We start from the raw sequence: 57671 nt of genomic DNA, 5'->3' as shown, positions 1-57671 counted from the left end.
GAAGTGTCGATCCAAACCAAATAAGTGGCTTCAAGTGGTAAAATCGGAAATTGTGGAAAGTTTTCCGAAAAGAAACCTTTTACCAGCAGGTAATTGTCCCACAAGTATGCTCGTAAATCATCCAGCCATTTTTCCGAATCTTCGTGCGTGTAAGCGGCAATCAATCCTTCAACGGCAAACGGACTCACATCGCAAACTTCGTTAATGTTGATCGCTTTATCAATCTTTTTGCGGATCTCAGCGTCGTAGGTTAAAATATTGGCAATCTGTAATCCCGCCAGGTTAAAGGTTTTACTCGGAGCAACACAGGTTACTGAGTTCTTTAAAAACTGTTGGCCCAGCGATGCGAACGGTGTGTGCGTATATCCCGGGTGCACCAAATCGCAATGGATTTCATCAGAAACTACGATTACATTATTTCGGAAACATATCTCACCAACTTTCTCCAGTTCATCCTTGGTCCAAACGCAGCCTGCCGGATTATGCGGGTTGCATAAAAGCATCACTTTAGCTTTCGGATCAGCTGCCTTTTTCTCCAGATCGTTGAAATCGATGGTGTATTTGCCATCTTTGTAGATCAGATCGTTGGAAAAACTTTCGCATTTGTTATTTCGAATCGACGAGAAAAAACAATTGTAAACCGGCTCCTGTACAATTACTTTATCACCGGGTTCGGTAAGAGCCAAAATAGTAGCCGAAATGGCAGGAACCACACCAATTGTGTAAATCATCCATTCTTTTTCGATTGTAAAATTGTGCCGGCGTTTAAACCAGCTGATAACTGCATTGTAATAGGCATCGGGTACTTTGGTGTACCCAAAAATGCCGTGCTGCACGCGATTGGTCAGTGCATCGATAATTGGTTGTGCAGTTTTAAAATCCATATCGGCCACCCACAGCGGAATAATATCGTCGTTGGTTTTTGAATCCCATTTGTATGAATTGGTGCCTCTGCGTACTATTTTTTCGTCGAAATTGTGTTGCATAATTAAATGTTTACTTCGCTTTTCACTTTGAATTTACATCCTCAATTAATCCTTTGCAAGTTTTAGTGGTTGGATTTTCCGGTAAGTTAAACTTCTCCATATCCATTCCAATGGGCCAAAACGGAAATATTTCAGCCATAAATTGCTCAGGATGATTTGGAAACCAAATATAATTACCGCAGCAAAAGTCCAGGCCAGCGGACCAAATTGCTGATCCAGACCAAAACCAACTCCGTAAAAAACAATTATTCCGATTATACTCTGAAACACATAATTGCTGAAAGCTGTTTTACCGACAGCCAGCACCGGGTTCAGAATTGTCTGAATCCACTTCTTTTCGAACAGCAACGCCAGTGACGTCATGTAAGCAAGAGCCAAAGGAAACACCACAAGCGAATCAGCAATGGTATGATACAAACCTTCGATTTGACGCTGATAATAGGCGGTGTCATTTTTCAAAACACCTTCGAGCCAGTAGTTGAGTGGAACAAAAACAATCAATCCAACAATGGTTGCCCTGAACACTACCATTTTGTGCTTCATTATTTTTGAATACAGATTGGTTCGGCCAATATAAAAACCAATCAACATGGCACCCAGTACTTTTGGAATACGGCTTACGGCAAACAAATAAGCAAAACGGTAAGGTGCATCAGCCAGGGTAATTTTAATGTTTGACATGATGGTGGTACTTTCACTTAAAACACCTGTTCTGCTGGTATCCTGATCAATCCAGCCATAGTGTTGATACACTTTTTCTCCAAGGCTGTATAAATAGTCGGAAGGGTAGTTGACCCACGGCCAACTCATCTTCAGAAAATAAAGCAAAACGGGAGACAGAAGCAGGAGAATACCCGTGATTAACAGGGTTCTGTTGGAATAATTCCGGAGTGCTACCAATACAAAACTAACCAATCCGTAAAGAAAAACAATGTCGCCTTCCCAGATAAAAAACATATGCATTCCTCCCAGAAGCATCATAAACCAGAGTCGGCGGCGAAGGAAGCCGGCGGTAGAGGCATCGTCTTTTTTCGAGCGGTTGATCTGAAGTGCTATTCCCCAGCCAAAAAGGATACTGAAGATGGTATAAAATTTACTTTCGATAAAAACGCCTTGCAGCAGGTGAACTATACGATCGATTTCCCCGAAAGTAAACCACCCGCTCACTTGCGGTGAATAAAGCGAGAACCACCTTAAATTGGCGATTAGAATGCCGAAAATCGCGATTCCTCTCAGCAAGTCCATGTAATCAATACGTTCGCGCGAAGAAAGCGGGGTAGGATTGTTACTCATAGTTATTTTCTGACTAACCTTAGTTTGTTAAGTTGCACCAGTGTTACACTTGCAAGAATAAGAACCAGACCGCCAATTTGTATTCCGGTAACCAGTTCGTTTCCCAGCGATACACCGAGTATTATCGCAATTACCGGATTTACATAGGCGTGAGTAGCCACCTCGGCGGCCGGACGAACTTTTAACAACCAGATATATGCGGTGTAGGCGAAAATGGAACCAAAAATAATGAGGTAAACAACCGCTGCCCATGATGAGATTGAAATCTCTTTGGCTTCTATCGTTTTCATTTCTCCAAGCGATGTCGAGAAAATCCAAAACATAATGGAAGCAAATATCATTTGCCAGGCGGCTCCTGCAAATGCATCGGTGCTGGTTTCGCGCATCGAAAAGTATTTGGTGTAAAGCGTACCCAAAGCCCACGATATACACCCGAATATAAGGATGTAGATTCCTATGTTATGAATGTCGGCGATATTTTCGTTCAGATATTGTTCGAGGTATAAAAGTAAAACGCCAAGAAAACCAAGTACGATACCACCGATGGTAAACGGATTTTTAAAGTTCTTTTTCCACATGGGGAAATCGAGCAGCAGTATCCAAATAGTAGTGGAGGACGCGATAATGGCAACCAGGCTGCTGGTTACATAACTTTGCGCCAGCATAATCACCGCCATATCGATAAACAGCAGAACAAGTCCGCTAACTGCCGATTTTTTTACCAGGCTTTTCTCAAATACATTCACCCCTTTGTAATAACGCCATGCCAGCAGAAGAACTCCGGCAATCGAAAAGCGCACTGCACCAAGCAGGAAAGGAGGGAAGTCGTTTAATGCATAACCGATGAAGTAGTAGGTTGAACCCCAAACCACATAAATAAGAAAATAGGCAAAAATGATTTGTATTGATTTCTTGTCGATTTTGTTTAGCATAGTCCTTTAACGTTTACTTCGCTTTGAACTTTGATTTCGCAGCCCCCGGGACTTTTACAGTGTTCGTCGAAGATGATTTCGCCAATGCTGTGTGCTATAATTTCGCCGGTGGAAGGATTTTTTACACTGACAACCGGACTTGAAATTTCGGCTTTTAAGGTGCTGTATTCAAATGCCAGATCGGCATCCTCTTTCATCTTACAGTTTTCAAGCACCAGATTCTGTGCATAACACAAAGGCTGCGTTCCACCAATTACACAGTTAACCAGGCGCAGGTTTTTCGAATGCCAGCCCAGGTATTCACCGTCAATTACCGAGTCGTAAACCGTTACATTCTCGGTATTCCAGAAAGCATCTTTCGAGTTGAGGTGCGAGTTTCGGATTTCAACATTTTTGGCGTACTGAAAACCATAGTTTCCCTGAAGTGTAAGGTTATCAACTTTTATATTCTCGCTGTTTTTAAAGATGTAATCGCCATTGGTCACCTTTACGTCTTCAAATTCAATGTTCCGGCACCACCAGGTACATTCCTGTGCATCGGTTAGTTCTACGTTTTTCAGGTACAATCCGTCAATTTCGCGAAACATTTTTGGGGCTTCCACACGGGTATTTACCATTCGCAGGTCTTTGCAGTACCAAATAGCTGCCCGGCCTCCGGGGGTAAACAAACAGTCCTCAATAATACTGTTTGTATTGTGCCAAAACGGGTATTTCCCGCTAAAAGTACAAGCGGTAGCTATTATGTTGCTTGCTTCTTTAAGGGCCGATTCTCCTATACCGATTTCAACTTTTTTAATGTGTAAACCTTTAGCTGCAAATAAGGGGCGTTCTCCTTCAAAAAATCTGTTTTCTAATAGTTTCATGTTGAATTATGTTCTTAATAACAATATAAGACGCTAATATCTTAATTAGGTTTAAAAATACATCAGTTTTTCTGTCTTTTTTAAGAAATAGTAGATGAGAAGTTGGATTTGATAGTAAATGACAACAGCAGGGTTTGCATTATTTTGCATAAGCAGTAAATTGATGACTAATCGATTAGCGTTGCATAACAATGGCTTGCCTGTAAGGTTTATACCCCTGTTGTAAGGTTTTAACGCGTCCGGCGTGTAGGCTAAGGCCCTTTTGTAGCCATACGAAAGCACCAAGTAGCCTTCAAAAGTACAGTTGTAGCCCTACGAGAGCACCAAATAGCCCTCAAAAGTACCATTGTAGCAGTACGAAAGTAGTTTTGAGAACACGGAGAGGCTTTCGCAGCTCTACGAAAGCAGTAAATAGAACTATTTGATGGCAGCGTACGCCTGCGAAAGCACTAAATAGGACTCTGGGAAGCTTTCGTAGCCCTACGAAAGGACTTTTGAGAACTCGGTGGAGCTATTGTAGCGGTACGAAAGCAGTAATTAGTAGTCGGTGAAACTTTCGCAGTCCTACGAAAGTTTCAAATAGAGCTCCGGGGAGCTCTTGTAGTCAGTTAGTTAGGTTTTTTTTTGAGTTGGTAGGCTTCCTGGAACCCCGCCCACAATAAGGCTAACGGACTAAGAAGGAAATAGACAACATGCGAGGACGTAAACCGGTGTTGTTTTAATTCTTTATTATGCTAACTTTAAAATCCGAATAAAAACCATAGCCGTTGAATACGCGCCCTGAAATAACAAAAGAAAATAGCACTTACAAGATTCAATATTGTATGCCTAAACCTGGTATAATTTCCTGTATATGGAAGTATTGTTCGGTTTTCGTGTACCTATTAACTAGTTAGGCTTAATTTTAAAAACCAGACAGATATGATTTTTAACGAAGACTTTTTTAACGACCTTCCAGTAAATAAATACGAGGCTGGACAGAAGATTTGCAAGGAAATAATTGAACATTATAATTTTCAAGACCAACCCGTCGAGAGATACAATGACTATTCCTCTTATATTGACGCCTATGCTGCATTGGATGCCTTTCTTCAGCACCATGACCTTAACTATGTCATGCCTAAGATTGAAAGTGATAGACATAAAACTATTGAATCTTTACATCGATTCTGTCAAGAAATAAACATTGATTTTGATAAAAAAATATCAACCAGTGAATTTGAAAATGCTAGGAATAAATATAATGGAATCTTCGAGAATGGATTCATTTATAAATTTACAGACGGAGATTTAAGTCGGATTCAAGAATTAATAAATGAATTGAGAGATTCAATTTCATCAAGTCAATTATTCGATGCAAATCACAAAGAAAGACTTTTAAATAAACTTGAGGGACTTCAAAAAGAACTTCACAAAAAAATGTCTTCCATAGATAAATTTTGGGGATTGGTAGGAGATGCAGGAATTGTGTTAGGCAAATTTGGACAAGATGCAAAACCTCTAGTTGACAGGATAAGCGAAATAGCACAAATTATATGGAGAACTCAGGCGAATGCAGAAGAACTGCCAAGTGGCACAAGTCTTCCCCTTCTTAAAAGTAATGAAAAAAAAGCAACTTAAACCTAGGATTGTATATGTCAGGCGGGGGTTTTTGCGGTCTGACTTGTCAGACCTTGCGTCCACTTTCCTGCGGGTCTGACACTCCCGATTGTATCGGGACCGCCCGACCATATGCAAGTGAGCGTTGTGTGTAAGTTTAAAAACGATATGAAATATATAATCAAATCAATATTTATAATTCTTCTTTTACAAGGTTGCTCAACTGACTCTGACAGAATTGAACGCAATCATGAATTATTGAATATTATACTGAAGGACAGATTAACACTTGAATCCAAAACATTTATTATAAAAGAAACGAATGATACAATATCAATTGGCAAAATTATCATGATTGCAAATTCTTACAATAATTTAGAATTTGATACTCTGAATAATAGATTTGGGGTGTTTACTTATCTTACAGTACCTTTAAATCATCCGTTTTATAAAGATTCTGAAGAGTACATTTTTAACCAAATTCAGCATTTACCCGCGACAAATTGGGATACTTCACGCATTCAAATGGATATCGATATTGAAAATCCTCAATTAGAACAAGCAGATAAGAATACAGATGAAATAATGTTTTGGATTGCAACTCACCAAACTAAGAATTATCTGGTTATTAGTGAGCCAATCGAAAATAAGTCTGGAGATGTAACTGTGTCGGCAAAGTTATTTATGGGAAAATATAATATTGACAAAAGTTACTTCATGACAAAAGAAAATAATCAATGGACAATTACTGAAAGTGGAACTGCTATTTCAAAGAATATTAGTAAAATTTATGATGACAGAACAGAAGTTGCTGAAATAATGGTTGGATATTATGATATCTAAAGAAACAAAATTTAAAAGCCAACACACAACACGTGGAATAAGTCATGGCTGGTTTCGTGCGCCCCGAAGCTTCGGGGCGACACGGTCGAATCTCGTCCCCACCTCAGTTTCGGTCGGACTTGTCAGACTCTCGTCTTATCCCCATGACCTCATAGCATCACCGTTGGGCACAATTTAAACCAAGAGATAATTCAAAAAATCATTCAATGCAAAGTATCACATTCATAAGTACAGTCCATAAGCAAATTGGGAAATGCAGTGCCGATGAATTGTGCGAAATCTTAGAAAAAATAACTCCAGAAGTCGTTTTTCTTGAAGCTCTTGAAGATACTTATTCGAAATATCAGCAACATACATTTTCGAATTATGGAGTATTTCATGAAAAACTGGAAATAAGAGCTCTTCAGAAATACAGTAGAATACACCAGTTTGAATATGTTCCTGTGCTTGGAAAAGGACTTCCCAATTCGTTTGAGGAAAAATCCAACCTTGTTTGTCAAAATATTCATTTTCAAAAAATGATAGACAATTTTAATTCCCAGGCTCGTATGCAAGGATTTGATTTTCTAAATAGCGAAGTGAGTATAAAATTAAATGAAGAAATGCGTATATACGAAAATAGTATTTTAATGGATAACGAATTAATTCAAACATTTAATAATGATATAGATAAATATGAAAACTCGATGCTAAGTAATATTTATTCGTTTTGCATGAATACTAAATTTAGGAATGCCGTATTTATGTGTGGCGTTGCTCACAGACAATCTATTATAGATAAAATTGAAACTTACAAAAGCAAAACAAACTTAGATTTTAACTGGGAAATTTATGGACACTAAAATATTAAATAAAAACTACCCCCGCTCGCGCCGATCCGTCAGCCAACGGACGGTGTGTCTTCGGTAGAATTGAAATGAACTAACTTTTCAGCCGTTGACAGAGGTGAGGATTGCAAATTTACTTGAGGCTGATCTTCGATTCGCACCAGTGGAGGCGAGGAGAACATGTACCAACCATTGTGACAATACGACGTATAAGTTCCCTAAAAATAGATTATGAGATTTGAAGAAATATATAAAAGTTCAAAAATTATCCTGACTGAAGGAGCATTAGTTGAAAGGCTGAAATCTGAATTTAATGCAGAGATGGACGAATGCATTAATCATGCAGGATTGATATATACTCATCCGGAATCGCTGGAATCATTATACCGACAATACATTGATATTGGACAGGAATATAATTTACCAATAATGATTATGACTCCGACAAGAAAGGTGAATTTTGAGTCGTTAAAAAATTCTCAGTTCAATGGCAAAAACCTTATTGATGATTCTTGTGCTTTTCTGAACCGAATAAAGAAAAGCTATAACAAATATTCAGAAAAAATCCTTGTTGGGGGATTATTGGGATGCAAAGGAGATGCGTACAGTGGTAAAAAAGTTCTGGGGATAAATGATGCATATCTGTTTCATAAACAACAAACATCACAATTTATAGAAAAAGACATTGATTTTTTATTTGCGGGAATAATGCCTGAAATAAATGAAATTAAAGGTATGGCAAGGGCTATTGCAGAAACTAATATCCCTTATATCATAAGTTTTATGCTAAGAAAAGATGGTTGCTTGATGGATGGAACGGTTTTATCAAAAGCTATTGAAATGATAGATAATGAAGTGTTTCCGAATCCGGTCTGTTACATGACAAATTGTATTCACCCAACAAACTTAATTCATGGCATAATTCAAGATGAAAATAAGAATAGTCAGTTTTTGAAGCGTTTAAAAGGTATTCAATCTAATGCTTCAATTTTGACTCCTGAGGAACTAAACAATTGTAATATACTTCAGCAAGATGATTTCGACCAAATAATTAACGAAATGTGCTTTCTGCGAAATGAGTTTAATTTCAAGATTTTTGGAGGTTGTTGCGGTACGAATGACAAGTTCATAAAATCACTTACAGAAAAATTAACAAGTACTGAGCACAACAACCAATATACGTAAGCCGGGTATTGCAGGTAATTTTATCTTTCCTACATTTACTCAAAATCGCAATGGTTTGATATGTTGAAGTTTGCAGTTGGCTGCACCACATTCAGGTAACCGTTACCAACTATTAAAAAACAGAAAAGATGCCTAAAAAGAACATTTTCATTCTATTAATAATCTCAGTAGTTGCTTGCTCACATGTTTATTCTCAGGAACAAATACTTTATAAGCAGATTGACACTACACGGTTATTTATGGAAGTAATTTATCCCGAAAAGGTTGATTCGGCCAAAGCTTGTCCCGCTATGGTTTTCTTTTTTGGCGGGGGGTGGATAGGTGGAGATAGATCTCAATTCCTGAACCATGCGAAGTATTTTTCGAAAAGAGGTTTGGTCTGTTTTCTGGTTGATTATAGAACCAGAACCAAGAATAATACAACACCTTTTGAATCGCTCAAAGATGCTAAATCTGCTATTCGGTTTATCCGAATAAATTCATCGAATTTTGGAATTGACGCGAATAAAATTATTGCTTCCGGTGGTTCAGCCGGAGGGCATCTTGCGGCTGCAACAGCATTGATAACTGATTATAATGACGATACCGATGATTTGTCAATGAGCTGTATTCCGAATGCCTTAGTGCTTTTTAACCCAGTAATTGATAACGGTCCCGGTGGTTATGGTTATGAGAGAATTGGCGATGAATACAAAAGTTTTTCTCCTCTTCACAACATCAGGAAAGGTGCACCGCCAACAATCTTATTTTTGGGAACGAATGATAATTTAATACCGGTAGAAACTGCCAATTATTACAAAAAAGTAATGGAAAAAGTTGGAAGCATCTGTGAGCTTTATTTATATGAAGGCGAGGGGCATGGATTCTTTAATTATAAAAACTTTGAAAATTATAAGAAAACGGTTTATGAAGCTGATAATTTTCTGCAATCTTTAGGGTATATAGAAAATGATACTTCAATAGAGATTGAATAATAGCAGTTGGAGCAGGCAATACAGCAAAATGTGCGAAATTGGAAAGGTTTTAGCCCGATCAAACTGCATACCGGTTTGATAGGAAAGAAGCTCGCATTCGGCCGTTACAAGCAAACCTAATAAAACCGAAATATGAAAATTAAAACTATTTTTCCGGCAGTATTAACTTGTTTGTTATTGTGTTCTGTATTGGGTTTTGCCCGGGATAAAGCACATCCGAATGTTATTATTATCATTACCGACGATCAGGGCTATGGCGACCTTGGTATTACAGGAAATCCACATGTGCAAACCCCCGTAATCGATAAGTTTGCCACTGAAAGTGTTTGTTTTACTAACTTTTTTGTATCTCCGGTATGTGCTCCAACCCGTTCAAGTCTGATGACCGGGCGCTATTCGTTGCGCACAGGGGTAAGAGATACTTATAACGGTGGAGCAATAATGGCATCAAACGAGCTTACTATTGCCGAAATGCTAAAACAAGCCAATTACAAAACCGGGGTGTTTGGTAAATGGCATTTGGGCGATAATTATCCCAGCAGACCAAGTGATCAGGGTTTTGATGAATCTTTGATCCATCTTTCCGGCGGAATGGGACAAGTTGGCGATATTACAACCTATTTCAAAGGCGATAAGAGTTATTTTGATCCTGTACTTTGGCACAACAATAAAAAAGAAGCCTACGAAGGTTATTGCTCGGATATTTTCGCCGAACAGGCTATGAAATTTATTGAAGAAAATAAAGAATCACCCTTTTTCTGTTATCTCGCTTTTAACGCTCCGCATACTCCTCTGCAGGTTCCTGAAGAGTATTATCAGAAATACAAAGCAATTGACCCGGCCTCTGGTTTCGGGAACGACAACAGGCCCTTTCCGGAAATGACCGAAAAAAATAAAGAGGATGCCCGAAAAGTGTATGCTATGGTTACCAACATCGACGACAATATCGGTAAACTTCTTAAAAAACTGGATGATCTGGATATTGCAGATAATACACTCATTATTTTTATGACTGATAACGGCCCGCAACAAACCCGATATGTAGGGGGCATGCGAGGTCGCAAAGGAGATGTTTGTCAGGGGGGTGTTCGGGTGCCGTTTTATATGCGGTATTCGTCGTTTGAGAAGAATAAAGCTATTGAAACTACGGCTGCTCATATTGATATATTGCCAACACTGGCACAGCTATGCAATGTTCAGTTGCCTGATGATCGGATAATTGATGGTAAAAGTCTGCTTCCGCTAATTGATGGTGAAGAGGTGGATTGGGATAACAGATCATTATTTTTTTACTGGACACGACGTTATCCTGAACTTTACAATAACATGGCACTACGAAAAGGAAATTATAAACTGGTTGGAAAGACAAATTATAATGCCACGGTTAAGGACTTTGAACTGTTCAACCTTGAAACAGATCCGTACGAACAAAAAAATATCGTATCAGAAAATGAAAGTATTGCCAATAAGCTCAAACAAGAACTCGATGAAACCTATAATGAATTAATAAGTTCTGAAAATCTCATCAATCAACCTCGTATTATTATCGGTAGTAAACATGAAAATCCGGTTATCTTAAACAGGAATGATGCCGGAGGACAACGCGGGATCTGGGCTCAGGAAGAAATATACGGCAAATGGAAAGTTAGCATAGAGGAAGGGCATTACGACATAAAATTTAAATTTATAAAGCCTGTTAAAGCCAACGGCAGGATGTATCTGGAAACGAATACCCTGGTAAAACAAATGCTAAATGAAAAAAAGGATACAGATATCATTGAGATGAAAAACGTTTTCTTTTCTGAAATGGATTGCGATTTGATACCATTCTATACTATTGGCTCAAAAAACATATTTCCATTTTGGGTTGAAATGGAAAAGATTGATTAAAACCTGCTTGTAAGAATAAATAAACGCCATTAAAACAGGCGTTTATTCAAACCGTTATCAAACAAAAAGTCCTGTACTGTTTTCGGTGCAGGACTTTTTGTTTTTACTGAATTCCGGGGGTTGTTATTGTTACTATTTCCGTTAATTTTATACTGTTTATTAAACGTTCTAAATCAGCTAAAAAACTAAACCAAAATGCTAAAATTGAATCAGACAAGAATCAGCCGGATCGTTTTATTATTTGCGCTTTTGTTGAGTATGCATGTTAGTGCTCAGCAAAACCGGCCAAACATTTTGTGGATCACCAGCGAAGATAACAGTCCGTATTTAGGGTGTTACGGCGATGCCTTTGCCACTACGCCAACCCTCGACAAACTGGCATCGGACGGATTTCGTTATACCAATGCTTATGCCAACTGCCCGGTTTGTGCACCTGCACGAAATACAATTATTACAGGTGTTTATGCCGCATCGAACGGAAACGAGCCAATGAGAAGCACCTATCCGAAATCGGAACTGGTTATTCCTTATCCGGAGTTACTGAGAAAAGCCGGTTATTACTGCACCAACAATGTAAAAACCGATTATAATTTTAAAGGTGATTACAACAGCATATGGGACGAGTGCAGCCGAAAGGCACATTGGAAAAACTGTCCTGAAGGCAAACCGTTCTTTGCCATATTTAATTTAACAACAACGCACGAAAGCCAGATCTTTCCTTTTATTCCGGATGATGAATTAAGGCACAAACCGGAGGATGTGGTTTTGCCGCCGCATCATCCTGATACAAAAGAGATGCGGCACGATTGGGCGCAGTATTACGACAAAGTGGAGGATATGGATGCGCAGGTTGGCGAACTGTTAAAAGAGCTGGAAGAAAGCGGATTGGCCGATAATACCATTGTATTCTATTATTCCGATCATGGCGGAGTGCTGGCGCGCAGCAAACGTTATATTTTCGAAACCGGAACATGGGTGCCGTTTATTGTTCGTATTCCTGAAAAGTACAAGAACTATTTTCCGGCAGAAAAACCGGGCGATGCCGTTGATCGCAATATCAGTTTTGTGGATCTTGCACCAACATTGCTAAGTATTATCGGAGCCGAAAAACCGGATTACATGCAGGGCAACGCTTTTCTGGGCTATGCAGTTGAGCCCGAGCCCGACTACGTTCATATGACCCGCAGCCGGATGGACGAACGTATTGATATGAGCCGTGCCGTACGAGACAAAAAGTACAGATATATTCGTAATTATATGCCTTTCAGGATTTACCTGCAGCATTTGGCTTATTTGTTTAATGCCCGTTCTGCCCAATCGTGGAAAGATTATTACCTGGCCGGAAAGTGTAACGATTTGCAAAGTATGGCATTTGAAACCAAACCTGTTGAAGAGCTTTACAATACGGAGAACGATCCGAACGAACTGTATAATCTGGCCGGCGATCCTGTTTATAAAGACGTGCTGGAACGTATGCGAAAAGAGAATGTCCGTTGGATGAAAGAGATAAGGGATGTGGCGCTGATACCAGAAACAGAATATGTGAAAAGGGCAGGAGACGGATCGATGTACGATTACATGCGGTCTGAGGCTTGTCCGTTTGATGAATTGCTGGCAGCTGCAGAACTGGCAACTCAGCCGGGTAACGAATCGATTCAAGACTACATCAAGTTACTTAAACATGAGGATTCAGCAATACGTTACTGGGGGGCTACCGGCTTATTGATTCATATTGATAATGCGGAACCGGCATTGCCGGCACTAAAAGCTGCGGCCGATGAAGAGGCAGCTGCTACAGCCGTTTTAATTGGTGAATCATTGTTTCACCTCGGAGAAAAAGAACTGGCAGAAAAGATCTACTTGCGGATTCTTAAGGATGAGAAAAGTACGATGATGGAGCGTACCTGGGTGTTGAACAGTGTTGAAGCTGTTGATTTTGAGAGTCCGGCCATTGAAAAATGGATAACTGATTTTTACACAAACAGAAATGAGGAATCACAAGGAAATAAAATGTACGAAAATTACCTTTTGCGATGTGTAGAATGGGCTGTGCAAAATGAACAGTAATTTAATAAATGAGTGAAAGGATTTAATTTAAAATTGGTGTTAATAAATCTGACTGAAGTGAAAAAAGCATACCAATTTTATTCAAACAATAGAGGTAATCGTTTGTTTTAAGTCGGGGAATCATAGTTTGGTAAATAAAATTGAATTATGAAATATTTTTTGTTGATTCTGTTGTTTAGCGGTTTGTTGTTTTTCTCGTTTTTGGGAGGAACAAGTGTTTTTCAGCGGGCAGAAGCGCGAAATGCCGAATGTGCCCGCGAAATGATGGAAAATAAAGAGTGGATTGTTCCAACTTTTAACGGAGAACTTCGCACGGATAAACCGGCAATGGAATATTACGGAATGATGGCCGGGTATTATTTATTAGGTGTAAACGAAGCCGGTGCCCGGTTTTTCTCGGCTTTGTGTGGTTTATTGGTTGTGCTGGCAACTTTCTGGATTGCACGACGCCACTGGAGCGAGAAAGCTGCGTGGTGGTCGGCTTTAACCATGCTGGCTTCCATGCATCTCATAATCCAGTTCCGGCTGGCCACACCCGATCCATATCTCATTCTTTGTCACACGCTTTCCATATACTTTTTTTATGAAGGCTCGCATTCGCGCAAATGGAAATGGTTTGCTTTGACGTATATTTTCCTGGGATTAGGAATTTTTGCCAAAGGGCCGGTTGGTTTGTTGTTGCCGGGATTAACCATTTTGCTGTTTATGCTGGTAACAAAAACATTTACCTGGAAACGAATTCTGGAACAAAAACCTTGGTGGGGAATTTTGCTGATTTCTGCCGTGGCTTTACCATGGTACTTCGCAGTACATGTAAAAACCGGTGGAGAATGGACACGTATTTTCTTTTTCGAGCATAATTTAAATCGGTTTGATTCCGGCTTAAGCGGGCATCACGCACCGTTTGTAATGCCATTTATCTTTGTGTTGGCAGGATTACTTCCATTTTCAGTATTCGGCGTTCGTGCTTTTAAGGAAACGTGGCAGCAACGAAAAAATAATTCGTTGATGGTGTTAGCCGCTTTATCAACATTGGTTGTAGTGGGGTTTTATGCCCTGTCGCAAACCAAGCTGATAAATTATACTTCGCCGGCCTATCCTTTTTTGAGTTTGATGATTGGGAATACTATTGCAGGACTTATTAGTCATTCTGAATCGCTTCGCAAAACGAAGATCGAAACGCTTATAATGGTGTTTTTGGCCCTGTTACTACCAATTGCAGTATTCTTCTTTATGAAATATTCCCCGCTGCAAAATGTGGATTGGATCGCCTGGTTTATGGTTGCAATGCCTATTGGTGGAATTGTTGCTTTGTTTTTAAGAAAAAAATCTTCAGAGAATGGATTGCTTGCGATTGCTGCTGCTTTTATGGTAACTACATTTATTGTTTTTTGGAAGCCTTTTCAGGTTTTGGATGATCAATCACCGGTTCATAAATATGGCGAAATTGTAAGCGCTCATAACGAGGTGGTTGCCTACAAAGACTTCCACCATGCGTTTGCTTTTTATGCGCACGGTAAAATTCCTGTGTTTCAAGATGAGAAGAATTTAATAGACTACCTGGCCAGTCATGAAGATGTATTGGTATTGAGTAGAAACTATGATTTGAGCTATATGGATGAGATTCCGGAATTAGAGTGCCTTGGTAAAGGACAAGACCTGTTTAGCCGAAAGTCGACCGGGGTTTACCATAAGCACTAGACTGTCTTCGACAACTCATTCAGTTATTATTTCTTCATCTTTTTAAACCACATGTATTCGCCTTTTTGGTAATACTGGTCTTTTAGTTCCGGGTTTTGCTCCAACTCGTCGGATGTATATGGTTTATGAGGAACAAGAACATCGTCGCCTGGTTGCCAATCCATTGGTGTTAGCACATTCTCTTTTTGTGTAAGTTGCAATGCTTCAACTGTTCGCAGTATTTCATCCATATTCCGTCCAACATTCATCGGGTAAAATGAAATGGCCTGAATGATATTGTCCGGGTCAATAATAAATACACCTCTAACATCCCTTTTGTCGTTTGCCGAATGATGCAACATGCCGTACTTTTTCGATACTTCTCCCGAAAGATCAGCTACAATAGGGTATTCAATTTTTGTAGTTGTGCCTTCATCTTTAAGCACCCTTTCCATAAATTCTTTCCACAATAAATGTCTGTCGATTTCATCAATTGAGACCACGGCTACTTTTACACCCAATGCATTCAACTTTTCCTGGTTACGGGCAAGACCGCACAACTCTGAAGTACAAACAGCTGTAAAATCCAGCGGATGGCTGAATAATATTTTCCAGTTGGTGCCAAAATCCTCCGGAAAGTTCAATATTCCGTTTGTTGATTTTTCGGTAAATGAAGGTGCTTTATCTCCAATCAACGGAGCCTTTTTGTCTTTTGACCAGCTTGTTATTGAAATAAGTACGATCAGAAAAGTTAATGCAAGTTGTTTCATAATTCTCAGCAATTAGTTGTTTTATCCGTTTATACAGTTATTGTATTCTTAATCAATAACATATTTATAAAATGAAGGTTTGTTAACGGGGTGTTATTTTCAATAATTAATGAATATCAGTAGGTTATTTTGTAACTTGTTTGGTAAACCAAAAATGAACGGCTATAAAAAAGTATTTAATCACCGGATTATTTTTCCTGTTGCTGGTTGTTGCCGGTAATGCACAAGGAACTTACTCTATAAGAAATCTGCAACGGGCTTCGAGTGAGGAACTTAACCTGTATTACCAAAAAGCGATGAACCTGGAACGAATGGGCGAAACTTTGGCAATAACAGGAGCAGCAGCAGGATTATTAGGAATTTTGGGCGGAGCTGCACTAAATGATGACTGTTCGTCGGGAGAAACAAGTGTATTGTGTGTAACAGCGGCTACTTTAATGGCCGGTGGAGTAGCAGCCACCATAATTGGATTTACGATGTACATGACCGGTATATCGCGCATCGATAGAATTCGTAAAGTTCAATTCACCGATTCCTTTCAGTTGGAGGTTATTCCTGGCGGATTCTATTGTTCGCATCCACAAAGTTACCCAACCGGAATAACGCTCCGTATTAGTTTTTAAAGCAAGGGGATTTTCATTTATTCAAAAACCCATTATTATTTATTTATAATGTCGTTAAACTGATCGATTGGCAATATTCGTGGCTGATAATCAATGCCTCTATTATTCAGGTCGCGCACAAAAGCCCTCAGGTGATTTTCCGAACCACTAAGCAGATTTTCGTAAACCTGCATAATATTTGGTACACCGGTGGCCCCTGCCAGGATCGCAATATCTTCAATATCAGTTTCCTCAATAAGGGCACCTACTACCAATGCCGAATCCAGGTTAATAGCTCCCAGTGTCATTAACTCATCGAAAAGTGCATCAAGCGATGGATCCGCAAATTCTCCAATTATGTCGATAAACGGGTCCTGCAGTTCGTAGTAGTTCAACAGCTTCAAAATGGCATCGGTATGAACCTGTTCGCTTTGTGAAATATTGTCAAAAATCTGGTGCTCATACTTCGCGTATAAACTTAGGTAAGCATCGCGCGCAAGCTTTTCTTCTTCCCGCATAAATATTATACCCATACTATCGACATCTGTTAATGTTGGAACCGACAACACCGCACTGTTTTTTAGAGACTCTTCTTCCGTATTTTCGGAAAACGTTAGGTCATCATTCTTTTGACTATCAGAGCAAGCTGAAAACACCAGCACAATAGCAAGAATGGCAATTTGCAATAACAATTGTTTTGTTTTCATGACATGTATTTTAAGATGATATCATCTGAAGCCGCACAGTAAATTTCGGCTGGATAATCTTTTTATCTTCTTTGTATTTTAATCTTGTTCATGGCTCATTACAGTTTTACAAGGCATATTTGTGCCGTTCGCAGGTTTGTTTCAACTTTTATGAAATACACCCCGGATGAGAGAAATGAAATATCGAAGTAGGATGTTGTGGACGCTTGCCTTTTCAGTATCATTTCCCCGGTTGACGCAAATACATACAGCTCTTCAATTAATTCGTTTTGATTCAATTGTACAGTAAATCCTTTGTTTGCAGGATTTGGGTAGATTAATATTTCATTGTTATTTTCCTGCTCAAATACAGCATTTAAATTTTGAACAGTGACAAATATGGTGTCCGAAGAAAAACAATAGCTGTCATTTAATATGTCTACCCAAAGCGGATGGGTACCCAGACCAAGTTCGCTCGCGAGAATGGTAATATTAGCTTCGGTTGATCCATCGCACCAAACAATCGAACAATCCGTGTTTGGAATGTAGAGTGATATGGAATCTTCAATTCCTAAAACCTGATCGGGGCCCAAATTAACTTCTGGTTTTTCGTCTACAATAATCTGAAAATCGGTTTCTCCAGTACATTCATTTTCGCTAACGGTGTAGGTTAAGGTATGTGTTCCTGCTCCGGCCACCGACGGATTGAAATAAAGTCCGGAAACACCTTCTCCGGAAAGGATTCCTCCTTCGGGAACTGCTTCGATTAAAACGGATTGCTGATCTTCGCAAAACGAAAGCTTGTCATTCAGTATTTCAGGTTGAATAAGTGAATCCACAACCACCTGAAATTCAATATCACCGGTACATTCATTATTGCTTACGGTGTAGGTTAAGGTATGTGTTCCCGCTCCGGCTACTGACGGATCGAAATAAAGCCCGGAAACACCTTCACCGGATAATATTCCGCCTTCAGGAACTGCTTCGATGAAAACGGCTTGTTGATCTTCGCAAAACGAAAGCTTATTATTCAGTATTTCAGGTTGAATAACTGAATCTACGACCACCTGAAAATCAATTACTCCTGTACATTCAGTTTCGTTTATGGTGTAAGTTAAAGTATGTGTTCCCGCTCCGGCCAAAGCTGGATCGAAATGAAGCCCGGAAACACCTTCTCCGGAAAGTATTCCTCCTTCGGGAACTGCCTCGATTAAGATTGCTTGCTGGTCTTCGCAAAATGAAAGCTTGTCATTCAGTATTTCTGGCTGAATAATAGAATCTACAACCACCAGAAATTCAATATCACCGGTACATTCATTATTGCTTACGGTGTAGGTTAAGGTATGTGTTCCTGCTCCGGCTACTGACGGATCGAAATAAAGCCCGGAAACACCTTCACCGGATACTATTCCGCCTTCAGGAACTGCTTCGATTAAAACGGCTTGTTGATCTTCGCAAAACGAAAGTTTATCATTTAAAATTTGAGGATGAACTACAGAATCCACGATTACCTGGAATTCGGTTTCTCCTGTGCAGTTGTCTTCATTTACAGTGTAAGTTAAAGTATGTGTTCCCGCTCCGGCTACTGACGGATTGAAATAAAGTCCTGAAACACCAGTGCCGGAAAGTATTCCGTCATCAGGCACTGCCTCGATTAAAACGGCTTGCTGGTCTTCACAGAAAGAAAGATTGTCATTCAAAATTTGGGGATGAAATACAGAATCCACAATTACCTGGAATTCTGTTTCTCCTGTGCAGTTGTTTTCAGTCACGGAGTAAGTTAAGGTGTGCGTTCCCGGCCCTGCCACCAGTGGATCAAAGTAAAGTCCTGAAACACCAGTGCCGGAAAGTATTCCGTCATCAGGCACTGCCTCGATTAAAACGGATTGCTGATCTTCGCAGAAAGTAAGATTGTCATTTAAAATTTGGGGATGGATAACAGAATCTACGACTACCTGAAATTCAATGTCACCGGCACATTCAGTTTCGTTTATGGTGTAAGTTAAGGTATGTGTTCCCACTCCGGCCAAAGCAGGATCGAAATAAAATTCTGAAACACCTTGCCCTGAAAGTATTCCACCCTCAGGAACTGCTTCGATTAAAACGGCTTGTTGATCTTCGCAGAAAGATAGCTTGTCATTTAAAATTTCAGGCTGAATAAGTGAATCTACGATCACCAGAAATTCAATTTCTCCTGTACATTCATTTTCGCTTACGGTGTAGGTTAAGGAATGTGTTCCTGCTCCGGCCAAAGCTGGATCGAAATAAAGCCCGGAAACACCTTCACCGGAAAGTATTCCTCCTTCGGGAACTGCCTCGATTAGAATTGGCGGCTCATCTTCACAGAATGAAAGGTCGGTTGTTGCGATTGTTGGTTGCGGATATCCATATATTTCGATGGTTTTATCGAATGAATTATTGGTACTATTGCTATCGAGTGCACAAGTAAGATAAAATTCAAAGGTGTAGTTCTGTTCATAACTCAGATCCATGTGCCCGTTCATTTCATAATTTAGCACTTCATTGGGTAAGAGCGTTTCAGCAAGCACCGCAATTTCTTCAACGTTTTCGTTGGAGGTACACTTCATAAGAATTGAAATACTGTCGCCGGCTAAGGCCGGATCCGGTCCGATATTTTTGATTGATACGGCTACTTTTTCATCTCCCGACAAAGAGCATGATGAAACGGGATAATCCAATGCCACAATTGTAAGATCTGTAACACGTGGTTTTTCATCGCCCGTGACAGAAATATTGTCCAGTCCGGCGCCCATTCCCCATTGGTAAAGATCGTCGTAACAGAAGCCCAGCTGTGTGCCGTTTTTACAAATCTCGAGGGGCAATTCAACTGTTTTATGTGTCCATGCAACGGCTTTTTCCAGCTTAATAAATTCATGCCACACCGTTTCTTGCTGTTTTTTGTAAACTACGTGTAGTTCATCAATGGCGTCGTAAATTTCTGTTTTTAGCAAATAATCGAATGAAAGCGTACTATTTAAATAATTACCTAGTAATAGCGGGGGAGTTGCTGCTATATCGGAAACATGAACCGCTTCTCCGGCAGAATACGAATCGGTGGCAATAAATTTCGTGGAATCGGATGAAAAATCGAGGTAATAACAATTCAAAGAATCGCTATCTCCCCATTGCCATCCGGAAATGTTGTTTTTTATCTGTACTTCATTTGTTCCGGTTTCGAAATCGACAAAATAGGGTAGTGTAAGCGCAGTTCGGGGGTAAACAAGAATTTCATTGGTTCCAAGGCTTTCGGTTTCTGCGTTATTAATGGTATAAACAGCTGTTACGTAATACGAATATTCATTATCGAAAATAATCGACGCATCCGAATAGGCGGGCGTATAACTTTCGGCCAGGAAAGAGCTATTCCGGTAGATTTTATATTTATCAGGAACGCCTGAAACGGGAGGACTCCAGCTGAGTAAAATTGCAGATTCGTTTATGGAATAGCTTAAATTTTGAGGAGGAAAGATTTCCGACAATGTTTCAATGCCGGTAACTACGAGGCTAAATTGTTGCGAACCTCCGGACAGAGTTCCTGAATGTGAGATTCTGATCGTTAAATCATTATCGCCCGGATTTGTAAAATAAACCTGTTCCACATTGTCGGTATGATTTATTCCGTGCGTAGCCGAAGTTGCCGGACTTTCAACATCCAGCACCCAGGGAAGAATAGCCTGTCCCGAAGTTGTATTTTCTACTGTCAAATTAAGGTCGTTTACCAGTTTGCTTGTTCGTTGGTTTAAAGTGGGCGAGGAAGCTTGTCCGGCCGGATCAGTCCAGCAAACTGTGGCTTTTAAAAATGGCGCATCGCTGGCTGTTTTTACAGGGATTGTTATTTCTTCTCCTTCGTTTAAAACTGCCTCATAAATAGTTTTGCCCTGATTGTTTGAATTGTTGTAAGTAATATCGGCTGCAGCTTTAAAATTTATAAGTCCCCATCCGAAACTGTAATCGGGGCCAGGATTACCCAAGTCTGTGGCAGAATGGATCAAAATACTTTTTAAGGTGGAAGATCTTAGTTTAACTCCGGGCAGAAGCAAATCCTGAAGTTGAAGTAAAAGAGCAATAGAACCGGTTGCAGCTGCGGTAGACATTGAAGTGCCGGTGTAGGTTTCGTAACTTGTGTTGGTTGACGAGATGGATGAATAAACATCAACACCATCTGAAACCAGGTCAGGCTTTATCCGTCCGTCATCAGTTGGCCCGAAACCACTAAAGACAGTCATATTTTGGGCATCATCAACAGCTCCTATAGTCAATATATTTTTGGCTACCGCCACCGGCGACAGACAGTCGTAACCATCTTCGCCACCGTCAGGTTCGCGTTCATCGTTCACCAAAACCCAGTTTTCATCCCACACGTAATGTGCCACTGCCGTTTCCGGACCATCGTTTCTGTCGTTTCCGGCCGATTTTACGATGAGGTAGTAGGGGGCCATCATCGCAATATAATCAAGGTCGGCACTTACATCGCTGTAAAAACCAAACTCGTAGTCTTCGGTAGCCGAAATGCCGGGATCGCCGTACCAGTACCAGTTTTCGTTTTGTGCATTATAGTACCAACCGCATAATGGTCCGTACGAATGATTTGAAATTGCTATGCCATCGGCAGCAGCACTGGCCATTTCGGCAATGTCATTATTTAAATCCCATCCTTTAATGAGGGCTAGTCCTGCCATTCCTTTGGCTTCGGGTTTTTTTCCCGTGGCTATCATCGTTCCGGAAATATGTGTGGAGTGATCGGATAGGGGCAAATCTAAATCGCGCATGGTAATTCGCGAACCTTCAGGGCTCATCAACTCCTGGTGAGTAGCCAATACCGTGCCTCCGTCCCACAGGTTTATTTCAATACCTTCACCTGTAAGTTCGGGGTATTCGTTGCCGGCAGACCAAAGCTGATCGACTGAAAGTGTTGAGGCAACACTTAAATTATCGGTGGCATAATAAACCGGTTTATTGTTAAGCCCCATGCGCTGAAGACTAACTACCCGCCCGGTTTCTTCGATATAAAACACGGGTATGTTTAAGCTGGCTGCAACTGAATCTGCAAATTTCTTTTGTTCTGTCCACGCAGCACCTCTTTGCCAGGCAAACTGCTTTAATTCCGGTTGGTTTGATTTTTCTATCCGGCTGTGTTGTGCAGTTAAAATGTGGGTAGTGCCAAAGTAAAAGATAAAAAGAATACATCCTTTTAGAAGAGAAATTGTGGTACGATGTGTAAACATATTGCCGGATTTTAGAGAACCATCTGCCAGGGAAAGGCAGATGGTCACTCTTCAGATTACTACACGGGAAAAATTTAATAAACCCACAATTGCCTGGTGATTTTATATTTTAAGGTTGATAATTTGGTAAGAAAATAATATTTGAATCGCCATGTACATAATCCAGAACTTGTACTGCATCATCAATGGCGATTGCAAAACCCTGTACTTTATCATGCGCAAACTGGTTCCACCGATAAGTAAATTGCGGCTGTTCACCTATTCCTTTAAAGTCAACATTCCCTTCAAAAATGTCGAAAATTGAAAATACCGGACCTTCTGAGATTCCGTCTTCATTTACAGGATAGTAAACATTGTCCCAAACCAAATACTGGATAAATCGGTCTTCATAAATTCCACGGTTGTATTGAAACTGTGCATCGCCAAATCTGGGTTCAGTGAAATTGAAGTAATAATTGTTTTCGTGGTTAAAATCGTAATCATGGTCGTTTAAAATAGGATTCAGACCACAACAATCAAGAAAACCATTAATGTATACTACTTCATCAATATCAACCGTGCCGGTTTTGTCTGAACCTGCAGAAAAACAACCGGCAGCCAACAACAGTGCATCTATTTCATAGGCATCTAAAAAAGCCAGTCTGTTGGCGTAGTTGTTTTCAACAGTGTTTTCATACATATAGGTCATCAGGTATTGGTACAAGGCCATGTTTTCACGCGGAGAATCGATTGTTTTTGTTAGAACAAGTGAGTCGGTGACAACAGGATCATAATTCCAAATTGATAACCGTCCGCAGAAATCCAGCGTAAAATCATCGCCGGCTTCAATTACTTTCATGGCTTCTTCAAAGGCCTGGTCTAAAACCGATTGAGGCGAACGTACAATGTTTAAGCGGCCAAAGTCCACCTCAATTACCGGAGCTCCTTCCGGAACTTCTCCATATTGATCAAGTTCAATTTCATTGCCCTGAGCATCGATTGGCTGAACAAAGAATTCATCGTCATCTTGTTCACTATCTACATCAAGATCTACCCATGTCATTGTAGGGACACCATTATCATCCCTCAATAGCACGTATAAATCGCCATAGTCGCCACCACGGGTAGTTCCTGAGTCATCATTTCCTTTAATGTGATCATTGGCCTCGGTTTTACCACCTGCCCATTCCGGTCGGTCGGAGTCATCATCAACCTGGGGTAAAATATCGCCTTTCTGGCAGTTACTTAAAAGAATAGTTAAGCAGCTCATTAAGAGTAAAAAAAATACATAGTGAGAATAACGGATAATTGTTTTCATGGTTAAGAAATTTTGGTTAATAAATAATGTTCTCTGATTTTATGACTGTTCCAGTTAAATGGAATAACAATTTATAAAATTAGACGAGGCAAGACAATCCTTAAATTGTTGGTTTTTTCGGTCGCTTTGGCCAGTTTTATGTCAACAATTTCATGGAGCGAGTAAACAAATCTGAGTTCTGTCTCAACAATTATACAGTAACTGGTAAGTAGTTCTTTGTAATTTTTGTAACTTGTATATCAATTGTTTGTGCTGTTAACCATGTAATCAGGTTACACCATGAAAATATTAATAGCATACGATCAGAAGTTAGTCGCAGAATGTATCAAAACTTATCTGTTAGAAAATCAGTATTCTCAGATAGTTGGTATTGTAAATAATGCCGATAATCCTTTTAAACATATTTCAGAATTAAAACCGGACCTGGTAATTCTTGAATTTAAGCTGTGGTCGATAGAATTTATAGACTATGCATCGAATCTGAATTTGAATTTTCCACATTTAAAAATTCTGGTTATCTCCGAACTAATTTCGCAGGAACTGATGGTGAAGATTATGCCTTTTATTAACGGGTATATTGTAAAAAGCTGTTCGGCCGAAAAAATTATCAGAGCAATTCAGGAAATTTATACATCGGGAAAATATTTATGCCCTAAGGCTATAGATAAATTTTTTAGTTGTAAGAACGGTGAGGAGTATGAATCGAAATTAACCAGCAGAGAGAAACAAATTTTAGGAACCTGGATTACGGAAGAAACCTATAATGCAGTTGCGAATACTCTTAACATTAGTGAGTCTACAGTGCGTACGCATTTGAAAAATATCAGGGAAAAGCTGGGTAGTTTAAATCATTTACAAATGATGATTTATGCCTGTCAACACAATTTAATAAGCGATAAGCACAAACCAATTTGCCCCAATTGCAGGTTTTCGGTTAGCACTTCCTGAAGGTTTTATAGTTCATTTGCCGTGTATCAGATCATTTAGAACAAAATAAAAAGGGTTTCCATTTGGAAACCCTTTTACCGTTTTTAGTATTGTGTATGCAAAAATATGCTTATTCCGCAACAACTTCAAATTCAATCTCAACCACAACTTCTTTGTGCAGTTTGATTTTAGCTGTATGAGTACCAACTTCTTTGATGCTGTCTTCAGGAATAGTGATCTGTTTGCGGTCGATCTCAAATCCTTTTTTGTTGATCGCTTCAGCCAACTGGATGGTGTTAACCGATCCGAAAATTTTGCCTGAAGTGCTTGTTTTTGCACCAATAGAAATTTTCTTGGCAACAATTTGCTCAGCAATTTTAGTAGCTTCTTCTTTCAATTTAGCTTCTTTGTGAGCACGTTGTTTAATGTTCTCAGCCAAAACTTTTTTGGCAGACTCGGTAGCAACAATTGCTTTTTGTGTAGGAATCAGAAAGTTACGTGCGTAACCACCTTTTACCTCTACAATATCGTCTTTGCTTCCTAAACGCTCTACGTCTTGTAATAATATAATTTCCATTTCAAGTCCTCCTCTTATTTCATCATGTCGGTTACAAATGGTAGCAATGCAACTTGGCGGGCACGTTTAACGGCCTGGCCAACTTTGCGCTGATACTTTAACGAAGTTCCGGTGATACGACGAGGTAAAATTTTACCTTGTTCGTTAAGGAATTTCTTCAAAAACTCAGGGTCTTTGTAATCAACATATTTGATTCCGTTTTTCTTGAAACGGCAATATTTTTTCTTTTTGATCTCTACTGACGGTGGAGTCAGGTATCTGATTTCACTTCCTTGTGCCATTTTTTAATCCTCCTTTTTTTCTGATTTTGCTTTCTGAAGTTTTCTTCTCTTCTCGCTGTATGCAACAGCATACTTGTCGAGTTTTACAGTCATGAAGCGGATAACGCGCTCGTCGCGACGGAAATCTGTCTCCATTTTTGTAATGAATGCAGGATCGGCTTTAAACTCAAATAAGTGATAAAAGCCAGTAGATTTCTTTTGAATTGGGTAAGCCAGTTTTTTCATTCCCCAATCTTCTTCATGGATCATCTCACCTCCATTGGCTTTGATGAGATCCCTGAATTTTGTTACCGCTTCCTTTACCTGTGGCTCAGATAAAACGGGAGTACAAATGAAAACGGTTTCGTACTGATTCAACATAATCATCTAATTTTTAAATTATTAAATAGTTTTCCAAAAATTTTGGACGCGCAAAAATAGAAATAAATTGTTATTTATCAAACAGTTTGATGGTTTTTCGTGTGAAAATTGGCCTTGTTAACAGATGAACTAATTTTTCAGGGCCAAATGTAGTTGTTTTGCGGAAAATAAGGTTGATTTTTAGATGTATACATAATAAAAAAAGAGATTGATAAAAAGGAACAACTTACCTCAAATCAATCTCTTCTATATTTCGTGTATTTGATAAATCCAGATTCGATTCAATCTGATTCAATCTGAACTTCAATCTACATCAATCTCTGTTAAAGCGGAATGTTCCCGTGCTTTTTCGGTGGATTTGATTTTCGTTTGTTCTGTGTCATTTCAAGCGCATCGATAACCTTTTTACGTGTATCGCGCGGATGAATAATTTCGTCGATATAACCCAGTGAGGCTGCTTTGTACGGATTCGCAAATTTATCGCGGTAATCCTGCACTTTGGCTGCTTTTTCGTCATCGCTCATTTTTTCGCGATGAATAATGTTAATCGCACCTTCAGGCCCCATCACGGCAATTTCTGCTGTTGGGTAAGCCAGATTTACATCGGCACCAATGTGCTTGCTCGACATTACATCGTAAGCACCACCATAAGCTTTTCGGGTGATTACCGTAATTTTTGGCACTGTAGCTTCAGAGAATGCGTAAAGCAATTTTGCCCCGTGTTTAATAATACCGCCAAATTCCTGTCCGGTTCCCGGCAAGAAACCCGGAACATCAACAAATGTTACCAAAGGCAGGTTAAATGCATCGCAAAAACGAACAAAACGTGCCGCTTTAACTGATGAATTAATGTCAAGTACTCCCGCTAAATGACTTGGTTGGTTGGCAACAACGCCCACCGGCCGGCCACCAAAACGAGCAAAACCAACAATTATATTTTGTGCATAATTGGGTTGAACTTCCAGGAAATGTTTGTTATCGATAACCGTCTGGATAATCTCATGCATGTCGTAAGGTTTGTTCGGATCGGCAGGAACAATTTCTTCCAGTTCTTCGCTAACCCTGTCGGATGGGTCGATGGTAGTTTTTATCGGCGGATCTTCCAGGTTGTTGGAAGGCAGGAAGCTTAGTAATTCGCGAACCATCATAATGGTTTGTTCCTCGTCGTTGCCGGTAAAGTGGGCTACTCCACTTTTTGAGCTGTGGGTATCTGCTCCACCCAATTCTTCTTTGGTAACATCTTCGTGCGTAACTGTTTTAATTACCTCAGGTCCGGTTACAAACATGTGGCTCTTTTCTTTCACCATAAAAATGAAATCGGTGAGGGCAGGAGAGTATACCGCACCACCGGCACACGGCCCTAATATGGCAGAAATTTGAGGAATTACCCCCGATGAAATTACGTTGTTGTAAAATATATCGGCGTAACCGGCAAGGCTTTCAACGCCTTCCTGAATACGGGCGCCACCCGAGTCGTTTAACCCAACAAGCGGTGCTCCCATTTTTAATGCCAGTTCCTGAATTTTTACAATTTTATCGGCGTTGGCTCTACTCAGCGATCCGCCAAAAACAGTAAAATCCTGGGCAAAAACATACACCAGTTTTCCATTTACTTTTCCGTAACCCGATATTAAACCGTCGCCCAATATTTTTTTGGCTTCCATACCGAAATCGTAATTTCGGTGTGTCATCAGTTTATCAATTTCGGTAAAAGTTCCCGGATCGAGTAATTGCAGAATGCGTTCGCGGGCAGTCATTTTTCCGGCTGCATGCTGTTTTTCAATTCTATCTTCACCTCCTCCGAGTTCGGCTTGTGCATTTAGTGCATCAAGCTGTTCGTATTTTGCTTTTAAATCCATTTCTTTTCTTTTAGTCCAATTCAATTAATACCTGGTTGCTGTCTACTGTTTGCTGATCTTTTACATGTACTTTTTTAATCGTTCCATCTTTAGGTGCTTTGTATTCGCTTTCCATTTTCATGGCCGAAATGATAACTACAGTTTCACCTTCCTGAACAACATCACCTTCTTCAACCAACACTTTAACTACTTTGCCCGGCATAGGCGAAGTTATTTTATTGTCGCCTGGTCCTGCTCCGTTCGCATTACGGTTTTGCAGATAACGTGCTTCGGCATCAATTACTTCAACATTGTAACGTTCGTATAATGTGTAAGCGGTATATTTTTTTGGCGTTTCATCCGGAACCAGTTCGATATCGTACGAATGGCCACCTTCAAGAATTGAAAATGTGCCATCGGCAGTATGCATCAAATCTACATTATATGTTTTTCCGTCAACTTCAACTTCCAGAATGTTGCCATCTTGTTTTAACAGGTTAACCCATGCTTTCCTGTCGCCAATTTTTATTTCAACAGCCATAATTCTTGTTTAAAAATGATTTACGTATGGAATTTTTTTCCAGCGGCTTTGTGCCGGCACAAACTCTTTGGTTACTGCAGCATTGCTTCCCAGTTTATCGAGGTAATCGATAAATGCAGCAATAATAACCATGTCTTCCGGATTGTCTTTCATTCCGTTAGAAAGCAGCTGTTCCTGGTTTTTCTCAATAAAATGGGTGTCGTAATTTCCGGCAATGAAGTTTTCGTTGTTCATTACACGTTCCAGCATTTTTATTGATGTTTTTACTCCGGTAATTTTGTATTCATACAGTGCCCGTCGCATACGCGCAATGGCTTCGTCGCGTGTTTTTCCCCAAACAATCAGTTTCGAGATCATCGGGTCGTAGTAAATCGGAATTTCATAACCTTCATACACATAACCATCGGTACGAACGCCCAGCCCCAGTGGAGTTGATATCTTATACACTTTTCCGGCGCTTGGCATAAAGTTATTATCCGGATCTTCGGCATAAATACGGCATTCTATGGCATGGCCTCTTTGTCTAAGGTCGTCCTGCCCAAATTCCAACTCACGGCCTTCAGCAGCATAAATTTGCTGTTTTACCAGGTCGATTCCGGTAACACGTTCGGTAATCGGGTGTTCCACCTGCAAACGCGTATTCATTTCAAGGAAATAGTAATTCAGGTCGTTATCCACCAAAAATTCAATGGTTCCGGCACCTACATAATTTACTGCTTTTGCAGCTTCAACGGCTGCTTTTCCCATTTCATCGCGCAACTCAGGAGTCATCAACGGCGATGGAGTTTCCTCGATCATTTTCTGGTGACGACGCTGAACCGAACATTCACGCTCGAAAAGGTGAACGGTATTTCCGTGCTGGTCGGCCAAAATTTGAAACTCGATGTGATGTGGTGAAGTAATGTACTTTTCGATGTAAACGGCATCGTCGCCAAAAGCCGACTTAGCTTCAGAGCGGGCTGCGCGAACTGCAGAAACCACTTCCGACTCGTTTTTCACCAGGCGCATTCCTTTTCCGCCACCACCGGCCGATGCTTTTATCATTACCGGCAAACCGATACTTTTTATCACTTCAAGCGCTTCATCTTCCGACTTTATTTCACCATCGGTTCCGGGTACTACGGGAATTCCGGCGGCAGTCATCGCTTCGCGGGCCTGGATTTTATCACCCATTTGAATGATAACTTCCGGCGACGGACCAATAAACACTATTCCTTCTTCGGTACAACGTCGGGCAAAATCGGCATTTTCCGATAAAAAGCCGTAGCCGGGATGAATTGCATCAGCGCCACTTTGTTTAGCAACTTCTATAATTTTATCAATGTTCAGGTAACTTTCGCTCGATGGTGCTTTACCTACACAATAAGCTTCGTGGGCATAACGCACATGAAGCGAAGTCCTGTCTGCTTCCGAGTAAATGGCAACTGATTCAAGATCAAGTTCCCTGCAGGTTCGCATAACGCGAATCGCAATTTCGCCTCGGTTTGCGATTAGAATCTTTTTGATTTTCTTCATACAACTTTGAAATCAATATAAGTTTAAGTCATCTTAATTTCTGCAAATAATAACTCTGTTTTGCAAAAAATGTTTACACTCAAAAAATTTAGATTGGAAGTTACCTGTTGAGAGATACCTGTGGCATGGTTAATTGTTAATAAATGTAAAAAACTGTTTTATATTAGTGTTTCCGGCGGATAAAATTTGAATTCCAAAAGCAATGGGTCTAAAATTATATTTTTTATGATAAGTGTTTTTTTATTTTCTAATAATTTCTATTTTTGATGGCAATTAAAAACCAATCATGCGTTCAAAATTAATTTTTACCCTCTTATTTTTTACCTTCTTTGTGTCTGTAGTTCGAGCACAAGATTATGATTATACATTGTCGGATGACTCATTAGTAAATCATTATGCCAGCATGAAAAGGGTGTATTATGCCACGCGAACCTCTCTGGTTCCAAAGATTGATGGGAAACTGGATGATGAGTGTTGGCAGACTGTTGGCACCTGGGACGGAGATTTTATTCAACAACAACCGCATCAGGCGCAAAAAGCTTCACAGGAAACTGAAATAAAAATACTTTACGACGATAAGTATCTGTACTTTGCAATTATCGCCTATGATGATGAGCCCGATGAAATGGATCCAATACTTGGGCGAAGAGATGAATTAAATGGAGATGTTGCAGGCATTGCTCTTGATTCATACCAGGATAAACAAACTGCATTTGAGTTTAATTTAACTTCAGCTGGCCAAAAAATTGACCTGATGCACATGGGAGAATATGGCTGGGATTTTAACTGGAATGCTGTTTGGGATGGCAAAACATCATTGGGAGATTCAGCCTGGTATGCAGAAATGCGTGTTCCATTTTCTCAGATACGTTATTCAAAAAAGGAAGAGCAGATATGGGGGATGCATATTTGGCGCTGGATACACCGGCTTAGTGAAGAAAGCCAGTGGAAATTAATTCCGATTGATGCTCCAGCAATGGTATATATTTTTGGGGAACTGCGCGGAATAGAGAATATCCCATACAAACGTAATTTTGAAGTGATGCCCTATGCCAGCGGACAATATTTTCCGAATTCGACGAATAAAGAGAATTTTGGATTTGGTGTTGATGGCAAGATTGGCGTAAGCTCGAATTTTACTTTGGATTATACTTTTAATCCCGATTTTGGGCAGGTTGAAGCCGATCCTTCGGAACTAAACCTGACCTCGTACGAAGTATTTTACGATGAGAAGCGTCCATTCTTTTTGGAAGGGAACAGTATTTTGGAATACAATTCAGGTCATGATATGCTTTTCTATTCGCGTCGTATTGGTCATGCACCAAGTTACGAGCCCGACTATGATGAAGATCAGAGTCTGGAAATGCCGGAAAATACTTCCATTATAAACGCATTAAAACTTACAGGAAAGAATAAAAAGGGTTTTTCGCTGGGGCTGGTTAATAGTATGACTGCCAGAGAAACCGCAACAATTAAATCTGCCGACGAAACCATTAAAGAAGCTGTTGAACCATTTACTAATTATTCTATTGCACGTGTAAAGCAGGATTTCAATGAGGGCAGTACCGTATTGGGAGGAATTGTTACCTCTTCGATTCGAAATATTAAAGACGAAAATCTTGAATTTTTAACAGATAACTCACTTGTTGGCGGGCTTGATTTTGAGCACAACTGGAAGAACAGAAAATATTATGTTGCCGCAAAAGGATTTACTTCACGAATTAGCGGAAGCGAAGAATCAATTGCTCGTTTGCAAAGAAATTCACGTCACTATTATCAACGTGTTGATGCCGATTACCTTGAATATGATCCCACCAGAACAAGCCTAAGTGGTTGGGGGGGAGAAGTAGCCGGCGGTAAACGAAGTGGTAAATTAAGAATTACAGGAGACGTTGAATGGCGTTCGCCAGGAGTTGATTTGAATGATGTTGGATATTTGCGGCAGGCAGATTATGTCGATCAGAATTTCAGGATTCAATATCTGGTAAATAAACCCAAAGGTATATTGCTGAATTATTCATTCCGTTTAGCTCAAGGTCATGACTGGAACTTTAACGGAGATAATCTGAGAGATAATTTTAGCTTTACTGCAGGTTGGCGATTCAAAAATTACTGGAGATTTGATTTGGCTGCTTATCGATACATAAATGAAATTGATACCAGACGATTACGTGGTGGGCCTTCATTACGAATTAACAACCGAAACCGTTTGGGAGCAGCTATTCAAACCAATTCGCAGCGTGATTTCTTTGTAGGGGTTCGAACGGATTTCACAAGATCGGAAGATAATATTACATTCGATAATTCATACTCATTTCAAGTGGACTGGAGAGTTAGTACACGTTTTATGCTCTCGTCGGCTTCTTCCTATATAAATGAACAGGATAACAGCCAGTATCTTCGCCGATCGAATGTAAATGCCAAGACCGAATATGTGGTTGGTAATCTTGAACGTCAGACGTTCTATACCACCTTCAGAGCCGAGTTTTTTATTACGCCGGAGTTGTCGCTTCAATATTATGGCAGCCCGTATGTTTCCTCAGGAAAATATGTTGATTATCGCCGCGTGAACGATTCAAAATCCAAAGATCTTAACCAACGGTTTGAGTTTTTGACACGTAATAATGATTTGTTGACTGACGATGATGGCAACGTCTACCACGATTTTTCATCGTATGATTTCGATTTTAATTTTCAGGAATTCAGGTCGAATTTCGTAGCCCGCTGGGAATATAAAACAGGATCGACTTTCTATTTTGTTTGGAGCCATAATCGTAGCGATTACCAGGAAGCTTATAATTCTTCATTATTCGATAGTTTCAAAGACATTCGAAAAATTAGTGCCGAAAATGCTTTTATGATTAAATTCAGCTACTGGTTTTCGTTATAATAAATACCATAAAACTTGTTCAGCGTTCTTTTTTGCTTCGTTAATTAGCCCAAATAAAAAAGTATCTTTGGTGCGTGAAATTTCAAGATTATCTTCCATTTTACAGGCGTAATCTAACCCTGGCACTTCCGATCGTTTTATCGCAAATCGGACAGGTTACCGTATCGCTGGCCGATAACATGATGGTTGGACACGTTGGAACAACTGAACTTGCAGCAGCATCGTTTGCCAACAGTGTATTTATGATTGGGATGGTTTTTGGTATGGGCGTAACAATGGGGCTTACACCTTTGGTTGGAAAGGCTTTTGGCCAGAATCAATTGCAAAAGGCTATTGTTTGGTTGAAAAATGGAATTGCAGCACATCTTACTGCATCAGTGGCTTTAACGGCTCTTATGTTCAGCATATACTTTTTTCTTCCGTTTATGGGGCAGCCCGAAAATGTTTTGCACCTGGCCCGGCCTTACTATCTCTTACTTTGCGCGTCATATCTGCCTTTTATGTTCTTTTTCACTTTAAAGCAGTTTTTCGAAGGAATAGGAAATACAAAGATTGCCATGCAAATTACCCTCAGCGCCAACGTTATAAATATTGCGGTGAACTATGTATTTATATTCGGTAAGTTCGGTTTCCCGGAAATGGGACTTCTGGGAGCTGGAATCGGGACGCTTACCTCGCGAATTTGTATGCCACTGTTGTTTGCCTATTTTATTCTTCGGAATAATCGGTTTAAACGATATTTTGTTTTTGCCCGCTATCAAAAAATATTCAAAAAGGATATTGTGGCTTTATTACGAATTGGTATTCCCATCGGCTTTCAGTTGATTGTTGAAGTTGCAGCCTTTGCAATTGGAGCGGTAATGATGGGGTGGCTGGGCGAAACTCCGCTTGCAGCCCACCAGGTAGCGCTCGGATTAGCCACATTCACCTATATGATTTCGCTCGGCATTTCGCAAGCCAATACCATTCGCGTAAGTCATCAAATGGGTGACAAGGATTATCTCTCGTTACGGCGAGCGGTTTTTGCATCTACACATTTGGTACTTATAGTTATGTCATTGTCGGCACTACTATTTATATTGTTACGAAATGTACTTCCATTAATGTTTAGCACCGACGAAAACGTAATTCAGGTTGCAGCCAGTTTACTGATTATAGCCGCCGTTTTTCAGCTCTTCGATGGCTTGCAGGTTATAATGCAAAGTTCGTTGCGCGGAATGGCCGATGTTACCACACCAATGCTAATTGCATTTATTGCTTATTTGCTGATTGGTATTCCAACCAGTTATGTTTTTACGTTTGTTTTAAATGCCGGGCCTCAGGGAATATGGTATGGCTATTTGGTTGGTTTGGGAACAGCAGGTATATTGTTTTACATCCGGTTTATGCGCTTGCTGAAACGTTTAGCCTAATTCAGTTTTTACCAAAAAAAAGCGGGTTATCTTTTGTTGATAACCCGATTGTTCATAGTCTAGTTTAGTTAGATCAGAAAACTTATTGGTCTAATAGAGAAAAGGTAGTTCTAATAAGTATCTAAATCGTTTTATTCATATAAGGCTCCGCTAATATAGTATAAAAATGATTTAAATCTTAAGTATTTTTTAAAATTAATTAATGTTTGTTAAAAAGGTCTTATTGATAAGACTTATGGTCCTGATTGTCAGTGTTTGTGATATTGACAATATGTTTTAGAATAGTTTTAGTTTTTTTTGAAAAAAATCGCCATTTATTCGAAAAATGCAAATAAAGCGCATGTTGTGATAAAAATCATGTTCTTATAGTTGTGTAAAGCATCAGTAAAGAATGTAGCATTTTGTATTGTTCCCGGCAGAATTTGGGTGTTCAGAAAGCTGATTTGTTTTAAATCTTTCAATGTTTTTATTTGGTACGAATAATAACAGATCGTATTTTTAGTCAAAATCTAAAAGTGGCAACAAAGCCGGTGTTCAATTTGCAAATAGCTAATTCTTATAAAAAATGAAAGCAGTAGTTTTAACCGGAATTCGGCAGATGAAGTTAACAGAGACAGCTGAACCAGTGTTGACGAGCGATACGGATGTGAAGGTAAAAATCTCCACTGTTGGAGTTTGTGGATCGGATATTCATTATTACTCGGAAGGGAAGATTGGCTCGCAGGTTGTTGAATACCCGTTTAAGGTAGGGCACGAATGCTCGGGGGTAATTGTTGAAGCCGGTAAAGAAGTAAGTAATGTTAAGGTTGGTGACCTGGTGGTTGTCGATCCTTCAGTTCATTGTGGCACTTGCGATCAGTGTTTGGCGGGCCGTCCGCATACCTGCCGGAATAATAAGTTTTTAGGTTGCCCCGGCCAGATTGAAGGTTGTTTGGCAGAATACATTGTTATGCCCTCGTTTACCTGTTATCCGGTAACCGATAAATTGAATACCAGGCAGGCAGCCTTGATCGAGCCACTTTCAATTGGTGTTTATGCGGTTAAGCTGGCTCAGATTCAGAAAAAGGAAACTACCGTTGGGATATTTGGCGCAGGGCCGATTGGACTGAGCATTCTGTTTAAATTGTTGGCCGACGAGGTTAATAATGTGGGAGTGATAGAACCATTGGAATACCGCTTAAATAAAGCTGATGAGATAGGTGCATCGTGGTTAATAAACCCTGCAAGTGAGGATGTAGAAGCGACTGTTCAAAAACAGGAAGAACTGTTGCTTGATGTGGTTTTTGAAGCCAGTGGTGAGCAAGAGGCGGTAAATAATGCGATAAAAATTCTGAAACCGGGAGGGAAACTGGTATTGGTAGGAATTCCACCGGATGCGCAATATGTTTTCGATATGGATTTAATGCGCCGAAAGGAATTAAACGTAATAAATGTACGCCGCCAAAACCATTGTGTTGAAGAGGCTATTGATTTGGTAATCTCCGGAGCGGTACAAGTTTCGAAAATGGTTACGCATGAATTTACGCTAGAAGAAACACCGGTGGCTTTTGATGTTGTTGAGGGCTACAAATTTGGCGCAATAAAAGCGATGATTAATTTCTAAAACCAATTTGGTGTAAAATAAAAAAAGGAAGCAAATGCTTCCTCTTTTCATATGTATTACTAAAAAATTTAAACGTTGTAAGTTGACGATGCTGTGTCGCCACCACGGCCGGTCCAGTTGGTGTGGAAAAATTCGCCACGTGGTTTATCAACTCTTTCGTAGGTATGTGCTCCGAAATAATCGCGTTGTGCCTGAAGTAAGTTGGCCGGCAAACGTTCGCTGCGGAAACCATCGAAGTAACACAGTGCTGAAGTTAATGCAGGCACCGGAATTCCGTTGGCCAATGCAGTTGCACAAACACGACGCCAGCCTGCCTGTGCTTCTTCAACTTTTTGTTTGAAGAACGGATCAAGCAGCAAGTTTGGTAACTCAGGGTTGTTATCAAATGCTTTTTTGATATCTCCAAGGAAAACTGAACGGATAATACATCCTCCACGCCACATCAGGGCAATTCCACCGTAATTCAGGTTCCAGCCGTGTTCGCTGGCAGCTTCCATCATCAGGTTGTAACCCTGTGCGTACGAGATTATCTTTGCACCTAACAAAGCACTTTCAATATCGTCGATAAATTGTTTTTTGTCGCCTTTAAACTCCGGTTTAGGGCCTTCAATTACTTTTGAGGCCTGAACACGCAGATCTTTCTGGGCCGACAAACAGCGTGCAAAAACCGATTCGCCGATCAATGTTAACGGAATACCCAGATCAAGTGCTGAAATACCTGTCCATTTACCGGTTCCTTTTTGTCCGGCTGTGTCGAGGATCATTTCTACAGTTTCCTCGCCATTCTCATCCTTATAACCTAAAATGTCGCGTGTAATTTCAATCAGGTAACTGTCTAAAATACCTTCGTTCCATTTTTTGAATACTTCGTGCATTTCATCGTTGCTCATTCCCAGCAATTCTTTCATTAACTGGTAGGCTTCGGTGATAATCTGCATATCGCCATATTCGATTCCGTTGTGAACCATTTTTACGAAGTGACCGGCACCGCCTTCGCCAACCCAGTCGCAACAAGGTTCGCCGCTTTCAACTTTTGCCGATACAGCCTGGAAAATCTCTTTCACATGTGGCCATGCAGCCGGCGATCCGCCAGGCATAATTGAAGGACCTTTTAATGCGCCTTCCTCGCCACCTGAAACACCTGTTCCGATGTAAAGCAATCCTTTGCTTTCTACATAATTAGTACGGCGAATTGTATCAGGAAAATGTGAATTACCGCCATCGATAATAATGTCGCCCGCCTCAAGGTGGGGGATAACCATATCGATAAAGTCATCAACCGGCTGACCTGCTTTTACCAGCATCATAACCTTACGAGGCTTCTCCAGTGAGGCACAAAAATCCTCGATTGAATGCGCTCCGATAAAGTTTTTACCGGCTCCTCTGCCATTTACAAATTTGTCAACTTTCTCAACCGTGCGGTTGTATACGGCCACTGTGTAGCCTTTGCTTTCCATGTTTAGCACCAGGTTTTCGCCCATAACAGCTAACCCGATCAATCCAATATCAGCTAATTTTTTCATGCTATTGCGTATTATTTGTTTTTAATTTTAAATCCTAATTCTTTCAGTTTTTCCAAAGTTTCTGTTTCAATATTTTTTGCTTCAATGGTATACGTATTAAACTCCCTGCGAACAGGGTAATCTCCTCGCAGTTGTTCAAACTTTAGCGGTGAATCCCGAAGGTCGTCGTCATCGTTTTCAATATCGTAAGTGCTTAAAATAGCTTCCGCCAAAATCGAATATTCGCGGCGTTGCTTGCCATCAATTTCAATGGTTGTAGTTGCAGGTAGTTCAACATTGGTTGGTGCCCAATTGTTGATGCCCAAATCGAAAAAACGGCTAATGGCCTGTACACTCATTTTCGTTCCGTTGGCTTTGCCGTCTTTTGAATAGCCGGCAATGTGCGGGGTGCCGTACTCACAAAGGTTTAACAGATCGAGATTTATCTCTGGTTCATTCTCCCAGCAATCGGCAATAAAACCTTTAATATCGTTTGCTTCAAGGGCATTGTATATGGCATCTGAATCACAAACCTCTCCCCGGCACGAATTTATTAGTAGGGGATTTTTCTTCAGGTTTTGCAGAAAATCTTCATCTACCATGTGAAAAGTAGCATCTTCGCCGGTCATATTCAACGGAACATGAAAGGTAATAATGTCTGCTTCGTTTTGAATTGTCTCCAGCGAAACAAACACGCTACTTCCTTCTGCCCGTTCACGTGGAGGGTCGTTCAGCAGGACATTCATGCCAAGAATTTTGCAGGTTTTTGCAATGCGTTTCCCAACATTTCCAACACCAACAATTCCGATGGTTAGCCCCGTTAGATCGGTTCTTTTGCGCATTGCCCATGAGCACAACGCTGAAGAAATATATTGATTTACACTCTCGGCATTACAACCCGGAGCATTGGTCCATTCAATTCCTGCTTGTTTGCAGTAATCAGTGTCAATGTGATCGAAGCCAATGGTTGCCGTTGCTATATATTTTACTTTCGAACCGCGAAGCAATTTCTCATTACAAATGGTTCTTGTTCTTGTAATAATTGCATCAGCGTCTTTTACAACATCGGGAGTAGTTTCGCTTCCCGGCAGATAAACAACTTCAGCAAAAGGTTCAAGTGCTCCTTTTATATATGGTATTTTATTGTCAATAATAATCTTCATTGTGTTCTAATGTGCCTATTGTGGTTCCGAATAATAATCTTTAACCATCTCATCAAGTACCCGGCTGGTGCGGGCCGCCGATTCGCCGGTGCTCACACATGTGCCATTTCCCAGTAATTCATTCACCACCTGTTCAACAAGGTTTTGCGAAATGTGTTGCGGATTATTAAAACTTAGTTTTTCTGTTCCATTTTGGTTTTTTACAATAACGTCGCCATGCGTGAAACAAGGCAAACAAATTTCGCCTTTTTCTCCGATAATTTGAATATAATCCTTCTCCGATTTTTCATCTACAACAAAACACCAGCTACCGGTGCCGACAACACCTGATTCGTGTTTCCAGGTTCCGGTAACAGTATCTTCAGCAGGGTAGAGTCCGGCCTGATTAACCGCTTGTCCTTTAACTTCGGTGATTTTCCCAAAAACAAAATCAAGGTAATCCATTTGGTGTGAGGCAAGATCGAAAAAATGCCCGCCACCGGCAATCTCCGGAAATACATGCCAGTGCATTTCTTCAGGTTTTTGATTGGCTTCGGCAGCTTGTTTATACAATTTTATATTCACCATTAAAGGTTTGCCAATACTGCCATTTTTTACCAGCTCTTTTACCTTTAAGAACGCAGGTAAAGTTCTTCGATAATAGGCCACCCACAGCGGTGTTTTTGTTTCTTCAGCAACTTTAAGCATCTCCAAACATTCGGAATAATTGCGCGCCATTGGTTTTTCAATGTAAACCGGTTTCCCGGCCTTTAACGCTTCAATAGCGTACGACGCATGTGTGTCGGGAGGAGTGGCAATATATACTGCATCCACTTCGGGATCGTTGATCAATGCTGAACCGTCGCTGTACCATTTCGGAACATTGTGGCGACGGGCATAATCTTTAGCCAATTCGTCATTTCGGCGCATTACTGCAACCAGCTTTGAGCTTTCGACTTTATAAAAAGCCGGACCACTTTTAACTTCAGTTACATTTCCTACACCGATTATTCCCCAGTTTATGCTCTTTTTCTCGCTCGAAGTACTCAATTCTGCTGTCTGTTTTTGTTAATAATCAAAACGTTCGCGGTATGCCCACAGCCCAATTGCCGGATTTGAAATGTAAAATATTTCTTCCCCATCAGGCATTGTGTTGAAACCGTCTTTTAGCTTTTTCGGATCATATTTGGCTGTTACTTCATCGTAATCGCCATATTTAAATCCAACACTCTCAATTTCCTGCTGTGTTATATTTTCTTTCCCTTTTCCCGGGCAATAGGTGATGTTAAAACGTCCTTCGGATGATCCGTGAATAAGGTGCGCTGCAGCTCCCAGGTTATTTTGCAGATCTTCGTTCTCCGCTACAAGTTTTAAGGTGTGAGGCGTTCCGAAGTAGCCGTACTTTCGTATTAACTCATCAATTTTAGGGTCTTCGCCAAATTCCTTTAAAGCCGGAGCCAAAACGATCAGTTCAGCGCCGTCGGCTAATGCCATGCGCGTACGGTAAATACTTTTGTTTCCCAGCCAGGTACTTTTAAATTCGGTTGGATCGAGCCAAACCACTGCTTTCGCAATTGGTTTGTCTACCATTTCAAAATTCACTTCCAGCGAAAGTTTTGCGGCTTTATCAAACACTTCAAAATCATCGCCGATAAAAAGTCCGTATGTTTGCAATTTGCCATCGTTATTTAATCCAACCACCGTTTGCACATATACGATAGGCATATGGTTTGAAAAATTTTCGGAGGCATAATTAAAAATCTTCCGAACAGGCGTATCGGCACGTCCCATCATGCGTTCCATACCGTAGGCCGCACCGATGTAATGGCTTTTGTTAATGCCCTCGGCGCCACCGGTTCCTACAAATATATTTTTATTGTAATTGGCCATTCCAACTACTTCGTGTGGAACAACCTGACCAATCGATAAAATCAAATCGTAATTGCCTTCAACCAGAATTTTATTTACCTGTGCCGGCCATGAATAATCAACGGCACCTTCCGAAACTTCCTTTACGAATTCAGCGGGAACGGTGCCCAGCGTAACCACATCGTTTCGCCAGTCGTGGTCGCGAATCAACTCGGTTGGCATTTTTCCAAACATGTGGCTGATTTGCTCCATTGTCATTGGAGTGTGCGTTCCCAACGCCGGAAGTACATCGGTGAGACGTTCTCCGAAATATTCCCAGGCAAATTCGGTGAGTTCTCCTGCGCGTGATGGAAGTCGCGTATAATCAGGAGGAATGGCCAAAACTTTTTGTTTGGCTCCCATTTTTTCGAAAGCTTCAAACAGGCCATTTTTCAGATCCTCAGCACTGAGTGCTGTTTCGGTAGAACCTTTTTCGAAATATATCATTTAGTCTGTTTTGAAATTTAATGATTAGCGTTTAACGCGCGCATTACCGCCCCAAACACTCCAAACCTGTTCTTCGTCGGCAGGTTGAGCGTAGTCGGTTAAAAATGTGGTAGCCAGTGCTCCGGTTGCCCAACCAAACTGTGGCCATTTTTCAGCTTCCCATTCTTTTAATATACCATACAGCATTCCGCCAACAAAACCATCGCCGCCGCCAATACGGTCGAGTACGTGGATGGTGCGTGGTTCAACCACATGCCAGTTGTTGCCTTCCAGCATAATAGCTCCCCAAAGGTGTTCGTTTACACTGATAACTTCACGTAGTGTTGTGGCAAAAACAGAAGCGTTAGGAAATGTTTCTTTTACTCGCGTAATTAATCCTTTAAAACCGTCAATTTTTGCATTTAAACCTTCGCCGCCGGCAGGTGGTCCTTCAATTCCAAAACAAAGCTGGAAATCTTCTTCGTTACCGATGAGAATGTCTGATACCGAGGCAATCTCGGTAAAATCTTTTCTCAACTGTTCTTCGCGGCCTTTCCAGAATGAAGCTCTGTAATTCAGGTCGAACGAAATTTTGGTACCATGTTTTTTTGCGGCTCTTGCAACTTCCAGACAAAACTGGGTTGTTTCCGGCGATAAAGCACCGATCAGCCCAGACAAGTGTACGATCTGAACACCTTCTTCGCCAAAAATCCGTTCCAGATCAAAGTCTTTTACGTTAAGTGTACGGCCTACTTCACCGGCGCGGTCGTTAAAAACGCGTGGTCCGCGGCTACCATAACCACTGTCGGCAATATTTATCTGGTGGCGGTAACCCCACGGATTGCCTTGCTCCACTTCTGGGCCTTCATAATCCATGTGGCGGGCCTTTAAATTGCTCTGTATAAATTTTGCAATCGGACTGTCTTTCACAAATGTAGTCAACACTTTTACCGGCAATCCCAGGTACGACGAGATGCTTGCAACATTGGTCTCGGCACTGGTAGCGTACAATGTGAATTTATCGCTTGAGTGAACCGGTTGACCGTTTTCAGGAGTAATGCGTGTTCCCATACTTGTTGGGACCAGCATGGCATATTTACAATTTTGTTTCAATTTCATATTTATTGATTTTTTGTATACCACATTAAGTTGTACTGTTTGTGGGGTGTTTTGTTGCTGATTTAACCTGCTTTTAGTAATTTCTGATCGCTCAAATAATTCCGTTAAACGCCACCAAATGCGCTGTATCCTCCGTCAACCGGGATTACAATTCCGGTAATAAAATTTGAAACATCAGAAATCAGGAAAAGTGTTGCGCCCTGTAAATCTTCAGGTTCACCAAATTTTCCCATTGGCGTGTTGTCAACAATTTTTTGCCCGCGAGGGGAGTAGTTGCCTGTTTTTTCATCCATAACCAAAAAGCGGTTTTGGTGCGTGATAAAAAATCCGGGAGCAATAGCATTTACCCGGATCCCAACTTTTGCAAGATGCACCGACAACCACTCGGTAAAATTATTGATCGATGCTTTTGCAGCCGAATAAGCCGGAATTTTGGTTAATGGTTTGTACGAGTTCATCGACGAAACATTAAGTACAACGCCTTTTCTATTGGCAAGCATGTCGCGTGTAAATACCATTGTAGGCAGCAAAGTGCCTTTAAAGTTCAGCGCAAATACTTTATCGAAACCTTCCATTTGCAAACCATAAAATGTGTCTTCAAGGTTATCGATGTTGTCCTCGGTTATGGTTTCTACTTTTGTAGTTGCCTGCGGACTGTTTCCTCCGGCACCATTAATCAATATATCAATTGGTCCCAGTCGTTTATTAATCTCGGCTTTGGCAAACTCTAGCGATTCTTTATCAAGCACATTGGCTGCAACACCAATCACTTCAGCACCAGATTCAGCCGCAATCTCCGCAGCAACTTTATCGGCTACTTCTTTATTAATATCGGCGATGGCGATTTTGGTGCCAACCGATGCGATAGCTTTTACCATGGCGGTACCCAAAACTCCTGCACCACCGGTAATTACGCATACTTTGTCTTTTAAATCGTTAAATGATAGTGCTTGCATAATGTTTATTTAAATTCTTTGTAGTAATCAACGTTCTCTTTGGTAACAATATCAATTGGGGTGTAACTTTCATCCTGAATTTCACGCTTTTGCACAACGCTTCTGAATAGTTTGTTCACCGAATTGTAGCCCTGTTCTTCGGGGCGTTGACAAATAAGAAAATGAACCAGATCTTCTTTCAGGTATTTAATATTTTCCTTTAAGAGGTCGTGTCCGATGACTTTAATGTCATCGATTTTTAACTTTTTAAGCAAACGTCCTACATAAAATACCTTCGAGTTGGTAACCAGAATCCCTTTAATATTCTTCTCTGAAATATTTTTTTCCACTTTTTGCATCCACTTATCCGAATTGGTATCCGGAATTTCGATGGTGAATAAATCGTGGTTGTTATCCTTTTTTTGCTTAAACCAGTCGTGAATTCCCATTTCGCGCTGTACCAGGTGGTTCTGGTTATCCATTTCTTTTGCAAAATGAATAACAAGAATGTTTCCGTCGCTCAACATCAGGTCAAGTAATTTTCCCGACACCAACCCACTTTGATATGAATTCTGGCCGATGTAACTTAGCTGGCCAACGTCTTTAATATTCGAATCGATAAAAACAAAAGGAATTTCCAGCTCTTTTAGTTTTTCGATAAAAGCAGTAGCTTCTTTTTTGAAAAAGGGAGCCAGTACAACGCCATCGGGTTTTATGGCAAGCACCTTATTGGCTTCTTCCACAAAACTTTTTGAATCGGCCTGGTTAAAGGTAAACGACTCAATTTGTAGCCCGTATTGCGGCAACTCCGAAATACGTTTTTTTATACCTTTTATTGGTTTAGACCAGTAGCCTTCTCCAGCAGGAGGCTGAGGAAGCAGCGTGGCAAACCTGGCCGATTTTTTTGAGGCGAGCGTACTTGCCAAAATGTTGGGTTGGTAATTCAATTCTTTTACAATTTCAAGAATCTTCTTTTTTGTTGCCGGAGCAACCTCTCCGCGGTTGTGTAAAACCCTGTCAACAGTACCTATTGAAACTTTTGCTTGTTCGGCAATATCCTTAATTCGTATTTGTTTATTTAGTTTGATAGCTTTTCTGATTTTAAGATTAAAAATTGTTAGTTTAGTAACTCGCTTTCAAATCTAAACAAAAATATCAGTATTCCCGTGTTCGTACACGGAAAAAATTTCAAAAATGCTCAGCAACATTTCAGAGAAGGATTCTTCTTAAAATTTAGCCAGGTTTTCGTCGGGCTTTTCTTCCAGCAGATGTGGATTTTTTAACAAGTATTTTATGTGTCGGAACAGGCGTCCTCCGTGCGATCCGTCAACCACCCTATGATCGAGCGTAGCAGAAAGCAGCATGATACGGCGCGAAACAATTTCCCCGTTAACTACGGCCGGTTTATTCTGAACAGATCCGAGAATCATTACCAGCGACACATTCGACGATGGTAGCAGCGAACCATAACCGGTATCGAGACCAACAGTGCCAATATTCGAGACCACGTACGATCCAAAACTATTTGAATCAAGACCGATTCCCGGTAACGAAATTCCCCAGTCGATAGTTAGTACCCGGTACAAACGGAACAACCACTTGCGGAAAGGCCACGGAACCCGCGCCAGCATATTTTTCGATTGCATTTCGTCGCGTTCGTTACCTTTTCGCGACTGGCGGATATGTTCGGCTATTTCGTCGGTAACTTCCTGAATGGTGCGCTGATCGGCATTTTCAACTTTTACCGAGCCCATTTCTCCACCCGCCAGCAGAACACTTACCACACCGTCAACCTGTTTACGCTGGGCAATTTTCGAGCCCTTAACAAAGGTGTTCAATTCGGGCACTTCGTTTCTGATTGCCCTGCCAATAATAAGTGTGATAATATAAGTAAGTGTGGTTTTTAAGCCTTCTTTTCTCTTTTTGGCGATATATTTTTCAATATCAGTAACATCCAACTCTACCATACCATAAATTTTGGAATCGGTAGGTTTTTTGTAAATAGTTGACGCTACTTTACGCCAGTCTGAATTATAATCAATTTGCTCCATATAACGATTTTAAGTGTCAATCGTTTCCTGTTTAAAAATTGAAGAATTGCGGCTTTAGGGCGCAAATGTAATCGTTTCTATGGAAATCCCTAAAAAAAGGTGCAGCGTTTAATGTTTTATCTGCGCAATCACTAAAATCTTTCCTGGTGTGTTTTTAATACTTTTAAAGTATCTCGGTCTTATTTCTCCATTAAGCATAGAATAATAAAACAGGTGGTATGTCTTTAAACAGTTTGCCAATTACATAAAAAGCATACTTTTGTGTGCTTAAACTAAACTGTAACTAAACTAATTTACTTTCTGTTAATGAAACTCAACCTTGAATCTATATTATTCAGGAAAATTAAAGAAGGTGATTATTCTGCCTTCAGTGAGTTATTCTCAAAGTATTACCGACCTCTTTTTCTTTTCGCCCGTAAATTTGTTGAAGAGGATCTTGCGAAGGACTTTGTGCAGGATTGTTTTTACGAGCTTTGGAAAAACAGAAAGCAAATCGAATTAAAAACCACTTTGTCGGCCTATCTGTTTTCAATAGTTAAAAATCGCTGTTACAAATATTTCGAGAAAGAACGTTTCAGGGCCGGAAAACAGAGTGAGATTGAATTTCAGTTGAAACAGGAAGAAATAAATTATTTTCTGCATTCTGAAAAAAGTATTCTGGAGTTTGAAATCAGAGACCGCATTCAAAATACTTTAGAAAAGTTACCTCCAAAATGTGCTCAAATATTTCACGATAGCCGTTTTAACGGTTTGTCGAACAAAGAGATTGCTCAAAAGTACGAACTGTCAATAAAGACGGTTGAAAAGCACATTTCAAAGGCCCTCAAAATCTTTCATGATGAATTTAAAGACTTCAATTTATCCTATTTCCTGTTAATTCTTAAAAATATTTAGCGACTGAGGTAGGGTTATTTTGTACTTAAATACTCTTATTAAAAATGAACGAGAAAAACACTGAAAATATAGATCAGGTTATTCTGCATTTTATTCAGGGAAATGCAGACCAGGAAGAAAAAGCCACATTGATGAATTGGCTGAATGAAAATCCGGAGAACAGAAAGAAACTGTTCAAAGAAAAAGATATTTGGAATGCTGCAGAAATTGATTCGGACAGGTTAAAAGCTTTAGAAAACAATGAATGGCTTGAATTGGAAAAACGAATAAATATTTCGAAAGTAAAACAAGGATATTTTAAGGAGCTGATAAAAATAGCAGCAATTATTGTAGTGGCTTTAGGAGTTGGTTGGATGAGCCATTATATCTATTCGGAGAGTGCATCAGCGCGCAAAGTTGAGATGCGGACTGTTGAAGCGATAAAAGGACAAATAAAGGAAGTGTTTTTAGCCGATGGTACACATGTTTGGCTGAATGCCGGCTCGCAGCTTTCTTTCCCATCAGATTTTACTGAAAAGAATCGGGAGATCTGCTTACGTGGTGAGGCATATTTTGAGGTTACTTCGAGTGAGAAGAATCCGTTCCTGGTAAAAACAGGCAATCACACCGTAAAAGTTACCGGAACCAAGTTTAATATTTGCGAGTATCCCGAAGATAAAATGATTGAGACCACCTTGGTGGAAGGAAAAGTTAAAATCATTTCGGGCAATTTCTTTAAAGATTTGTATCCCGGAGAACAGGCAACTTTTTACACTGAAACGGCCGAGGTTGTAATAGGGGAAAAAGACTTTGATATTTACACTGCCTGGCGCGAAGGACGTTATGAATTCCGCAACGAATCGGTCGACAAGGTTTTTAAAATTATGGAGCGCTGGTGGGATGTAGAAATTGATTACCCGAAAGACGAATTTAAATACGAATATATCTCAGGAGTATTGAGAAAACATAAACCAATTGAACAGCACTTTGAAGTAATCAACGAGTTAGTGCCAATAAACTACCAAGTTGATAAAGACAATATTACGGTGAAGCTGAAATAACATTTCACAAATTTTATTTAACAAACTAGCTAACTAAAACAACTTCTGCCTATGAAATGAAATACCTATGCATCTAAAAAAAAAACGGGAAATACGCCACATACTTCCCGTTTAACATTACTAATGTAAATTTTTTGATTTATAAATTAAAATCGTAGCGAAACTATGAAAAAAAAACTAAACCACCGCTTCCTTTTTGAAAGGAGGAAGGGGCGAAAACTGTTTCTTATTATGAAACTATCCCTTTTTTTAATTTTAATAAGTTTAGTCAGTGCATCGGCTAGTGTTTATTCGCAATCAGTGCGGATTGACATGGAGTTACACGATGCAAGTCTTGAGAACGTTTTTCAATCCATTCAAGACCAAACTGAATTTGACATCTTTTACAAAAACGAGCATCTGCCCCGATATAAAAAGGTTGATGCCGTATATGCCAAAGCTACTGTTGAGCATGTATTAGAAGATGTTCTTATTGGTACCGGATTGAAGTACAGAGTACTTAATAAAGACATTGTTATAACTAAGGACAACTCCGGAAATGGCAGCGATATGGAATCGCAGCAGAAAACGGTTCGGGGAGTGATTACCGACAACGACGGAATACCATTGCCCGGTGTAACAATTGTTGTGAAAGGAACTACAAATGGAACTGTAACTAACCTGGAAGGAGAGTATACCTTAGGAAATGTTCCTGCGGATGCCGTACTACAGTTCTCGTTTGTTGGAATGCAAACCCAGGAAATTGAAGTAGGGGGTCAAACCGAAGTAAATGTAACTATGCTTAGCGATGCAATTGACGTTGGCGAAGTAGTTGTAGTAGGTTATGGTACTTTGGAGAAAAAAGAAGTAACCAGTTCAATTACCACTGTAAAATCGAAAGATCTGATTCCGGGAGGATCAGGAAATCCACTTATCGGTATGCAGGGAAAAGTTACCGGTTTAAGTATTCAGTCGACTAACGGAACCAGCCCGAATGCTTCAACATCAGTGCAATTGCGTGGTGTGGCATCGGTTTTGGCCGGACAGGGACCACTTATTGTAATCGACGGTGTTCCTGGTGGTAGTTTAAACTCGGTAAGCCGCGAAGATATTGAGTCGATCGATGTGTTAAAAGATGCATCGGCCGGAGCAATTTATGGTACGCGTGCTGCTGGTGGTGTAATTCTTATTACTACCAAATCGGCAAAAGCCGGAAAAATTCGTCTGACTTATACATCGGAGTTTACTACAGAAACCATTCGTCGTAAACCGGAAGTTTTAAGTGCCGAAGAATTTGTTGCCAACGATTTGGGAACTGATTACGGAAGTTCTACCGATTGGTACAACGAAGTTACTGTTGACAACCCTTTCAGCCAGCGTCATCATATTAACTTAAGTGGTGGTTCTGAAACTTCTCGTATTTATGCCACGTTCTTAGCATCTGATCAGGAAGGTATTGCCATTGGTGATAAAAGAGAAGAAATGGGTGGCCGTATTAATGCCAACTTCACATTAATGGATGGTTTTGCTGAAATTGTTGCACATGCTGATTACCGCAAAACAAACAGCGATCGTTCGCACAACGGTATTTTTAATATGGCGTTGAAGCTGAATCCTACTCAGCCTGCTTACGACGATACGCAAGTTCATGGATATAATGTTTGGACCGGTGGTTGGGAATACTACAACCCTGTTGCTGATATTAATTTGCGCACCGACCAGGGACACTCTTCCAATTTCTTAGGTGACGTAACCTTAAAACTCAATCTTACTGATAATTTAAGTACCCAGGCAATGATTGCGCATCGCGCCAATGAATACCGTGACATTTTATATTATTCAGCACAACACAAAGAGTCGCTGGACAACGCGCGGGCTGGTCATGCGCGTCAGGCATACGGCCGTAATATGGACAAAACCTTCGAATGGCTGGTAAAATACATTAATACATTTGGAGATCATTCTATTAACGCTGTGGCAGGTTATAGTTTCCAGGAGTTTAATGCCGATGGTTTTAATATGGAAAACTATGATTTCCCGGTTGACGGAATCGAAGCCTGGGATATGGGTAAAGGTACTTTCCTTTCGGAAGGTAAAGCCGGAATGGGATCGTGGAAAGATCCTCGCGAGAGATTGATCGCATTCTTTGGTCGTGCCAACTATACCTTCCGCGAGAAATATATTCTTTCGCTTAGCGGACGTTATGAAGGTTCTTCGAAATTTTTCACTGATAACCAGTGGGGATTTTTCCCTGCAGTATCTGCCGGATGGCGAATCAGCGATGAGTCGTTTATGGAGAATCTGGATGTAGTAAATGATTTAAAGATTCGTGGAGGTTATGGTGTTACCGGTAATCAAAGTTTTTCGCCGGGCGCAGCAACACGTATGTATGCTTCTGATACCTGGTGGCTGGTTGATGATGAATGGATATATACCTACGGATCGGCACACAACCAAAATAAGAATCTGCAGTGGGAGGAGAAAAAAGAATTCAACGTTGGTGTTGATTTCGGATTCTTTGATAACAAATTAACCGGTAAGTTCGATTTATACGATCGTAAGGTGGATAAAATGATCTACGACATTTCTGTTTCAGTGCCACCTGCAGTGCACGACAAAACAACAATGAATGTTGGTAGTTTACGCAACAAAGGTTGGGAAGCGGAGCTTAATTATGATGCCGTAAGTTCTGCCAACTGGGATTATTCAACCACATTCCGTATTTCACACAATAAATCTACCCTGGAGTCGCTTTGGGGCAGTCAAACCTATTGGGATAGGGTAGGATTTCCTGCTCCCGGCTCTCCGGGTAATGCGGTTCGTTTGTTCCCCGGACAAGACATTGGTAAGTTTTACGTATGGCGTTTTGCCGGATTCACTGATGAAGGAAACTGGATGTTGTACGACAAAGACGGAAATGCCTTTGATGTTACCCAGCAAACAAAAACAAACGACGACAAAGCATTTGTAGGAAATGCAATTCCTAAAGTTCAAATGTCATGGAACAACACCGTTGGTTTTAAAAACTGGGAACTGGAAGCTTTCTTTACCAGTTGGTTAGGACATGATATTTACAATACAATTGACATGTACTATGGCTTGCCAAATGTTGAAGAACAAAACGTTTTGGCTGATGCATTTGAGAAAAATAAAAATGTTACAGGGGAGAAAGAACTTTCAGATTACTGGATTGAAGATGGTGATTTCATCAAACTGAAAGCCTTAACTCTGCGTTATCGTTTTAATACACGGAACATCAACTGGTTGGAAAATGCCAATGTGTATGTTACCGGTAGAGATCTGTTTACCATTACGTCTTATTCGGGAATGGATCCGGAGTCGAACATCAATGGTTTGGACCCTGGTTTCGAGTGGCATAATAACATTTATCCACGTACCCGTACCTGGACTTTGGGAGTTCAATTAACTTTTTAACCTTTAAATTAAATTGTTATGAAAATTAAATCATATAGTTTACTACTCATCATATTATTGTTTTCCGGTGTTGCTTGTACCGATTTGGAAGAAGTATGGTACTCGGCAGTTGTTCCGGAAACATTCTTTAAAACAGAGCAGGATGTAAAAGCCGCTTTGTACCGTTCTTTTACTCATGCCCGCTGGTATGTTCAGGAAGACAGATGGCAGCTACAGGAAATGACTGCTGACCAGTTTGCAATAACAACAAAAGGTCCTCACTGGTATAACGGAGGTGAAAACTACCGCTATCACTACCACGAATGGACGGTTAATGATGGTTGGATTTGGGGAACCTGGCGCGGTACACTTATGGGGGTTGCCCTTGCATTGGATTCGAAACAAGACCTTGAAAAACTAGACTACAGCACTGTCGGTTTAACAGAGGAAGATAAAGCATCGCACGTGATGCAGTTACAAACGCTTATCGCATATTTCTATTTACGAGGCCTTGATTATTTTGGTGGACTTCCAATTTTTACTTCAAACGAAGGAGAAAATATTCCGAGAAGTTCTGATAAGGAAACTTTTGATCATATTGAAACCTTACTTTTGGCGGCAATTCCAAAATTGCCTAAAAAAGTGTCGGGCGAGAAAGAAGAAGGTGCACTTCGTCAGGGGGCTGCGGCAGCTATGTTGGCACAGTTGTATTTTAATGCTGAATCGTATATTGGCGAAAGCCGCTTTTCAGAGTGCGCAACAATTTGCCAGGGAATCATCGATGGTGATTATGGCGATTACGAGCTCGATCCAACATGGTTTGGTCCTCTTGGCTTCTATAACAATGTATCGCCAGAGGTAATTTGGTCGGCTCCATCGGAGTTTAACAAACTTCAGTACGATTGGATGTGGAACCGTTTCTACCACTACGAAACTTACAAATATTTTGGATTGGATGGCGGAGCCTGGAACGGACATCACCTGCAACCATCGCGTAAGCCAACCGGCGAAATTTATACTGAATTCAAATTGGGTAATCCTTACGAAAAATTCGATGATGGCGATTTGCGTAAAAAACCTTATTTGTATAAAGGTGGAGGTAAATACGAAGGAATGTTCCTTGTTGGCGATCAAATCAGCCCATACGGAACTTCGTACGGAACACAGGAATACAAAAATGAAGTGATTTCGTTTGTTGATATGGTGGCCACTTTCAAAAAGGTGGGCGACGAATATCCTGATATCGCATCCTTGCCATCCACTATGGCTGACGGTGAAGAGAATACCGGAGTTCGTCTGGTAAAAGCTCCAATGCCAAACCTGGCCGATGAATCGTTGCGCTGGGGGGCTGACAACGTGATCATCCGTTTGGCTGAAGTTTATTACATGCTGGCTGAATGCAAACTCCGTGCAGGAGAAAAGCAGGCAGCTGCTGATTTAATCAATGACGTTCGCGAACGTAACTTTGAAGATGGAAATGATCCAAATCCTGTTACAGCAGCAAATTTGGATGAATACAGAATGCTTGACGAATGGGGTGTTGAATTTCTTGGCGAAGGCCGCCGTCGTACAGATTTAATTCGCTGGAATAAATTTGTAAATGACGAATGGTGGGACCATGAAGCATCAGATTCGCAGCATTTACGTCGTTTCCCCGTGCCTCAGAATGCACTTTCGGGTAATAACGCATTAGAACAAAATCCGGGTTATAACTAAACCTGATAGTCTGGTAATTAGTTTATGAATGGGAGGCTGCCTTTGGGTGGCCTCTTTTTTTTGGAAGAATACCCAATTTATCTTAAGTTTATTGGCCTAAATCAAATGCTATTTATTCTAAACTTATACACATGCAAAACAGACGAAACTTTCTGGCCACTATTGGCACCATTGCGGCAGGTGCCGTTGTCTCCAATCCTTTAAAAGCTGCTGTTCTTTCCGAAGGCGAAAAACTTAAACTGGTTTTAGTGGGCACCGGAATCCGTGGAAACAGTTTTTGGGGAAAACGATTGGTTGACGAATACGGCGATATCCTTGAATTTGTGGCGCTGGTAGATATTAATCCCGGCCGGGTTAAATATGCCGCTGATTATATCGGAGTAGGCAAGGATTGCAAAACTTACACCGAGTTTGATGACATGATTGAAGAGCAATCACCTGATTTAATCATTGTTACAACGCCCGATGCCACACATCATCAGTATATTATAAAAGCCTTGGAAAATGGGGTAGATGTGCTTACTGAAAAACCAATGACCACCGACGAAGATAAGTGTCAGGAAATATTGGATGCCGAGCGAAGATACAAACGTAAAGTGATCGTTGGATTCAATTATCGCTGGAGTCCTTATAATACCAAGATTAAGGAATTGCTGATGAATAATACAATTGGCAAACTGGTTTCAGTCGATTTTTCGTGGATGTTGAATACCAGTCACGGTGCTTCGTATTTCCGTCGTTGGCACGGCCAGCGCGAGTGGAGCGGAACCTTGCTGATTCACAAAGCCACACACCATTTCGACCTGCTGAACTGGTGGATCGACTCCGATCCGGATGAAGTATATGCCAATGGCGACCTGGAGTTTTATGGCAACCGTCGCGATAAAAGTGGCGTAAACTGCCGCTCGTGCAATGAAAAAGATAGTTGTGCTTTCTTTTGGGACATAACCAAAAGCCAAACAGACTATAACCTGTATGTTAAACACGAACAACACGATGGTTACATTCGCGACAATTGTTTGTTCAGGCCCGAGATAAACATTTACGATAAAATGAACGTGAATGTAAAATACGCCAATAATGTGTACCTGAATTACATGCTAACAACTTACTCACCATGGGAAGGCTGGCGCGTTGCATTTAACGGTACCGAGGGCCGTATTGAAGCATTTTTGGATGTTCCTTACCTGGAAGATGTGCAAATTTCGCAGGAAGACATGCACCGGGCCGAAATGGATCAGAGTGGAGATCAGGACCAGATTAACAAGCCAATAATTCTGCATAAACTTTGGGGCGAGCAGGAAATTATAAACGTGGGTTACAGCCGCGGTGGACACGGCGGAGGTGATGAACGTTTACATGATCATATTTTCAGAACACCCGATGCCGAGGATGAGTATCAGCACCTGGCCGGCACGCGCGACGGAGCCATGTCGGTTCTGATTGGTACAGCTGCCCGAAACAGTATTGAGTCGGGGATGCCCGTAAAAGTTGGAAGTTTAACCACTTTGCAACCGCGCGCGAAACGATTAGTTTAAAGTTAAGTGTGAGCATAAAATAAACGCAGTGTAGAATATGTACACTGCGTTTTTTTTTGCTTCTATAAAAGTAATTTTGTTTTTAATCTGTTTTTACCTCCGAAGGTTTTTCGCCCTTTACAAAACGCCTGATTTTAATATTCAGGTAAGCAAAAAGAATGGTCATAAACGGACTGATGATATTGAAAAAGGCATAAGGTGCGTACGACCAGGTGTCAACACCTAAAACACGTGATTGTGTTGCCCCACAGGTATTCCACGGAATAAGTACTGAGGTAATTGTTCCGCTGTCTTCCAGTGTTCTACTCAAAACTTCGGGCTTAAGGCCCTTGTCTTCGTAGGCTTTCCGGTACATCCGGCCGGGTACCACCAGTGCAATATACTGATCGGAAGCTGTGGTGTTAAAAAAGATACAGGTTCCAACTGTCGATGCCACCAGACTTCCGGTGCTTTTTGCATACTTTATAATGGGTTGTGTAATCCGTTTTAATAAACCTGCCGATTCCATTACGCCGCCAAAAACCATAGCCGAAAGTATCAGCCAAACGGTGTCGAGCATTCCGCGCATCCCCGAAGTACTCAGCAATTCGTTTACATTGGCATTCGACGTTGTAAGGCTAACATCGCCAAACATGGCCTGCATAACCGAATAATACGATGCGGTTCCGTAGTTGTTTACGTTGCCGGCAACAGTGTTTATAATGTCGGGTTGAAAGATGATGGCAAACAAACCGCCCAATAAAGTTCCGATTAATAAGGATGGTAGTGGCGGTACTTTTAATATAATTACGGTAATCAGAATTATCGGTACCAGAAATAATAGCGGGCTGGTATTAAAAGTAGCGTCGATGGCCACTTTTACATCTTCCACATTTATTGATGCATTTGTAAAGTCGTAGTTAAAACCCATTATCAGGAAAATGATCAGGGTGATTGTCATCGTTGGTACCGTTGTTAATGTCATGTATTTTATATGAGTAAACAAATCGGTACCGGCCATAGCAGGTGCCAGGTTTGTGGTGTCACTCAAGGGGCTCATTTTATCGCCAAAATAGGCACCGCTGATTATGGCTCCGGCAACTACGGCTTCGTCAATTCCGATGGCTTTTCCAATGCCAAGCAGCGCAATTCCGATTGTTGCGATGGTCGACCACGAACTCCCCGTGGCCACACTAACAATCGCACTCACCACAACAGCAGTAAACAAAAACATTTTCGGGCTGATGATATCTAATCCGTAATAAATCATTGCCGGAACAACACCGCTGATCAACCATGTTCCCGCCAGCGAACCGATCAACAGCAGAATTAAAATGGAGGGCATTGCCGAACCGATTGTCGAAACGATTTTACTGCTGATTCTGTCCCAGCTAAATCCCAAACGATGGGCAACAACGCCTGCAATAGCAGCTGCCAGCATCAGCGCAACCTGGTTGGCACCGGATAAAGTATCGTCGAAAAGTAATACGTTAAGTGTTAACAGACCAATTAAAATAAGAATGGGCAACAATGCCAGAAAAAGTGATGCTTCGCGTTTTGTTGTCATGTTAAAGTAGCGGATATATAAATGAAGCGCCAAAATAACACATAATAGTCGAAAAATGTAATAAAATTGCGCTCAATTCGTGCATTTTGTAAAAATCAAGCCCCGAAACAAAAACAATCTACATTTTATTTAGCGTATAATTATTTGTTTTTATTTTCGTTCTTTGTTAATTAACAAATTGATATGAAGCAAGGGTTTACATCTATAATTACCATTTTAATTTTTGTTTTTTGTGTTGGCCAGACCATGGCTCAACGTGCCAACGGTTTGGCTGTTGAAGGTTTGGTTACCGTTCAGGAAGGATCTTCGGAAGGAGCGATTATACAAATGTATCGCGATGGGAGACGACTGGATAATTACGGTATCGGGGCCGATGGAAGATACAATGTAGAACTGAACTGGAACCACAAATGGGAACTGGTTTTTGAAAACGAGGGAAATTTTAGCCAGAAAATTGTGATTGAGACAGCGGTTCCGCGCGATGTTTTGAATGCCGATCCTAAATTTCCACCGTTTCCGGTAAATATTAATTTGTTTACTGAAATTCCCGGAATTGATAACTCATTTGCAGAAAACACTGTGCTGAAAATATTTTACAGCCCAAGCGTTGATAATTTTGTAAAGGAGCTGTATTATAACGATGCGCAAATTGAACGCCTGATTAACCAGGCAATTGCACAGGCGCAACAGATTGATGAGAATGCCGATTTTATGGCGCGATTAACCCGTGCTGAACTGGCGGAACTTCGAAAAGAATATAACGAATTGCTGGAGCAGGCCGGACAGGAATACAGCAACGAAGAGTTTCTGGAAGCTCTGGATGGTTATAAAGCTGCCAGTAAAATATTCCCCGGCGAGCAATTTCCAAAAGACCGGATTGCCGAAATTAACGACCTGCTGGGATTAATAATGGCTGCCGAAGAGTTGGATGCAGCAATGTTGGCCCGTTTCAATAAGTTGGTTCGCGAAGGCGATTTGCACCTTGCCAACCGTCAATTGCCCGAAGCTAAAAAATCATACAACCGCGCGTTGTCCATAAAACCGTTTGATCAGTATGTTAACGATCAGTTGAAAAAGCTTGCTGAAATGCAGGAACAACAGCGACTTGCCGGAAACTATCAGAACCTGATTGAGCAAGGCGACCAGGCGATCGACGAACTGTTGTTTAACGAAGCGCTTGGCCTTTTTAATCAGGCGCTGGAGATCAGGCCCAACGAACAATACCCGAAAACTAAAATTGCTGAAATAAATGGTTTGCTTGCTGAACAGCTCAAAAATCAGGAAGACCAGAAAAGTTATGACGATGCCATGTCGGAAGGGGAACGTATGTTTTCCAAGCAGTTTTTCGATCGGGCACTTACTTCGTTCGAGAATGCATTGTCGTATAAACCCGGCGACATAAAGGCTACACGCCGCATTGAGGACTCTAGAAAGGAAATGAAACGCATCCTCGACAGGATGGAATTTGATAAATTTATTGCAGCCGCCGATAAAGCGTACAAAAAGGAAGATTACCCCGAGGCTTTGTCGAACTACGAGCAGGCACTGGAATTGGTTCCTGATGAGCCAAGAACAAAAAAGCGGGTAGAGGAGATCAGCGAGATTCTGTATGCACTAAACAGCTTTAATGAGTTTGTAAGTCAGGCCGATAAACAGTTTGATGCACAAAGTTATGCTACCGCCAAATCGCTTTACGAGAAGGCAAATGAATTAAAAGCCGGCGACAAACATGTGCAGGAGCGAATAGCTGAAATTGCACAGCTTATAGCTCAGCAGGGAGTTGACGAGCAGTATGCACAGGTAATTGAGCAGGCCGACAATATGCTGGCGCTGAAAAATTACGAGGATGCCAGAAGCAAATACACCGAGGCTTTGCAAATAAAACCTCGCGAGCAGTACCCCAAGGATAAACTGGATGAAATTGCTTCTACATTAGCAGATGTAGCGCGTTTGGACAGACAATACAAAGATTTGATTGCAGAGGGCGATCGTTTGTTCGGACGGGAAGAATACACCGATGCGAAATCAACATTTGCAGAAGCTGCTCAGCTTAAACCGGAAGAAACTTATCCTCCTGAGATGATGGATAAAATTGATGGTTTGATTGCCGAACAGCAACGTCTTGCTCAAGCGGCAGCTGAAGCCGAAGCGGCCCGTTTGGCAGCTATCCAGGCCGAGAAGGATAAAAACTACAACGATGCCATTGCCCGTGCTGATGAACTGTTTACTGCTGAGAATTACGAACAATCGCGCAATGAATACCGTGCGGCACTGGATATTAAACCGGAAGAGACTTACGCACAACAGCGTATCGATGAGATTGGAAACGTCCTGTCACAACTTTCCGCAGCGCAAAAAGCATACGAAGATGCCGTTGCCGAAGCCGACCGCGAATTCCGTGGCGAAAGCTGGGAGGCGGCCATTGCAGCTTATAATACTGCCAAACAGGCAAAAGCCGATGAAACTTACCCGGATGAACAGCTGGCCAAAATCGATTCGATTGTAAGCACAAGGGAACGTATTGCAAAAGAAGAGGCCGAAGCTGAAGCAGCGCGTTTGGCAGCTATCCAGGCCGAAAAAGATAAAAACTACAACGATGCCATTGCCCGTGCTGACGAACTGTTTACGGCTAGGAATTATGAAGAATCACGCAACGAATACCGTGCAGCACTGGATGTTAAACCCGAAGAAGCTTACGCACAACAACGCATCGATGAAATAGGAAATGTACTGGCACAACTTTCAGCAGCACAAAAGGCCTATGAAGATGCCGTTGC

Annotated in this window: 42 protein-coding genes (1 of these 42 running past the window's edge); 19 read left to right on the top strand and 23 right to left on the bottom strand. The window is 40.8% G+C overall.

Annotation, left to right across the window (positions count from 1 at the left end; genetic code table 11):
- The 4 genes in view from LH29_RS23330 to LH29_RS23315 are tightly spaced (at most 45 nt apart) and all read right to left on the bottom strand, a layout consistent with a single transcriptional unit that may run on beyond the window.
- Positions 1-986, bottom strand: the 5' portion of a protein-coding gene (locus LH29_RS23330; protein ID WP_045033838.1) for a MalY/PatB family protein. It extends 190 nt beyond the left edge of the window; only the first 986 of its 1176 coding nucleotides appear in the window; it begins with the start codon at positions 984-986; its stop codon lies beyond the left edge, outside the window.
- Positions 987-1031: 45 nt separating this feature from the next.
- A complete protein-coding gene (locus tag LH29_RS23325) occupies positions 1032-2279 on the bottom strand; it encodes a DUF418 domain-containing protein (protein ID WP_045033836.1) in 1248 nt (415 codons plus the stop codon).
- Between the two features lie 2 nt (positions 2280-2281).
- Positions 2282-3211, bottom strand: a complete 930-nt coding sequence (locus tag LH29_RS23320; RefSeq protein WP_045033835.1) for an EamA family transporter — start codon at positions 3209-3211, stop codon at positions 2282-2284.
- The gene (locus LH29_RS23315; RefSeq protein WP_045033833.1) at positions 3205-4074 is read right to left on the bottom strand and encodes a DUF3737 family protein; all 870 of its coding nucleotides are present in this window, start codon (positions 4072-4074) and stop codon (positions 3205-3207) included. The genes LH29_RS23320 and LH29_RS23315 overlap by 7 nt, the downstream gene beginning before the upstream one ends.
- Positions 4075-4995: 921 nt before the next feature.
- Here LH29_RS23315 and LH29_RS24200 point away from each other — a divergent pair.
- The 8 genes from LH29_RS24200 (at position 4996) to LH29_RS23275 (ending at position 15160) form a co-directional block, all read left to right on the top strand.
- Positions 4996-5694, top strand: a complete 699-nt coding sequence (locus LH29_RS24200; RefSeq protein ID WP_052671210.1) for a hypothetical protein — start codon at positions 4996-4998, stop codon at positions 5692-5694.
- A gap of 147 nt (positions 5695-5841) precedes the next feature.
- Positions 5842-6516: a hypothetical protein gene (locus LH29_RS23305; protein WP_157493815.1), complete on the top strand. Its 675-nt coding sequence runs from the start codon at positions 5842-5844 to the stop codon at positions 6514-6516.
- Between the two features lie 206 nt (positions 6517-6722).
- Positions 6723-7358 (top strand): hypothetical protein, encoded by a 636-nt coding sequence (locus LH29_RS23300; RefSeq protein ID WP_045033829.1) that lies wholly within the window; start codon positions 6723-6725, stop codon positions 7356-7358.
- A 216-nt stretch (positions 7359-7574) separates the two neighbouring features.
- Entirely contained in the window at positions 7575-8528 is a 954-nt protein-coding gene (locus LH29_RS23295) for a homocysteine S-methyltransferase family protein (RefSeq protein ID WP_045033828.1), read from the top strand.
- A gap of 239 nt (positions 8529-8767) precedes the next feature.
- The gene (locus tag LH29_RS23290; RefSeq protein WP_157493816.1) at positions 8768-9502 is read left to right on the top strand and encodes an alpha/beta hydrolase; all 735 of its coding nucleotides are present in this window, start codon (positions 8768-8770) and stop codon (positions 9500-9502) included.
- Between the two features lie 132 nt (positions 9503-9634).
- The gene (locus LH29_RS23285) at positions 9635-11392 is read left to right on the top strand and encodes an arylsulfatase (RefSeq protein WP_052671209.1); all 1758 of its coding nucleotides are present in this window, start codon (positions 9635-9637) and stop codon (positions 11390-11392) included.
- A 195-nt stretch (positions 11393-11587) separates the two neighbouring features.
- Complete coding sequence (locus LH29_RS23280; RefSeq protein ID WP_198152566.1) at positions 11588-13459, top strand: sulfatase family protein; 1872 nt, start codon at positions 11588-11590, stop codon at positions 13457-13459.
- A gap of 147 nt (positions 13460-13606) precedes the next feature.
- Entirely contained in the window at positions 13607-15160 is a 1554-nt protein-coding gene (locus LH29_RS23275; RefSeq protein WP_045033826.1) for an ArnT family glycosyltransferase, read from the top strand.
- A 26-nt stretch (positions 15161-15186) separates the two neighbouring features.
- On the opposite strand, the gene LH29_RS23270 is transcribed toward LH29_RS23275, so the two are convergent.
- On the bottom strand, positions 15187-15909 hold the full coding sequence (locus LH29_RS23270; protein ID WP_052671207.1) for a peroxiredoxin: 723 nt from the start codon (positions 15907-15909) through the stop codon (positions 15187-15189).
- 296 nt (positions 15910-16205) lie between these two features.
- Here LH29_RS23270 and LH29_RS23265 point away from each other — a divergent pair, with 296 nt between their 5' ends.
- Positions 16206-16532, top strand: coding sequence for a hypothetical protein (locus LH29_RS23265; RefSeq protein ID WP_157493814.1), 327 nt, complete (start codon positions 16206-16208; stop codon positions 16530-16532).
- Between the two features lie 35 nt (positions 16533-16567).
- Here LH29_RS23265 and LH29_RS23260 read toward each other — a convergent pair whose 3' ends face one another.
- The 3 genes from LH29_RS23260 to LH29_RS23250 form a co-directional block, all read right to left on the bottom strand.
- Positions 16568-17218 carry a DUF2202 domain-containing protein gene (locus tag LH29_RS23260; RefSeq protein ID WP_052671206.1) on the bottom strand — a complete coding sequence of 217 codons (651 nt, stop codon included), beginning with the start codon at positions 17216-17218 and terminating at the stop codon, positions 16568-16570.
- A 98-nt stretch (positions 17219-17316) separates the two neighbouring features.
- A complete protein-coding gene (locus LH29_RS24195; RefSeq protein WP_052671205.1) occupies positions 17317-22443 on the bottom strand; it encodes a S8 family serine peptidase in 5127 nt (1708 codons plus the stop codon).
- Between the two features lie 109 nt (positions 22444-22552).
- Complete coding sequence (locus LH29_RS23250; RefSeq protein ID WP_157493813.1) at positions 22553-23740, bottom strand: hypothetical protein; 1188 nt, start codon at positions 23738-23740, stop codon at positions 22553-22555.
- 279 nt (positions 23741-24019) lie between these two features.
- Here LH29_RS23250 and LH29_RS24190 point away from each other — a divergent pair, with 279 nt between their 5' ends.
- The gene (locus tag LH29_RS24190) at positions 24020-24688 is read left to right on the top strand and encodes a response regulator transcription factor (RefSeq protein ID WP_052671204.1); all 669 of its coding nucleotides are present in this window, start codon (positions 24020-24022) and stop codon (positions 24686-24688) included.
- A gap of 109 nt (positions 24689-24797) precedes the next feature.
- Here the strand turns inward: LH29_RS24190 and rplI are convergent, their stop codons facing one another.
- The 6 genes from rplI to accC all read right to left on the bottom strand — a co-directional run bounded on the left by rplI (position 24798) and on the right by accC (position 29779).
- Positions 24798-25244, bottom strand: a complete 447-nt coding sequence (gene rplI, locus LH29_RS23240; protein WP_045033820.1) for a 50S ribosomal protein L9 — start codon at positions 25242-25244, stop codon at positions 24798-24800.
- A 14-nt stretch (positions 25245-25258) separates the two neighbouring features.
- Positions 25259-25525 (bottom strand): 30S ribosomal protein S18, encoded by a 267-nt coding sequence (gene rpsR / locus LH29_RS23235; RefSeq protein WP_038561673.1) that lies wholly within the window; start codon positions 25523-25525, stop codon positions 25259-25261.
- A 3-nt stretch (positions 25526-25528) separates the two neighbouring features.
- The gene (gene rpsF / locus LH29_RS23230; protein WP_157493812.1) at positions 25529-25885 is read right to left on the bottom strand and encodes a 30S ribosomal protein S6; all 357 of its coding nucleotides are present in this window, start codon (positions 25883-25885) and stop codon (positions 25529-25531) included.
- Positions 25886-26208: 323 nt separating this feature from the next.
- Positions 26209-27744: an acyl-CoA carboxylase subunit beta gene (locus tag LH29_RS23225; RefSeq protein ID WP_045033818.1), complete on the bottom strand. Its 1536-nt coding sequence runs from the start codon at positions 27742-27744 to the stop codon at positions 26209-26211.
- A 10-nt stretch (positions 27745-27754) separates the two neighbouring features.
- Positions 27755-28264 carry a biotin/lipoyl-containing protein gene (locus tag LH29_RS25070; RefSeq protein ID WP_045033817.1) on the bottom strand — a complete coding sequence of 170 codons (510 nt, stop codon included), beginning with the start codon at positions 28262-28264 and terminating at the stop codon, positions 27755-27757.
- 9 nt (positions 28265-28273) lie between these two features.
- Entirely contained in the window at positions 28274-29779 is a 1506-nt protein-coding gene (gene accC / locus LH29_RS23215; RefSeq protein WP_045033815.1) for an acetyl-CoA carboxylase biotin carboxylase subunit, read from the bottom strand.
- Positions 29780-30065: 286 nt separating this feature from the next.
- Between accC and LH29_RS23210 the strand changes: the two genes are divergently transcribed.
- The 3 genes from LH29_RS23210 to LH29_RS23195 all read left to right on the top strand — a co-directional run bounded on the left by LH29_RS23210 (position 30066) and on the right by LH29_RS23195 (position 35684).
- Positions 30066-32669 (top strand): DUF5916 domain-containing protein, encoded by a 2604-nt coding sequence (locus tag LH29_RS23210; RefSeq protein ID WP_045033813.1) that lies wholly within the window; start codon positions 30066-30068, stop codon positions 32667-32669.
- A gap of 74 nt (positions 32670-32743) precedes the next feature.
- On the top strand, positions 32744-34081 hold the full coding sequence (locus LH29_RS23205) for an MATE family efflux transporter (protein ID WP_045033811.1): 1338 nt from the start codon (positions 32744-32746) through the stop codon (positions 34079-34081).
- A gap of 565 nt (positions 34082-34646) precedes the next feature.
- Positions 34647-35684 carry a zinc-dependent alcohol dehydrogenase gene (locus LH29_RS23195; RefSeq protein ID WP_045033807.1) on the top strand — a complete coding sequence of 346 codons (1038 nt, stop codon included), beginning with the start codon at positions 34647-34649 and terminating at the stop codon, positions 35682-35684.
- 68 nt (positions 35685-35752) lie between these two features.
- Here the strand turns inward: LH29_RS23195 and gnd are convergent, their stop codons facing one another.
- The 8 genes from gnd to LH29_RS23155 all read right to left on the bottom strand — a co-directional run bounded on the left by gnd (position 35753) and on the right by LH29_RS23155 (position 44767).
- On the bottom strand, positions 35753-37207 hold the full coding sequence (gnd, locus tag LH29_RS23190) for a decarboxylating NADP(+)-dependent phosphogluconate dehydrogenase (protein WP_045033806.1): 1455 nt from the start codon (positions 37205-37207) through the stop codon (positions 35753-35755).
- An 11-nt stretch (positions 37208-37218) separates the two neighbouring features.
- Positions 37219-38349, bottom strand: a complete 1131-nt coding sequence (gene pdxB / locus LH29_RS23185) for a 4-phosphoerythronate dehydrogenase PdxB (protein ID WP_045033803.1) — start codon at positions 38347-38349, stop codon at positions 37219-37221.
- A gap of 15 nt (positions 38350-38364) precedes the next feature.
- Positions 38365-39378 (bottom strand): Gfo/Idh/MocA family protein, encoded by a 1014-nt coding sequence (locus LH29_RS23180; protein WP_045033802.1) that lies wholly within the window; start codon positions 39376-39378, stop codon positions 38365-38367.
- Positions 39379-39396: 18 nt separating this feature from the next.
- On the bottom strand, positions 39397-40683 hold the full coding sequence (locus LH29_RS23175) for a lactate racemase domain-containing protein (protein ID WP_045033801.1): 1287 nt from the start codon (positions 40681-40683) through the stop codon (positions 39397-39399).
- Positions 40684-40707: 24 nt separating this feature from the next.
- Positions 40708-41781: a sugar kinase gene (locus tag LH29_RS23170; protein ID WP_045033799.1), complete on the bottom strand. Its 1074-nt coding sequence runs from the start codon at positions 41779-41781 to the stop codon at positions 40708-40710.
- A 104-nt stretch (positions 41782-41885) separates the two neighbouring features.
- Positions 41886-42737: an SDR family oxidoreductase gene (locus LH29_RS23165; protein WP_045033797.1), complete on the bottom strand. Its 852-nt coding sequence runs from the start codon at positions 42735-42737 to the stop codon at positions 41886-41888.
- 5 nt (positions 42738-42742) lie between these two features.
- Positions 42743-43771 (bottom strand): LacI family DNA-binding transcriptional regulator, encoded by a 1029-nt coding sequence (locus LH29_RS23160; protein ID WP_262485573.1) that lies wholly within the window; start codon positions 43769-43771, stop codon positions 42743-42745.
- A 171-nt stretch (positions 43772-43942) separates the two neighbouring features.
- Entirely contained in the window at positions 43943-44767 is an 825-nt protein-coding gene (locus tag LH29_RS23155; protein WP_045033794.1) for a 2-oxo acid dehydrogenase subunit E2, read from the bottom strand.
- Positions 44768-45073: 306 nt separating this feature from the next.
- Between LH29_RS23155 and LH29_RS23150 the strand changes: the two genes are divergently transcribed.
- The 5 genes from LH29_RS23150 to LH29_RS23130 all read left to right on the top strand — a co-directional run bounded on the left by LH29_RS23150 (position 45074) and on the right by LH29_RS23130 (position 53348).
- Positions 45074-45661 carry an RNA polymerase sigma-70 factor gene (locus LH29_RS23150; protein ID WP_052671202.1) on the top strand — a complete coding sequence of 196 codons (588 nt, stop codon included), beginning with the start codon at positions 45074-45076 and terminating at the stop codon, positions 45659-45661.
- Between the two features lie 44 nt (positions 45662-45705).
- Positions 45706-46701 (top strand): FecR family protein, encoded by a 996-nt coding sequence (locus tag LH29_RS23145; protein WP_045033793.1) that lies wholly within the window; start codon positions 45706-45708, stop codon positions 46699-46701.
- A gap of 231 nt (positions 46702-46932) precedes the next feature.
- Positions 46933-50115 carry a SusC/RagA family TonB-linked outer membrane protein gene (locus LH29_RS23140; protein WP_045033847.1) on the top strand — a complete coding sequence of 1061 codons (3183 nt, stop codon included), beginning with the start codon at positions 46933-46935 and terminating at the stop codon, positions 50113-50115.
- 18 nt (positions 50116-50133) lie between these two features.
- A complete protein-coding gene (locus LH29_RS23135; protein WP_045033789.1) occupies positions 50134-51810 on the top strand; it encodes a RagB/SusD family nutrient uptake outer membrane protein in 1677 nt (558 codons plus the stop codon).
- Between the two features lie 131 nt (positions 51811-51941).
- Positions 51942-53348 carry a Gfo/Idh/MocA family oxidoreductase gene (locus LH29_RS23130; RefSeq protein ID WP_045033787.1) on the top strand — a complete coding sequence of 469 codons (1407 nt, stop codon included), beginning with the start codon at positions 51942-51944 and terminating at the stop codon, positions 53346-53348.
- Positions 53349-53430: 82 nt separating this feature from the next.
- Here the strand turns inward: LH29_RS23130 and nhaC are convergent, their stop codons facing one another.
- Positions 53431-54894: a Na+/H+ antiporter NhaC gene (gene nhaC, locus LH29_RS23125; RefSeq protein WP_045033785.1), complete on the bottom strand. Its 1464-nt coding sequence runs from the start codon at positions 54892-54894 to the stop codon at positions 53431-53433.
- Positions 54895-55077: 183 nt separating this feature from the next.
- Here nhaC and LH29_RS23120 point away from each other — a divergent pair.
- Positions 55078-57671 (top strand): tetratricopeptide repeat protein (locus tag LH29_RS23120; RefSeq protein ID WP_045033783.1); only part of this gene is annotated, 2594 nt, incomplete at its 3' end.

It is taken from the genome of Draconibacterium sediminis (genome assembly GCF_000949475.1).
Lineage (GTDB): Bacteria > Bacteroidota > Bacteroidia > Bacteroidales > Prolixibacteraceae > Draconibacterium > Draconibacterium sediminis.
The sequence above is the reverse complement of the archived record's forward strand: the minus strand, read 5'-3'. Positions and strand labels throughout refer to the sequence as shown.

Bases quoted from the DNA above. Each gene is read 5' to 3' on its own strand.
- LH29_RS25070 (WP_045033817.1), bottom strand. From the start codon at position 28,264: ATGGCTGTTGAAATAAAAATTGGCGACAGGAAAGCATGGGTTAACCTG.
- LH29_RS23135 (WP_045033789.1), top strand. From the start codon at position 50,134: ATGAAAATTAAATCATATAGTTTACTACTCATCATATTATTGTTTTCC.
- LH29_RS23290 (WP_157493816.1), top strand. From the start codon at position 8,768: ATGGAAGTAATTTATCCCGAAAAGGTTGATTCGGCCAAAGCTTGTCCC.
- LH29_RS23175 (WP_045033801.1), bottom strand. From the start codon at position 40,683: ATGATATATTTCGAAAAAGGTTCTACCGAAACAGCACTCAGTGCTGAG.
- LH29_RS23305 (WP_157493815.1), top strand. From the start codon at position 5,842: ATGAAATATATAATCAAATCAATATTTATAATTCTTCTTTTACAAGGT.
- LH29_RS23280 (WP_198152566.1), top strand. From the start codon at position 11,588: ATGCTAAAATTGAATCAGACAAGAATCAGCCGGATCGTTTTATTATTT.
- LH29_RS23270 (WP_052671207.1), bottom strand. From the start codon at position 15,909: ATGAAACAACTTGCATTAACTTTTCTGATCGTACTTATTTCAATAACA.
- LH29_RS24195 (WP_052671205.1), bottom strand. From the start codon at position 22,443: ATGTTTACACATCGTACCACAATTTCTCTTCTAAAAGGATGTATTCTT.
- LH29_RS23170 (WP_045033799.1), bottom strand. From the start codon at position 41,781: ATGAAATTGAAACAAAATTGTAAATATGCCATGCTGGTCCCAACAAGT.
- LH29_RS23300 (WP_045033829.1), top strand. From the start codon at position 6,723: ATGCAAAGTATCACATTCATAAGTACAGTCCATAAGCAAATTGGGAAA.
- nhaC (WP_045033785.1), bottom strand. From the start codon at position 54,894: ATGACAACAAAACGCGAAGCATCACTTTTTCTGGCATTGTTGCCCATT.
- LH29_RS23155 (WP_045033794.1), bottom strand. From the start codon at position 44,767: ATGGAGCAAATTGATTATAATTCAGACTGGCGTAAAGTAGCGTCAACT.
- LH29_RS23265 (WP_157493814.1), top strand. From the start codon at position 16,206: ATGAACCTGGAACGAATGGGCGAAACTTTGGCAATAACAGGAGCAGCA.
- LH29_RS23225 (WP_045033818.1), bottom strand. From the start codon at position 27,744: ATGGATTTAAAAGCAAAATACGAACAGCTTGATGCACTAAATGCACAA.
- LH29_RS23210 (WP_045033813.1), top strand. From the start codon at position 30,066: ATGCGTTCAAAATTAATTTTTACCCTCTTATTTTTTACCTTCTTTGTG.
- LH29_RS23275 (WP_045033826.1), top strand. From the start codon at position 13,607: ATGAAATATTTTTTGTTGATTCTGTTGTTTAGCGGTTTGTTGTTTTTC.
- LH29_RS23150 (WP_052671202.1), top strand. From the start codon at position 45,074: ATGAAACTCAACCTTGAATCTATATTATTCAGGAAAATTAAAGAAGGT.
- LH29_RS23165 (WP_045033797.1), bottom strand. From the start codon at position 42,737: ATGCAAGCACTATCATTTAACGATTTAAAAGACAAAGTATGCGTAATT.
- LH29_RS23130 (WP_045033787.1), top strand. From the start codon at position 51,942: ATGCAAAACAGACGAAACTTTCTGGCCACTATTGGCACCATTGCGGCA.
- gnd (WP_045033806.1), bottom strand. From the start codon at position 37,207: ATGAAAAAATTAGCTGATATTGGATTGATCGGGTTAGCTGTTATGGGC.
- LH29_RS23195 (WP_045033807.1), top strand. From the start codon at position 34,647: ATGAAAGCAGTAGTTTTAACCGGAATTCGGCAGATGAAGTTAACAGAG.
- LH29_RS23325 (WP_045033836.1), bottom strand. From the start codon at position 2,279: ATGAGTAACAATCCTACCCCGCTTTCTTCGCGCGAACGTATTGATTAC.
- pdxB (WP_045033803.1), bottom strand. From the start codon at position 38,349: ATGAAGATTATTATTGACAATAAAATACCATATATAAAAGGAGCACTT.
- accC (WP_045033815.1), bottom strand. From the start codon at position 29,779: ATGAAGAAAATCAAAAAGATTCTAATCGCAAACCGAGGCGAAATTGCG.
- LH29_RS23260 (WP_052671206.1), bottom strand. From the start codon at position 17,218: ATGAAAACAAAACAATTGTTATTGCAAATTGCCATTCTTGCTATTGTG.
- LH29_RS23295 (WP_045033828.1), top strand. From the start codon at position 7,575: ATGAGATTTGAAGAAATATATAAAAGTTCAAAAATTATCCTGACTGAA.
- LH29_RS24190 (WP_052671204.1), top strand. From the start codon at position 24,020: ATGAAAATATTAATAGCATACGATCAGAAGTTAGTCGCAGAATGTATC.
- LH29_RS23140 (WP_045033847.1), top strand. From the start codon at position 46,933: ATGAAACTATCCCTTTTTTTAATTTTAATAAGTTTAGTCAGTGCATCG.
- LH29_RS23315 (WP_045033833.1), bottom strand. From the start codon at position 4,074: ATGAAACTATTAGAAAACAGATTTTTTGAAGGAGAACGCCCCTTATTT.
- LH29_RS24200 (WP_052671210.1), top strand. From the start codon at position 4,996: ATGATTTTTAACGAAGACTTTTTTAACGACCTTCCAGTAAATAAATAC.
- LH29_RS23320 (WP_045033835.1), bottom strand. From the start codon at position 3,211: ATGCTAAACAAAATCGACAAGAAATCAATACAAATCATTTTTGCCTAT.
- LH29_RS23250 (WP_157493813.1), bottom strand. From the start codon at position 23,740: ATGAAAACAATTATCCGTTATTCTCACTATGTATTTTTTTTACTCTTA.
- rpsR (WP_038561673.1), bottom strand. From the start codon at position 25,525: ATGGCACAAGGAAGTGAAATCAGATACCTGACTCCACCGTCAGTAGAG.
- LH29_RS23145 (WP_045033793.1), top strand. From the start codon at position 45,706: ATGAACGAGAAAAACACTGAAAATATAGATCAGGTTATTCTGCATTTT.
- LH29_RS23285 (WP_052671209.1), top strand. From the start codon at position 9,635: ATGAAAATTAAAACTATTTTTCCGGCAGTATTAACTTGTTTGTTATTG.
- rpsF (WP_157493812.1), bottom strand. From the start codon at position 25,885: ATGTTGAATCAGTACGAAACCGTTTTCATTTGTACTCCCGTTTTATCT.
- rplI (WP_045033820.1), bottom strand. From the start codon at position 25,244: ATGGAAATTATATTATTACAAGACGTAGAGCGTTTAGGAAGCAAAGAC.